Origin of the sequence: Caballeronia sp. ATUFL_M2_KS44 (assembly GCF_023630965.1) — a bacterium.
Taxonomy (GTDB): Bacteria; Pseudomonadota; Gammaproteobacteria; order Burkholderiales; family Burkholderiaceae; genus Caballeronia; species Caballeronia concitans.
In genome coordinates, this window is the sequence record NZ_JALQEA010000025.1 from 55,874 (window position 1) to 103,636 (window position 47,763).

Below are 47,763 nucleotides of genomic sequence, written 5' to 3' on the forward strand. Positions count from 1 at the left end.
TCGCTGTCGTCGCGGGTGTCGCGCCATTGGCCGTCGACGTATTTGTAGTGGAATCCGCCCGCTTTCGCCGCGAGCCAGATTTCGTGCTTCGGCGGCTGCAAATTGACGATCACCTTCGTGCGATTCTCGAATTCCAGCGTCAGAACGTTGCCGCTTCGCTCGAATTCGATATCGGCTTCGGCTGCGTCCACATCGCGCTCGATCGCGGTCAGCACGGCCTCTGCCAACGTCAGGTATTCCTGGTCTGTCATGCTAAACTCCATCGATTCTATGTACAGGGACGGTCATGCGAGTTGTTTTCAGGATGAGCGCGATTGTAGCGGCTATGAGCATTTGCGCCGCGGCCACGGTCACGCTCGGCGGTTGTGGACAACGCGGTCCGCTTTATATGCCCGTCGTGCCGCCCATGCCGCAACGCCCTGACAATCTGCAGGATACGCCGCCTTCGAATGTCACTCCGAGCGACGAAACCGCATCGCGCGCAGGCTCGGCCCGCGCAGCATCGGGCGCATCCGGCGACATTCCCGACACCTCCGGCGAACCGCTTTCGCTCGCGCCGGAGACGGACCTGAAATCGGCACCCGCCGCACCGAAAGCGGCCTCGTCCGCCGACTGACGGCACGCCTCGAGCGCCATCCGGCGCATTCCCGCTTCCACTCCACGCACGCATACGCATGAGTGATTCCGCTTTCCATTATGTCGATGGCGTGCTGCACGCCGAAGGCGTTTCCGCCGCGTCGCTCGCGCAGCAGTTCGGCACGCCGCTCTACGTCTATTCCCGCGATGCGCTGACGCGCGCCTATCGCGCTTACGCCGATGCCTGCGCGAACCGCCGCGCGAGCATCCACGTCGCGGTGAAGGCGAACAGCAATCTCGCCGTGCTCAACGTGTTCGCGCGTCTGGGCGCGGGCTTCGATATCGTGTCGTCGGGCGAACTCGCGCGCGTGCTCGCCGCGGGCGGCAAGGCGTCGAACACGGTGTTCTCGGGCGTCGGCAAGACGGCGGCCGAAATGCGCGAAGCGCTCGAAGCCGGAGTGAAGTGCTTCAACGTCGAATCGATTCCCGAACTGCACGCGCTGAACGAAGTGGCGAAGTCGCTCGGCAAGCGCGCGCCGGTTTCGCTGCGCGTGAATCCGGATGTCGACGCGAAGACGCATCCGTATATTTCCACCGGCCTCAAGTCGAACAAATTCGGCGTGGCGTTCAGCGACGCGCGCGCAACCTATCGCGCCGCGCACGCGATGCCGAATCTCGACGTGGTCGGCATCGACTGTCATATCGGCTCGCAGATCACGGAAATCAGCCCGTATCTGGATGCGCTCGACAAGCTGCTCGAACTCGTCGAACAGATCGAAGCGGACGGCATGAGCATTCGTCACGTGGATGTCGGCGGCGGTCTCGGCATCACGTACGACGACGAAACGCCGCCCGATATCGGCGATTTCGTGCGCACGCTGCTCGCGCATGTCGAGAAGCGCGGCCACGGCCAGCGCGAAGTGTATTTCGAGCCGGGGCGATCGCTCGTCGGCAATGCGGGCGTGTTGCTCACGCAAGTCGAATATCTGAAGCCGGGCGAGGAAAAGAACTTCGCCATCGTCGATGCCGCCATGAACGATCTCGCGCGTCCCGCGATGTACGAGGCGTTTCATCGCATCGTGCCGGTCGTGAAGCGCGACGCACCCGCGCACAAATACGATGTCGTCGGTCCGGTGTGCGAAAGCGGCGACTGGCTCGGGCGCGACCGCGATCTGGCCGTCGAGCCGGGCGATCTGCTTGCCATCTGCTCGGCCGGCGCGTACGGCTTCGTGATGAGCTCGAACTACAACACGCGCCCGCGCGCCGCCGAAGTCATGGTCGATGGCGAGCGCGTACACGTCGTGCGCGAACGCGAAACGGTCCCGCAGTTGTTCGCCGGGGAATCGGTTTTGCCGGACTGAGCTTTCCTGCGCTTCAATGAAAAAGCGATGTCGAGGCATCGCTTTTTTTATGCGCGCCGCCGCGCCGCTCGCGTTCGAAGCCACGCGATCACACGCCAGCCGAGCAACGCGATCACGATCGCGCCGTAAATCTTCGGCAACTCCAGGTCGTGCTTGCCCGCCTTCATCCACCAGAAATGGAGGATGGCGAGCGCGGCGATGAGATAAATCGTGCGATGCAGCGTCTGCCAGCGCCGGCCGAGCTTTCGCACCATCGCTTTCGGCGACGTGACGGCGAGCGGAATCAGCAGCACGAACGCCGCGAAGCCCACCGTGATGAACGGCCGCTTGCCGATGTCCTTCAGCATTTCCGCGACGTCGAACCACTTGTCGAACCAGATATACGTCGTGAAATGCAGCACGGCGAAGAAGAACGCGTACAGCCCGATCATGCGTCGAAAGCGCAGCAGCGCGGTCACGCCGGTGAGGCGTCGCGCCGGCGTGATGGCGAGCGTGATGCAGAGATACACGAGCGTCCACAGGCCGGTCGAGCGCGTGATGAATTCGATCGGGTTCGCGCCGAGCCCCGATGTCATCCCGAGCACGACGATGCGCGCGAGCGGGTACAACATCGCGATGAAGACGGCCACCTTGGCGGGCGCGATCCAGTTACGCGTACGCGGCGCGGCGGCGGAGGTGGATGCGCGCTTGATGTCGGATGCGGTCGGCATGATCAGAAGTTTTTCTTGAGGTCCATGCCCTGATAGAGCGACGCGACCTGATCGCCGTATCCGTTGAAGATCAGCGTCTTGCGCTTCGGCGAAAAGAATCCGTCCTCGCCGATGCGCCGCTCCGTCGCCTGACTCCAGCGCGGATGATCCACGTTCGGATTCACGTTCGAATAGAAGCCGTATTCGTTCGGCGCGTACGTGTTCCAGCTCGTCGGCGGCTGCTTTTCGACGAAGCGGATCTTCACCAGCGACTTCGCGCTCTTGAAGCCGTATTTCCACGGCACGATGACGCGCACCGGCGCGCCGTTCTGATTCGGCAGCACTTCGCCGTACAGGCCGACGGTCAAAAGCGTGAGCGGATTCATCGCTTCATCCATGCGCAGGCCTTCAGAGTACGGCCAGTCGAGAATCGGCGTGGAGAGTCCGGGCATCTGCGACGGATCGGCCAGGCTGATGAACTGCACGTACTTCGCGTTGCCCGTCGGCTCTGCGCGCTTGATCAGCTCCGACAGCGACACGCCGATCCACGGAATCACCATCGACCAGCCTTCGACGCAGCGCAGCCGGTAGACGCGTTCCTCGAGCGGCGCGAGCTTCAGAATCTCGTCGATGTCGTACACCTTCGGATTCTTGATCGCGCCTTCGACCGACACCTTCCACGGGCGCGGACGCAGCGTGCCCGCGTGCTGCGCGGGATCGCTCTTGTCGGTGCCGAATTCGTAGAAGTTGTTGTACGTCGTGATGTCCTTGAGCGACGTCGGCTTGTCCAGCGCGACGAACTTCGGATTGGTCTTGGCGGCGAGCTTCTGGCCCTTTGCATCCGGCGATGTCAGCGTCGCGTGAGCGAGACCGCTCGCGCCGGCGAGTCCCGTGGCGGCGAGCGCGCCCATCGAGCGCAGCACGCGCCGGCGGTTCTCGAACACGTGCCGCGGCGTGATTTCGCGACTGTCGATGTCGTCGCCATAAAGCGCGCCATTCCGTTTGATCCACATGAGCACGACTCCCTTTGCAAACATTCATAGGGCAAACAGCACGACACGCGCCCGTATTCCACGTTAGAACGAAAAAAAACCGCCAGCGTGACGCATGGCGGTTTTTCTCTTCGATGCAGCCGGATCAGAGCTTGCCGTAACTGTGCAAGCCCGACAGGAACATGTTGACGCCGAGGAACGCGAACGTCGTGACAACGAGGCCCGTCAGCGCCCACCACGCCGCCGCCGCGCCGCGCAAGCCTTTCATCAGCCGCATGTGCAGCCACGCCGCGTAGTTCAGCCAGACGATCAGCGCCCACGTTTCCTTCGGATCCCAGCTCCAGTAGCCGCCCCACGCTTCCGCCGCCCACAACGCGCCCAGAATCGTGGCGATGGTGAAGAACGCGAAACCGACGGCGATCGACTTGTACATCACGTCGTCGAGCACTTCGAGCGACGGCAGGCGGTCCGCGAACACGCCGCGCTGCTTCGCGAGATACGCGACGGAAACCATCGCCGAGAGCGCGAAGCTGCCGTAGCCGATGAAGTTCGCCGGCACGTGGATCTTCATCCACCAGCTTTGCAGCGCGGGCACGAGCGGCTGAATCTGCTGCGCGTCGCGGGCGATCGAATACCACATCAGGAAACCGACGGCCGCGCTGATCACGAGGAGCACGAACGCGCCCATCTGACGCGTCGCGTAATGCTGCTCGTAGTACAGATAGAACAGCGACGTGATCAGGCAGAACAGCACGAACACTTCATACAGGTTCGAAATCGGAATATGGCCGACGTCGCTGCCGATCATGTACGACTCGTACCAGCGCACCATCAGGCCGGTAAAGCCCATCAGCACGGCGACCCACGTCATGCGCGAACCGATCGCGCCGCCCGTCTGCGAGCGCGTCAGGAGGCCGATCCAGTAGAACAGCGTCGCGAGGATGAAAAGCGCGCTCATCCACAAGATGGCGGACTGGCTCGACAGGAAATACTTGAGGAAGAAATTGGTGTCCGCGCGCGCGAGGTCGTGCTGATAAAGCTGAATCGAGAAGAGCGACATGACCGCGATCATCGCGATCAGCAAGCGAACCGGCTTCCAGCGCCAGCCGAGCACGACGAACGTCGGCACCGCGCCGACCAGCACGGCCATGTCGTACACGTCCATGTACGCGTGATAGCGGTTGAGCGCGAAGCCCGCGCCCGCGACCATCGCGAGGGCAAACAGCCAGTCGAGCGCGCCGAGCCTGCGGAAGAACGGACGATCGTCGAACACGGCGACATCGGGAAGGCTCGATGCCGGACGTTCCGTCTTGGCGGAGGCGTGGGAGGAAGTCTGTGTGAGGTCCATGATCTTACCGTGATGAAACTTCCGGGCTGGCAGCCTCGGATTGCGATTGCGGCGATGCGGCGACGTTCGCGGCCTGTGCGGCCGGATCGAGCGGCGACGTGCCGAGCGCCGCCGCCACCGCAGCGCGGGTGCGCTCGAATTCCTTCTCGAAGTCGAGCGTGCGGCGCGCGGTGGACATCGCCATCAGCACGCTCGCGCCGCCTTGTCCTGACTCTTTGAGCCAGAACCAGAGCCGGCGTTCGCGCACGTAGAACATCGAGAAGATGCCGACGACCAGCAGAAGGCTGCCAAGATACACCACTTTTTTACCCGGCGCGCGCGTCAACTGGAATACCGAAGCTTGCACCTGCTTGAAGGTGTCAAGCTGCAGAAAGACGGGCGAACCGTACAGAAAACTGTCTGAAAGCGCATTGATCGACGCCTGTACGAATGCGGTGTTTTTCTCGTCGATCTTCGCGGCGGGCAGGCCGTTCTGCTCGCGCGAAATCTGCCACACGTCCCACATCGCGCCTTCGAGCATGCGCATCAGGAGGCCCGCCGCCTTTTCCTGCTCGCCCTTCGGCACCGAATGGTCGATGAATCCCGCGATGCCCTGAAAACCGCCAATCGTCTGCGGATTCGCCGCCGCGCCGGTTTCGTCCGCGCCGGCGAAGAGATTCAGCACGCGGATCGCGCTTTCTTCCAGATGTTTCTGCAGTTCGGCGTTCGCCTGCGGCACGGAACGCAGCGCGAAACGATGCGCCGCCTCCGCGCGCGTCGCGGGCGTGGCGAGCGCGGCGCGCAGATCCATCCACTGCTTGACGGAGCCTTGCTCGTCGGCAGGAATACGCAGATAGCGGAACGGATCGTTCGGGCTCACGCGCATGCCGGCGAGGAACATTCGCTGACCGCCGACATCCACCGGTAGCATGTAGTTGCTGTATTCGCGCGCCTGGCCGTCCGTTCCGCGCACCTTGTATTGCACCGACGGGCCGACGTTGCGCAGATCCGTCGGCTTCGACGTTTTCGCGCCGGAGCCGAGACGTTCGTCGAACGCATCGCGCAGCGTTTCCTTCTTGCCGACGCCGCGCGCGTCCGGCGCGCCGCTGCCATTCGTCATGTTTTCGACGTTGATCGCGCGGAAATCCGTGAATTCGACGGTTTCGCCCTTCGCGCCCACGAACTGCGAGCCGATGGGCGCGGTGCCGCCGATGGTCCCGTTGACCGGCGCGGTCTTCGCGCTGGCGCCGGCCATCGGCCAGGCGGTCATTTCCAGCTTCGAGCCGCCGTCCTGAAAGCTCGATTGATAGATCGACACGCCGTCATACGTGAACGGCTTGTTCACTTCGACGCGCGCCGGAATGCGCTTGCCCGTCTTGTGATCGATCACGACGATATCGCTCGCGAAGAGCTTCGGCATGCCGGTCGAGTAGTAATCGACGATGAATTTGTCGAGCTGGATCGAGAACGGCAGGTCCTGAATGACCGAACCGGCCGGCTGATTCAGAATGGCCGTGCCGACGTACTGCCCTTCCGGCACCCAGGCATAACCGCGAAACGTCGGGTTCGACGTGGACAGGCGATGCTCGGGAGGAATGTCGTTGATGACGGCGTTCGTGTTGATCGGCGTCTTGTTGAAGAGCCACATTTGCAGCTTGATCGGCAGATTGCTGTCCAGCAGGCCGCCGATACAGATGACGACGATCGCCAGATGCGCCGAGATATAGCCGATCTTCGTGAGCGCGCCGCGCTTGCCCGCGATCAGCGTCGCGCCGGTGTCCGTCTCGCGCCTGATGAAGCGGTAGCCCATCTTCGCGCTGAGGCGCTCCAGCGTCGCGGCCGTCTGCGCGCGATCCGCCGCGACCGCGAACTCGCCCTTGTGATGGAACGCGCGCAGGCTGCCTTCGTGCACGCGATCCTTCCAGCTCTTGATGTCCGCGATCATCTTCGGGCCATTGCGCACGACGCACAGCGACACCGAAATCACGAGAAAGATCAGGATCAGCATGAACCACCACGCGCTGTACACGGTGTAGAGGCTCAGGCCGCGAAAGATGTCCGCCCAGAACGGGCCGAACTGATTGACGTAGTTGGGGTACGGGTCTTCCTGCGTGAGCACCGTCCCGATGATGCTCGCAATCGCCAGCACGACCAGCAAGGCGATGGCGAAGCGCATCGAACTCACGAGCTCGACGAAATGCCTGACGGCGCGGCGGCTCGACTTCGACTGCATACCCGATGTGGTGACGCTCATTCAAACTCCGGCTGACAGCAAAAAAGGGTGGAGACGCCAACGGTCTGACCGACCGACGTCCCACCCTTTTCTTGTTTTCGCGCCTGCCTCTGCGGGCCGGCTTCGTATCGTAGTATGGGCGATTCCCCGCTTTCTCGCTTCTTCGCCGGGAACCGCTGGACGCTGCGTGTTACGTTCAATGCAATCCGGCGATGTAATCCGCGACCGCTTTCATCTCGGCATCGTTCAGGCGGGATGAAATGGCGTGCATCGGTTCGCTGTTGTTGCGCGTGCCTTGCGCGAACGCGTTCAGTTGCGCGACGGTGTAGTCGCTCCACTGCCCCGACAGCCTCGGATACTGCACCGGGATACCCAGCCCCGTCGCGCCGTGACACGCCGCGCACGCCGGCACGCCCTTGTCCGCAATGCCGCCGCGATACACCTTCTGTCCGAGCGCGACGGTGTTCTTGTCGCGCGCATAGTTGGGCTTGGCTTTCTGCGACGCGAAGTACGCCGCGACGTTCACCATGTCCTGATCCGAGAGCGCGCTCGCAATGCCCGCCATGATCGGATTGTTGCGCGCCGGAGCTTTCGCGCCCGGCTGCGTCTTGTAATCCTTCAGTTGCTTGACGATGTATTCCGCGTGCTGACCCGCGAGCTTCGGAAACGCGGCGCCGGCGCTGTTGCCGTCCGCCGCATGGCACGCGGCGCAGACCTGCGTGGCGATGGCCTGCCCTCTTGCCACATCCGGCTTGGCCGGCTGAGCGGGCTCTGCCGCATTCGCCGATACCGCGAGTCCGCCGAGACCCGCACCTAAACCCGCACTCAAACCGAAAGCCGCCGCTGCCTTGAGCACCACCAGAGACCTGTACAGTCGGTTCATTCGCGTACCCTGTTTTTCGTCTTGTGAGAATGTGAGGTTCTGCAAAAAACGACGGCAACCGGACATGCCGCAAGATACCCGAACGAAAGGGCGCCAAAAGATGCCCCGAAAACTGTCTCGCTCCTTGATGGGTGACGCCTGCGGCCTTGGGTCTTACGCCCTGCGGGATCTTTAAAAAACCGTCGTATTGTACAATAACCCGCTACACGCAAAGACGCCAGTCGGGGCATGCCCAGTATTTGCCGGGGTTCTCAAGGCTTCAGTCATCGCCTCTTTCACGATCGCCCGCCAATGTCATTTCTGCTCCATCAATCTCGTTTCTTCACCACGGTCAATCATCTGCGCGACCTTCCGCCGACTCCGCAGCCCGAAATCGCGTTTGCGGGACGCTCGAACGCGGGCAAGTCGACGGCGATCAACATCCTTTGCAATCAAAAGCGGCTCGCGTTCGCGAGCAAGACGCCGGGACGCACGCAGCACATCAATTACTTTTCCGTCGGGCCGAAAGATGCGCCCGTCGCACATCTCGTCGATCTTCCCGGCTACGGCTACGCGGAAGTGCCGGGCGCGGCGAAGGCGCACTGGCAGCAGTTGCTGTCGACCTATCTGCAAAGCCGCGCGCAGTTGCGCGGCATGATCCTGATGATGGACTCGCGCCGTCCGTTGACGGAGCTCGATCGCATCATGATCGACTGGTTCGCGCCCACCGGCAAACCGATCCACGCGCTCCTCACCAAATGCGACAAATTGACGCGACAGGAAATGACCAACGCCCTTCGCGCCACGCAGAAAGCGTTCAGCGAATACAAGGCGGCGGGGTATCGCGGTGAGTTGAGCGTGCAGCTCTTTTCGGCGCTCAAGCGCACGGGTCTCGACGAAGCGCACGAACTGATCGAAAGCTGGCTGATGCCCGAGCAAGCGGCATCGGAAGGCGCTGCCGAGTAGAAATCCACGGCAACGCGAATGCGAGCGGGCATAAAAAAACCCGCCGCATGACGGCGGGTCAATAGCCTTATCGAATTTCGACAGGCACCCGCTCAGGGAGGAGAAGCGGGGAGCGCGGCGCAAGCGCGTTGCTCGATCGGTATGATATACCATTGTCTCAAAACGTTTTCGAGACGCGGGCCGCCTTGTCCAGTATGGCTTTGAGCGCTCGCAGCAACGTTTCCGTCCCCCTTCGAAGCACTTCCAATCGAGTCACGTCATGAGTTTCTATCCCCATCATCGTCCGCGCCGCATGCGCCGCGATGACTTCTCGCGCCGCATGATGCGCGAAAACATCCTCACCACGAACGACCTGATCTACCCGGTTTTCATCGTCGAAGGCACGAATGTGCGTCAGTCGGTGCCGTCGATGCCCGGCGTCGAGCGCACGTCCGTGGATCTGCTGATGAAGGTCGCGGAGCAATGCGACGAACTCGGCGTGCCGGTGATGTCGCTGTTTCCCGCGATCGAACCGTCGCTGAAGACGCCTGACGGCCGCGAGGCGACGAATCCCGAAGGTCTGATTCCGCGCGCCGTGCGCGAGCTGAAGAAGAACTTCCCGACGCTCGGCGTGCTGACCGACGTCGCGCTCGATCCGTACACGAGCCACGGCCAGGACGGCGTGCTCGACGACGAAGGCTACGTGAAGAACGACGAAACGAGCGAGATTCTTGTCGAACAGGCGCGCACGCAGGCCGAAGCGGGCGTGGATATCGTCGCGCCGTCGGACATGATGGACGGCCGTATCGGCGCGATCCGCGAAATGCTGGAAAGCGACGGCCACATTCATACGCGCATCATGGCGTACGCGGCGAAGTACGCGTCGGCGTTCTACGGCCCGTTCCGCGACGCGGTCGGCTCGGCGGCGAATCTCGGCAAGGGCAACAAGATGACCTACCAGATGGACCCGTCGAATTCGGATGAAGCCATGCGCGAAGTGCGCATGGACATCGAGGAAGGCGCGGACATGGTGATGGTCAAGCCGGGCATGCCGTACCTGGACATCGTGCGGCGCGTGAAGGACGAGTTCCGATTCCCGACGTACGCGTACCAGGTCAGCGGCGAATACGCGATGATCAAGGCCGCCGCCCAGAACGGCTGGCTCGATCACGACAAGGCGATGATGGAAGCGCTGCTCGCGTTCAAGCGCGCGGGCGCGGATGGCGTGTTGACGTACTTCGCGCTGGACGCTGCGCGGATTCTGCGGGCGTCGAAGTAAGCGTTTTTAGTCGTGTCGATAAAGAAAGGGCGATGCTTCGCGGCATCGCCCTTTTTTCATCCGTTCGACGGACCGAGCTTGTCGAGGCTCTTCAGGAACCTGTCCGCCGATTCATAGCCGACCACGCGCGCCACTTCGTTGCCTTGGGCATCGAAGAAAATGATGCCCGGCGGGCCGAACAGCTTGAAGCGCTTGAGGAGCAATTGATCGTCGGCGTTGTTCGCGGTGACGTCCGCGCGCAGCAGGTTCAGTTGCGCGAGGCGCGCCTGCACGCGGGCATCGGAGAACGTCAGGTTCTCCATTTCCTTGCAGGAGACGCACCAGTCGGCGTAGAAGTCGAGCATCGCGGGACGCGCGGCGGCTTTGACCGCCGAATCCAGTTCCGACGACGACCGCACCGGCGCGAAGACCGGTCCCGGCTTCTGCGCAGCCATCGCGGACGACGCGCCATCGCGCAAAGCCAGCACCGCGAGCGGACGCAGCGGATCGGTCGAACCGGCTGCCAGACCGACGAGCAGCGTCGCGGCCCACACGGCGAATGCGGCGCCGATGCCGCGCACGAGGCGCTTCCACACGCTCGACGGCGCGGCCACGCCCGGCGCGAACAAGCCAAGCGACGCCGCCGCGATCAGCAGCCACAACGCCGCGAGCAGCATCCGCGCGGCGCCGCCTAGCACCGGCCAGACGATCCACAGCGCCGCCGCGAGCAACACGACGCCGAAGAACACTTTGACGCCGTCCATCCAGGCGCCCGCGCGCGGGAGAATCGCGCCCGCACCCAATCCGATGACGAGCAGCGGCACGCCGAGCCCGATGCCCATCGCGAAGAGCGCCGCTCCGCCGAGCACGGCATCGCCCGTATGCGCGATGAACGCGAGCACCGCGAAGAGCGGCGCGGTCATGCACGCGCCCACGACGAGCGCGGACAGCGCGCCCATCACGGCGACCGCCGCGAACTTGCCGCCCGAGCGCTTCTGCGATGCTTCGTTCACGCTGCTCTGCCACCGCTCGGGCAACGCGATATCGATTCCCGAAATGAGCGCGACCGCGAAAATCGCCAGCAACACGCCGAACGCGCCCAGCACCCACGGGTTTTGCAGCCACGCGCCGAGACTCTGGCCGACCAGCGCGGCCGCCACGCCGAGCGCGGTGTAGACGAGCGCCATGCCCACGACATAGCACGTGGACAGCGCGAATCCGCGAGAGCGCGTCGCGCGCGCGCCTTCGCCGACGATGATCGCGGACAGGATCGGGATCATCGGATAGGAGCACGGCAAGAGACTGAGCACCATGCCGGCGACGAAGTACAGCCCGACGACCGCGAAGAATCCGCCGCCCTGGAGCATCGACTGCGCGTAGTCGGCGCTCGTTGCGCGTTCGAACCACGACTGCGAATCATCCGCCGACGTCGATGGCGACGCGCCCGCCGCCTGCAACGCCGCGCCCTTCACGCGATAGACGCGCTCCATCGGCGGATAGCAGATGCCCTTTTCCGCGCAGCCCTGCGACGTCACCGCGAGTTCGAACGGCCCTTTCGCCTGCGCCACGGGAATCCGGATGACCAATTCACCGCGATACGTCTCGACGTCCTTGTTGAAGGTCTGGTCGAAGTGGACTTTGCCGGCTGGCAATTGCGCCGCGCCGATGCTCGCGTCGCCGCTCTTCACCGCGAACGCGAATCGCTCACGGTACATGTAATAGCCGTCCGCGATCTTGTATCGCACGTCCACTTCGCCCGGCTTCTCCGATGCGCTGAACTTGAACGCGACGGCCGGATCGAGGAAATCGTCGTCCGCGCGCGCGATGCCTGCGACGGCGCAGCACATCATCAAGAGGACGAACGCGCCGAACACGCGGCGCGTAGCGGTACCGAAAAGCTCAAACATGAAGAGGACGCTGCGTTTCTGCGTTGACCCATTGTCCGTAACCCGGCGACGCTTCCGCCTGCCAGACGAGGATTTCGGGCGTTTCATAGGGATGCCGCGCCTCGATGAAGCGCTGCAATTCTTCGCTGCGTGAGACGCTCGTCTTCAGCAGCAACTGCACTTCCTCCGACGATTCGAGCGCGCCCTTCCAGTGATAATGCGACTCGACCGCGCCCAGCCTGGTCACGCACGCCGCGAGCCGCGCTTCGAGCACAGCCTGCGCGAGCGCGGTCGCCGATTCAGCATCGGGCAGCGTCGTCATCATCAGAATAACGGGGACGTTCACGTACGACTCCAGGGAAGCGGACCACGGCTGATATCGTAGCATTCGCGACCGACGCGCACCTTTTGGCGCCGCCCGCTACGAACGCGGGCGCGAAAAACAAAAAGGCCAAGCAGAGCTTGGCCTTTTGCTAACCACTTACCGAACTTATTCAGCTTCCTGAACTTCTTCGGTTTCTTCAACTTCCGGACGATCCATCAGCTGAACCAGCGCCATCGGAGCGTTGTCGCCGACGCGGAAGCCGAACTTCAGGATGCTCAGGTAGCCACCCGGACGGTTCGCGTAACGCGGGCCGAGAACGTCGAACAGCTTCGCGACGGAATCGCGATCGCGCAGGCGGTTGAACGCGAGGCGGCGGTTTGCCAGCGACGGCTTCTTGCCGAGCGTGATCAGCGGCTCGACGACCTTGCGCAGTTCCTTGGCCTTCGGCAACGTCGTCTTGATGACTTCGTGCTCGATCAGCGAGTTCGACATATTACGGAGCATTGCCAGACGGTGGCTGCTCGTGCGGTTCAGTTTCCGCAGACCATGCTTATGACGCATTTTCAGTTCCTTTAACGAGTTTTGATCCAGCTCTTCTATTGCGCTTTGCTGCTAAACAGCGGCGCACGGGCCGGTCGAAGAAAAAGCAAGACGCGGATTTTAAAGCAAAATCCGCGTCTTTGCCAGTTACAGCGTGACCGCGTTAACGGTCGACTTACTTGTCCAACCCTGCCGGCGGCCAGTTCTCGAGCTTCATGCCGAGCGTCAGACCACGCGAGGCCAACACTTCCTTGATCTCGTTCAGCGACTTGCGACCAAGGTTCGGCGTCTTCAGCAGCTCGTTTTCCGTGCGCTGGATCAGATCGCCGATGTAGTAGATGTTCTCGGCCTTCAGGCAGTTCGCGGAACGAACCGTCAGTTCGAGATCGTCCACCGGACGCAGCAGGATCGGATCGATCTGCGGCGCACGCGACGGCGCTTCCGCTGCGGCTTCCGTGCCTTCCAGGGCTGCGAACACCGACAGTTGATCGACCAGAATGCGCGCCGATTGACGGATCGCTTCTTCCGGCGAAATCACACCGTTGGTTTCGATGTTCATCACGAGCTTGTCGAGGTCGGTACGCTGTTCGACACGCGCGCTTTCCACGGCGTAGCTCACGCGACGCACCGGCGAGAACGACGCATCCAGCACGATACGGCCGATGATCTTCGCCGACTCTTCGCCGTAACGACGCACGTTGCCGGGCACGTAACCACGACCCTTCTCGATCTTGATCTGAACGTCGAGCTTGCCGCCCTTCGACAGGTGAGCAATCACGTGATCCGGGTTGATGACCTCGCAATCGTGCGCGAGTTCGATATCGCCGGCCGTGACCACGCCTTCGCCTTCCTTGCGCAGCGTCACCGTGACTTCGTCGCGGTTGTGCAGCTTGAAGACGACACCCTTCAGGTTCAACAGCAGGTTGACCACATCCTCTTGCACACCATCGAGCGTCGAGTATTCGTGCACGACGCCTGCGATCGTCACTTCGGTCGGCGCGTAGCCCACCATCGACGACAGCAGCACGCGCCGGAGCGCGTTACCCAAGGTGTGGCCATAGCCGCGTTCGAACGGCTCCATAACCACTTTCGCGTGGCTTTCGCCAAGCGATTCAACTGCAATGATCTTGGGCTTCAACAAACTGGTTTGCATAGGTTTTCCTTTTCAATACCCTCGGCTCGTTACACCGATAAGGCTGACCGGTAACAACCTGAAAATTAAACAGCCGAGGATGCCCATTTGCCACGAGCAATCGGGCTCCCCGGCTGCTAATCCGATTACCGCGCGATTAACGCGAATACAATTCGACGATCAGGCTTTCGTTGATGTCGCCAGCGATATCGCTGCGTTCCGGCATCGACTTGAACGTTCCTTCGAACTTCTTCGCATCGACCGACACCCAGCTCGGCATTCCGCCTTGCTCGGCCAGCGACAGCGCCTCGACGATACGAGCTTGCTTGCGCGACTGCTCGCGAACGGAGACGACGTCGCCCGACTTGACTTGCATCGACGGGATGTTGGTCACTTGACCGTTCACCATGATCGACTTGTGGCTCACGAGCTGACGTGCTTCAGCGCGCGTCGAGCCGAAGCCCATGCGATACACGACGTTGTCGAGACGCGACTCGAGCAATTGCAGCAGGTTTTCGCCCGTCGGGCCCTTGCGGCGGTCGGCTTCGGCGAAGTAGCGGCGGAACTGACGTTCCAGCACGCCGTAGATACGCTTCACTTTCTGCTTTTCGCGCAACTGGGTGCCGTAGTCGGACGTACGTGCGCCCGAGGTGCGGCCGTGTTGGCCGGGCTTGCTGTCGAGCTTGCACTTGTCGGCGAGCGAACGGCGTGCGCTCTTCAGGAACAGATCGGTGCCTTCACGGCGGGACAGCTTGGCTTTAGGACCGGTATAGCGTGCCACGTTAAATCCTTGATAATTGATCACGCGAGCTTTCGTTCGCGCTAGTCCGAACCCCTTTGGGTCGAACGGTGGGCTTAGTCAAATTCATCACGCACGAAACCCGCCGATACTCACGCATCAGCAGGAACATGCGGTTGCGTCGTCGCGTTAGATGCGGCGGCGCTTCGGCGGACGGCAGCCGTTGTGCGGGACCGGCGTCACGTCGGAGATCGCGGTGATCTTGATGCCAAGACCATGCAGCGCGCGCACCGCCGATTCACGGCCAGGACCGGGGCCCTTGATCCGCACTTCGAGGTTCTTCACGCCGTATTCCATTGCCACGCGGCCAGCCGATTCGGCTGCGACCTGAGCTGCAAACGGCGTCGACTTACGCGAGCCCTTGAAGCCCTGACCACCCGAGGTCGCCCATGCCAGCGCGTTACCTTGACGGTCGGTGATCGTGATAATGGTGTTGTTGAACGACGCGTGAACGTGAACCACGCCCTCGGCGACGTTCTTCTTGACCTTCTTGCGAACGCGTTGCGCCGCGGAGTTGTTCGAAGCCTTAGCCATTACGTTTTCCTGTAACTGTCAGTTCCGCTTACTTCTTCAGCGATTGCGCTGCACGACGCGGACCCTTGCGAGTACGGGCGTTGGTGCGCGTACGCTGGCCACGCAGGGGCAAGCCCTTGCGATGACGCATGCCGCGGTAGCAACCCAAGTCCATCAGGCGCTTGATGTTCATCGTCACTTCACGGCGCAGGTCGCCTTCGACGATGAACTTGCCCACTTCGTCACGCAGCTTTTCGAGGTCTGCGTCGGTGAGGTCCTTGACCTTCTTCGAAAATTCCACACCAGCAGCGGTGCAAATGCCGCGGGAACGCGTGCGTCCGATGCCGAAGATTGCCGTCAGGCCGATCTCGGTATGCTGGTGATTCGGGATGTTAACCCCTGCGATACGAGCCATTGTTTTTCCTCAAACAAAAAGCGCAAGCAAAAGCGCGGCGTTCAGCCTTGACGCTGTTTGTGGCGCGGATCAGAGCTGCAAATCACGCGCACAACGCCCTTGCGCTTGATGATCTTGCAATTGCGGCAAATGCGCTTAACCGATGCCATCACTTTCATGATATTACCCTTTTTTCAAATCACTTCGCCCGGAACACGATCCGTGCACGAGACAGATCGTAAGGCGTCAATTCAACCGTAACCTTGTCGCCTGGCAGGATGCGGATGTAGTGCATCCGCATCTTTCCAGAAATGTGTCCCAGGACGACATGGCCATTTTCCAACTTCACCCGGAAAGTAGCGTTGGGGAGGTTTTCGATGACCTCACCCTGCATCTGGATTACATCGTCTTTGGCCATGGTCCTTAATTAACGCATCGGGACGTTGCCGCCCTTGAAGTTTGCCTTCTTGAGCAGCGATTCATATTGTTGCGACATAACGTACGACTGCACCTGAGCCATGAAGTCCATCGTGACGACGACAATGATCAGCAGCGACGTTCCACCAAAATAAAACGGCACGTTCCAGCGCAACACCAAGAACTCAGGCAACAGGCACACGAACACAATGTAGATCGCACCGGCCAGCGTCAAACGCGTGAGGATGCGGTCGATATACCGTGCAGTCTGATCGCCCGGACGGATACCCGGAACGAAAGCACCGCTCTTCTTCAAGTTGTCGGCGGTTTCCCGGCTGTTAAACACCAGTGCGGTGTAGAAGAAGCAGAAGAAAACAATCGCCAACGCATACAGCAGCACGTACACGGGCTGACCGGGCTTGATGGCCTCGGCCACGTTGTGCAACGTGTTCGCGAACCAGCCGGTACGCGACCCCGAACTGAACCAGTTCAGGATGGTTGCCGGGAAGAGGATGATCGACGACGCGAAGATCGGCGGAATCACACCCGACATATTCAACTTCAACGGCAGATGAGACGACTGCCCACCGTAAATCTTGTTACCGACCTGGCGCTTCGCATAGTTCACGAGGATCTTGCGCTGACCGCGTTCGATGAACACGACCAGATACGTGACCGCCGCGATCAGCACGACGATGATGATCGCCGAGATGATGCTCATCGAACCGGTGCGGACAAGCTCGAACAAACCGCCGATCGCGTTCGGGAAACCCGCCGCGATACCACCGAAGATGATGATCGAGATGCCGTTGCCGAGACCGCGTTCCGTGATCTGCTCACCCAGCCACATCAGGAACATCGTGCCCGTCACCAGCGTGACGACCGTCGTCAGCCGGAACACCATGCCGGGATCCAGCACCAAAGCGGGCTGGTTCTCCAGCGCCACCGCGATACCGAACGCCTGGAAGGTCGCGAGCACCACGGTGAAGATACGCGTGTACTGCGTGATCTTCCGTTGCCCCGCCTGCCCTTCCTTCTTCAGTGCCTCCATTTGCGGCGATACGATCGACAGCAACTGCATGATGATCGACGCCGAAATGTAGGGCATGATGCCCAGCGCAAAGATCGTGAATCGCGACAGCGCGCCACCCGAGAACATGTTGAACATGCCAAGGATGCCGCCCGACTGGCTCTGGAACAGCTTGGCCAGTTGATCCGGATCGATGCCGGGAACCGGAATGTGCGCACCAATGCGGTAGACGATCAACGCCAGCAGCAGGAACACTGCACGCCGACGCAGATCGCCGAATTTCGCCGCGCTTCGACCGGGTTTTGCGAGACTCGGGCTGTTAGCCAAGAACCTTCTCCGATGCTAGTGCTAGTAACGGCGAAAGCGCGTTACTCGGCGAACGAGCCGCCAGCGGCTTCGATTGCCTCACGGGCGCCCTTCGTTGCCGTCAGACCCTTCACCGTGACCTTGCGGGTGATCTCGCCGGTCTTGATGATCTTCGCGCTCTTGATGAGCTCGCCGACCAGACCCGCTTGCTTCAGCGCCAGCAGATCGATTTCGTCGACCGGCAGCTTTTCCAGATCGGCGAGGCGCACTTCACCGACGAATTCCTTCGTCAGCGAGGTGAAGCCACGCTTCGGCAGGCGACGCTGCAGCGGCATCTGACCGCCTTCGAAGCCAACCTTGTGGAAGCCGCCCGAACGCGATTTCTGACCCTTGTGGCCGCGGCCCGCGGTCTTGCCGAGGCCCGAACCGATGCCGCGACCGACGCGACGCTTAGCGTGCTTCGCGCCTTCCGCCGGCTTCAGGTTATTCAATTCCATGTTCAACTCCTTGGATCCGTGGGTCGGCCGCTTAGCCGATGACCTTAACGAGGTACGAAACCTTGTTGATCATCCCGCGCACAGCCGGCGTGTCCTGCAGCTCGCTAACCGAGTTGAGGCGGCGCAGGCCGAGGCCACGCACCGTCGCACGGTGCGATTCGCGAGTCCCGATCAGGCTCTTGACGAGCTGAACCTTGACAGTTTTCTCAGACATGATGACCTCGAGGCTTAGCCCAAAATATCTTCGACGGACTTGCCGCGCTTCGCCGCGATGTCGCTCGGGGTCGATTGCTTGCGCAGACCGTCGAGCGTTGCACGAACGAGGTTGTACGGGTTCGTCGAGCCGTGGCTCTTGGCCACCACGTTCTGCACGCCCATCACGTCGAACACTGCGCGCATCGGGCCACCAGCGATCACGCCCGTACCGTCCTTCGCCGGAGCGAGGAGAACAGCGGAAGCGCCATGCTTACCGTGCACTTCGTGTTGCAACGTACCGTTCTTGAGCGGCACCTTGAACATGTTGCGGCGGGCTTGTTCCATTGCCTTTTGAACGGCAACCGGAACTTCCTTCGCCTTGCCCTTGCCCATGCCGACGCGGCCATCGCCGTCGCCAACCACGGTCAGTGCGGCGAAACCGAGAATCCGGCCACCCTTCACGACCTTGGTCACGCGGTTGACCGAAATCATCTTTTCGCGCAGGCCGTCGTCGCGTTCGTCAGCCTGAACTTTCGCTTGCATCTTTGCCATGACGAATTCTTCCCTTAGAACTTGAGCCCGGCTTCGCGCGCCGCATCAGCCAGCGCCTTCACGCGGCCGTGGTAGCGGAAACCCGAGCGGTCAAAGGCGACGGATTCGATGCCGGCAGCCTTGGCCTTCTCGGCAATACGCTTGCCGATCAGGGTTGCAGCGTTGATGTTGCCGCCCTTGCCCGACTTGTCGGCCAGCTCAGCGCGCACTTCGGCTTCCAGCGTCGAGGCGCTTGCCAGCACCTTCGTGCCGCACGCCGAGAACACTTGAGCGTAAATGTGCGTATTCGTGCGATGCACGGCGAGACGCGCGACCTGCAGCTCAGCGATCTTGATACGCGTCTGACGAGCGCGGCGCAGGCGAGATTGAGTCTTATCCATGATTGCGCACCCTTACTTCTTCTTCGTTTCTTTGAGGATCACGACCTCGTCGGAATAGCGCACGCCCTTGCCCTTGTAGGGCTCCGGCGGACGATAGCCGCGCACTTCCGCCGCGACTTGTCCGACTTTCTGCTTGTCGATCCCCTTGATCACGATTTCGGTCTGCGACGGGGTTTCAGCCTTGATGCCTTCCGGCATCTGGTGCACCACGGGGTGCGAGAAACCCAGCGACAGGTTCAGCTTGTCGCCTTGCGCTTGCGCACGATAACCAACGCCAACCAGCGTCAGCTTGCGCTCGAAACCCTTGGTGACGCCGTGCACCATGTTCGCCACCAGGGCGCGCATCGTGCCGGACATCGCGTTTGCTTCACGGCTTTCGTTGGCCGGCGCGAAGTTCAACGTGCCGTTGTCGTTCGCCACGCTCACCAGCGGATTGGCCGCTTGCGAGATCGTGCCGAGCGGACCCTTCACGGTGATGACGTCGCCCTTGACGGCCACTTCCGCGCCTTGCGGCAGCGCGATCGGGCTTTTACCTACTCGAGACATGTTTCCTCTCCCTTCGGCGTTAAGCGACGTAGCAGATGACTTCGCCGCCGACGCCGTTCTGGCGCGCCTTGCGGTCGGTCATCACACCCTTCGGCGTCGACACGATTGCAACGCCGAGGCCATTCATGACCTGCGGGATGTCGTTGCGACCGCGGTACACGCGCAGACCGGGCTTCGAGACGCGCTCGAGGCGCTCGATAACCGGACGGCCGGCGTAGTACTTCAACGCGATATTCAATTCCGACTTCGCGCCTTCAGCCTTCACCGCGAAATCGTCGATATAACCTTCGTCCTTCAAAACCTGCGCAATCGCAACCTTGACTTTCGACGAGGGCATAGTCACCGAAACTTTCTCGACCATCTGCGCATTGCGGATGCGAGTCAGCATATCGGCGATAGGATCACTCATGCTCATTTATGTTTCTCCTATTACCAGCTCGCCTTGGTGAGGCCAGGGATTTCGCCGCGGAACGCGATTTCACGAATCTTGTTACGCGCGAGTCCGAACTTGCGGAACGTGCCACGCGGACGACCCGTGATCGCGCAGCGGTTACGCTTGCGAGTGGGGTTCGAGTTACGCGGCAGTTGTTGCAGCGAGAGGCGGGCGAGATAACGCTCTTCGTCCGACTTGCTTGCGTCGTCGATCACAGCCTTCAGCTCAGCACGCTTCGGAGCGTACTTGGCTGCCAGGCGCGCGCGCTTCTTTTCACGTTCGATCAGTGCCAGTTTAGCCACGGTAACCTCAGTTTCTGAACGGGAACTTGAAGCCGGCGAGCAGTGCCTTTGCTTCGTCGTCAGTCTTCGCGGTGGTCGTGATGCTGATGTTCAGCCCACGCAGCGCGTCGATCTTGTCGTAGTCGATTTCGGGGAAAATGATCTGCTCTTTCACACCGATGTTGTAGTTACCACGGCCGTCGAACGCCTTGCCCGACACGCCACGGAAGTCGCGCACGCGAGGCAGCGCAACCGTCACGAAACGGTCCAGGAATTCGTACATGGCATTGCCACGCAGGGTAACCATCGTGCCAATCGGGTAGCCTTCGCGGATCTTGAAACCAGCGATTGCCTTCCGCGACTTGGTGATAACCGGCTTCTGGCCGGCAATCTTCGTGAGGTCGCCAACGGCGTGCTCAAGAACCTTCTTGTCAGCGACGGCTTCGCCAAGACCCATGTTCAGGGTGATCTTGGTGAGGCGCGGCACTTCCATGATCGACTTGTAACCGAACTTTTCAACCAGTTCCGGTACAACCTTTTCTTTGTAAATCTCTTGCAGACGAGCCATTTTTTAACTCCGCGTCAGGCGTTGAGCGTGGCGCCGGTCGACTTCAAGAAGCGAACCTTCTTGCCGTCTTCGACCTTGATGCCCACACGCGATGCCTTGCCATTCGCGTCGACCAACGCGACGTTCGAAATATGCAGCGGCATCGTTTTGGCTTCCACACCGCCCGTCGTACCCTTCATCGGGTTCGGCTTCACGTGCTTCTTGACGAGGTTGATACCCTCGACGGTGACACGGTCTTCCGCAACGACCAGCACGGTGCCGCGCTTGCCCTTGTCCTTGCCGGTGATGACGATGACTTCGTCACCCTTGCGAATCTTGTTCATCGCGACTCCTTACAGCACTTCCGGCGCGAGCGAAACGATCTTCATGAATCGTTCGCTACGCAGTTCACGCGTCACCGGCCCGAAAATGCGCGTGCCGATCGGCTCGAGCTTCGTATTCAAGAGAACGGCAGCATTGCCGTCGAACTTGATAAGCGAGCCATCCTGGCGACGCACGCCCTTGGCCGTGCGAACGACCACGGCGTTATAGATTTCGCCCTTCTTCACGCGTCCGCGCGGCGTCGCTTCCTTGACGGTCACCTTGATGATGTCGCCAATGCTAGCGTAACGACGCTTCGAGCCGCCGAGCACCTTGATGCACATGACTTCACGTGCACCCGTGTTGTCGGCCACTTCAAGCCGAGTTTCGGTCTGGATCATGGTTTATCTTTCCCAACTTAATCCGGTCGCACCACCATGGCACATCCGGTCAGTCTTGGTCCCGTCAGCCATTCGGCTGCTTGGGTTAGAACAGGCAGCGAGGGCAGACGAAACCCGCCATCGCAATCCGGTGAATCTGTCGGCACAGGCTGGCGCCCGAACCGGCTTCCCCCACCAACTTCGCCCGCGACGGGGCTCCCACAAAGAGGGAAGACCGAGATTATAACAAATAATCCCGGTCTTGCAAGCGAAATTACTGCGACACTACGACTTACTGCATCGCATTACTTCTACTTCAGATCACGCGAGCCGCTTCGAGCAGTTTCGACACAACCCAAGCCTTCGTCTTCGAAATCGGACGGGTTTCCTGGATTTCGACGAGATCGCCTTCGTTGTACGTGTTCGCGTCATCGTGCGCGTGGTACTTCTTCGAGCGCACGACGTACTTGCCGTAGATCGGGTGCTTGACGCGGTGCTCGACCAGCACGGTAACCGTCTTGTCCATCTTGTTGCTGACGACCTTGCCGACCAGCGTCCGCTTGAGCGAGGTTTTTACGCTATCGTTCATTTCTGGTTCGCCTTTTCAGTCAGGACAGTCCGCACACGTGCGATGTCGCGACGAACCTTCTTCAGCTGGCTCGTGTTCGTGAGTTGCTGGGTCGCGAGTTGCATGCGCAGGCCGAATTGCGCCTTAAGCAGGTCCGACAGCTCTTTGTTGAGCGCGGCCTGGTCCTTCTGGTGAAGTTCAGATGCCTTCATCGTTTACTCCTTAGGCGCCGAGCTGACGGACAACGAAGTTCGTCTTCAGCGGCAGCTTGGCTGCAGCCAGACGGAACGCTTCGCGCGCCAGTTCTTCGGAGACACCGTCCATTTCGTACAGCATCTTGCCCGGTTGAATTTCAGCGACGTAGTACTCCGGGTTACCCTTACCGTTACCCATACGCACTTCGGCCGGCTTTTGCGAAATCGGCTTGTCCGGGAAGATCCGGATCCAGATCCGGCCGCCACGCTTGATGTGACGCGTCATCGCGCGACGCGCTGCTTCGATTTGACGCGCGGTCAAACGGCCGCGACCGATAGCCTTCAGACCGTATTCACCGAACGACACCGCGTTGCCGCGCGTCGCCTTGCCGGTGTTACGACCCTTCTGCTCTTTGCGATACTTTCTGCGTTTCGGTTGCAGCATCGTTATTCTCCACTCTTCGCGTCACCGCCGGCGCCACCACGACGGGGGCCGCCGCGGCGTGCACCAGCCGGCGCACCTTCACCGTCACGGCGCGGACGGCGATCGCCACCCGGACGTGCGTTGCGACGCGGACGCTTCTCTTCCGCGACTTCTTCCACCACCGGCGCTTCGTTACGGCCGAGGGTGTCGCCCTTGTAGACCCACACCTTCACGCCGATGATGCCGTACGTGGTCTTCGCTTCCGACGTCGCGTAGTCGATATCGGCACGCAGCGTATGGAGGGGCACGCGGCCTTCGCGATACCACTCGGTACGTGCAATTTCGATACCGTTCAGACGGCCCGCGCTCATGATCTTGATGCCCTGGGCGCCAAGACGCATCGCGTTTTGCATCGCACGCTTCATCGCGCGGCGGAACATGATCCGGCGCTCGAGCTGCTGCGTGATGGAATCGGCGATCAGTTGAGCGTCGGTTTCCGGCTTGCGGATTTCTTCGATGTTGACGTGAACCGGAACGCCCATGCGCTTTTGCAGCTCGGACTTCAGCAGTTCGATGTCTTCGCCCTTCTTACCGATCACGACACCCGGACGCGAGCTGAAAATCGTGATACGTGCGTTCTTTGCAGGACGCTCGATCACCACGCGGCCGACGGACGCGTTCTTCAGCTTCTTCTTCAGGTATTCACGAACACCGATGTCTTCCTGCAACATCGCCGCGAAATTGTTGTTGTTCGCGTACCAGCGCGAAGCCCAATTGCGGCTGACGGCCAAACGGAAGCCAGTCGGATGAATTTTCTGTCCCATCGTATGGCTCCTTAATTCCCGACCGTCACAGTGATGTGACAGGATTGCTTCTCGATGCGGTTACCACGACCCTTTGCGCGCGCGGTAAAACGCTTCAGCGAAGCAGCCTTGTCGACGTAGATGCTCGTGATCTTGAGCTCGTCGATATCGGCGCCTTCGTTGTGTTCCGCATTCGCGATCGCAGACAGCACGACCTTCTTGACGATACCCGCCGCCTTCTTCGGCGAGAACGTCAGAACGTTCAGCGCCTTGTCGACCGGCAAACCACGAATCTGGTCAGCCACAAGGCGCGTTTTCTGCGCCGAGATGCGGGCACCGCGATGAATTGCTTTCACTTCCATCTTGATAGCCCCTTATTTCTTGGCCTTCTTGTCGGCCGCGTGACCCTTGAACGTACGGGTCAGTGCGAACTCGCCAAGCTTGTGGCCGACCATGTTTTCCGTGACGTACACCGGAACGTGTTGACGGCCGTTATGGACGGCGATCGTCAGACCGATGAAGTCCGGCAGAATCGTCGAACGACGCGACCAGGTCTTGATCGGCTTCTTGTCACGCGTCGATGCAGCCGCCTCAACCTTCTTCAGCAAATGAGCGTCGCAGAACGGACCTTTTTTAGCAGAACGTGTCATTGCCTACTCCTTAACGCTTGTGACGGCGCTGGACGATCATCGTCGTCGTGCGCTTGTTGCTACGGGTGCGGTAGCCCTTCGTCGGCGTGCCCCACGGGCTCACCGGATCGCGACCTGCAGCCGTGCGGCCTTCACCACCACCGTGCGGGTGATCGATCGGGTTCATCGCAACACCGCGCACCGTCGGACGAATACCGCGCCAGCGGTTTGCACCGGCCTTACCGATCTGACGGAGGCTGTGCTCTTCGTTACCCACTTCACCGATCGTCGCACGGCACTCGACGTGCACGCGGCGGATTTCGCCCGAACGCAGACGAACCTGCGCGTAGACGCCTTCGCGAGCCAGCAGCATGGCCGACGTACCAGCCGAACGCGCGATCTGCGCGCCCTTGCCCGGCAGCATTTCGATGCAGTGGATCGTCGTACCGACCGGAATGTTGCGGATCGGCAGGGCGTTGCCCGCGCGAATCGGCGCTTCGGAACCGGACATCAGCTGCGTGCCGACCGTCACGCCCTTCGGCGCGATGATGTAGCGACGCTCGCCGTCTGCGTACAGAACCAGCGCGATGTTCGCGCTACGGTTCGGGTCGTACTCGAGACGCTCGACCTTCGCCGGGATGCCGTCCTTGTTGCGACGGAAATCGACGATACGGTAGTGCTGCTTGTGACCACCGCCCTGGTGACGCGTGGTGATACGGCCGTTGTTGTTACGGCCCGCCGACTTGGATTGCGAGTCGAGCAGCGCTGCGAACGGCTTGCCCTTATGCAGATCCTTGTTGACGATCTTGACCATCGCGCGGCGACCCGGCGAGGTCGGCTTAACTTTCACGATTGCCATGATTACTTGGCCTCCGCTTCAAAGTTGATTTCCTGGCCGGGCTTCAGGCAGACGTACGCCTTCTTCACGTCCTTGCGCTTGCCGTTGAAGCGGCCAAAGCGCTTGGCTTTGCCCTTCGTGACGAGCACGTTGACGGAATTGACTTCGACCTTGAACAGCAGCTCGACAGCAGCCTTGACTTCCTGCTTCGTGGCGTCCGGCGCGACTTCGAACACGACTTGTTCGTTCTTGTCGGCAACCAGCGTCGCCTTTTCGGAGATCACCGGCGCGAGCAGAACTTGCATCAAACGATGATCGTTTTTGCGAACTTCGCTCATGACAGCAACTCCTCGATCTGAGCGACCGCAGCCTTCGTGATCAGAATCTTCTTGAAGTAGATCAGCGAGAGCGGGTCGGCGTAACGCGGCTCGACAACCGCCACGTGGGCCAGGTTGCGCGACGCGAGGTACAGGTTTTCGTCGACCGTGTCGGTGATGACCAGCACGGAGTCGAGACCCATCGCCTTGAATTTATCGGCCAACAGCTTGGTCTTCGGCGCTTCGAGCGCGAGATCCTCGACCACCGAGATGCGGCCTTCGCGAGCCAACTGCGAGAAGATCGAGCAGAGGCCTGCACGATGCATCTTCTTGTTGACCTTGTGCGAGAAGTTTTCTTCCGGCGAGTTCGGGAAAATGCGACCACCGCCACGCCACAACGGGCTCGACGACATACCGGCACGAGCGCGGCCCGTACCCTTCTGACGCCACGGCTTCTTGGTGGTGTGCTTGACCTGCTCGCGGTCCTTCTGAGCACGGTTGCCGCTGCGCGCGTTGGCTTGATAAGCCACCACGACCTGGTGAATCAGGGCTTCGTTGTAATCGCGACCGAACACGACGTCCGATGCAGTCACGCCAGCGCCTTCCTGACCATTGGCATTCAGGAGCTTAAGTTCCATTATTTCGCTCCTTTCACAGCACGCGTCTTGACGGCCGGGGTCACGAAGACCTTGCCGCCCTTCGCACCCGGAACAGCACCGCGGACGAGCAGCAGATTGCGCTCAGCGTCGATGCGGGCGATTTCCAGATTTTGAACCGTGACGGTCTCGTCACCGAGGTGACCCGTCATGCGCTTGCCGGGGAACACACGACCCGGATCCTGCGCCATACCGATCGAACCCGGAACGTTGTGCGAACGCGAGTTACCGTGCGTTGCGCGGCCCGAGGCGAAGTTGTAGCGCTTGATGGTACCGGCGTAGCCCTTACCGATCGACGTGCCTTGCACGTCGACCTTCTGGCCGACTTCGAAAATGTCCGTACCGACCACGGCGCCGTTCGACAGTTCACCTGCCTTGGCTGCGTCGATATGGAATTCCTTGAGGATTTCACCGGCTTGAACGCCGGCTTTGGCGAGGTGGCCCGCCAACGGCTTCGTCACGCGCGATGCGCGGCGAGTACCGAATGCAACCTGAACGGCGATGTAACCATCCGTTTCAACGGTCTTGATCTGCGTCACGCGGTTGTCCGACACGTCCAGCACGGTGACGGGGATGGAATCCCCTTCAGGCGTGAAGATACGGGTCATGCCAACCTTGCGACCTACGAGTCCAAGGCTCATCGTTTTCTCCATTCCCGACTGCGATTGGTCGGGGCTGATTACAAAATGCCCGCCGTGCTCGCGGGTTCAACACCCAAAAGACGACAGACTTTTTTGCGCAAATGCGCGAAAAGCCTTGGAGTATAACAAGGCTTTTCGATTTCCGCAAGCAATCAAAGACTTAGCTCCGTCCGACACGCCGGCGGAGCTTTGTAGGCTTACTGCAGCTTGATTTCGACGTCCACACCGGCCGGCAGATCGAGCTTCATCAGCGCGTCGACCGTCTTGTCGGTCGGATCGACGATGTCCATCAGACGCTGGTGCGTACGGATTTCGAGCTGGTCGCGCGACGTCTTGTTGACGTGCGGCGAACGCAGGATGTCAAAACGCTGAATACGCGTCGGCAGCGGCACCGGGCCACGGACGATCGCGCCAGTCCGCTTCGCCGTATCGACGATCTCGGCTGCCGATTGATCGATCAGGCGATAGTCGAAAGCCTTCAGACGAATGCGGATTTTCTGGTTCTGCATGACGATTCCTTAGAAAAAGAGCGAGGCGGTATTGCGCCGCCGATTTGGCAAAAGAGCGAGGGACCGGGCATTCGCTGAGGGCGAACACCCGGCCCCGGTCACATCACTTCTGTACTGCTACTGCAAGAAAGACCGAGATTTTACTCGATAATCTTCGCAACGACACCGGCGCCGACGGTACGGCCGCCTTCGCGGATCGCGAAGCGCAGACCTTCTTCCATGGCGATCGGGGCGATCAGCTTGACGGTGATCGACACGTTGTCGCCCGGCATGACCATTTCCTTGTCCTTCGGCAGCTCGATCGAGCCCGTCACGTCGGTCGTACGGAAGTAGAACTGCGGACGGTAGTTGTTGAAGAACGGCGTGTGACGGCCGCCTTCGTCCTTGCTCAGCACGTACACTTCAGCCGTGAAGTGCGTGTGCGGCGTGATCGAACCCGGCTTGGCCAGAACCTGGCCACGCTCCACGTCTTCACGCTTCGTGCCGCGCAGCAGGATACCGACGTTGTCGCCTGCCTGACCCTGGTCGAGCAGCTTGCGGAACATTTCCACGCCCGTGCAAGTGGTCTTCACCGTCGGCTTGATACCGACGATTTCGATTTCCTCGCCGACCTTGACGATGCCGCGCTCGACGCGACCCGTCACCACCGTGCCGCGACCCGAGATCGAGAACACGTCTTCCACCGGCATCAGGAACGAACCGTCCACGGCGCGCTCCGGCGTCGGGATGTACGTGTCCAGCGCGTCGGCCAGGTTCATGATCGCCACTTCGCCCAGCTCGCCCGTGTCGCCTTCCAGCGCCAGCTTTGCCGAACCCTTGATGATCGGGGTGTCGTCGCCCGGGAAGTCATACTTCGACAGAAGTTCGCGCACTTCCATTTCGACGAGTTCGAGCAGCTCGGCGTCGTCGACCATGTCGCACTTGTTCAGGAACACGATGATGTACGGCACGCCAACCTGACGGGCCAACAGGATGTGCTCACGCGTTTGCGGCATCGGGCCGTCAGCGGCCGAGCACACCAGGATTGCGCCGTCCATCTGCGCCGCGCCCGTGATCATGTTCTTCACGTAGTCAGCGTGGCCCGGGCAGTCGACGTGTGCGTAGTGGCGGTTAGCCGTTTCGTACTCGACGTGCGCGGTGTTGATCGTGATGCCGCGCGCCTTTTCTTCCGGCGCTGCATCGATCTGGTCGTATGCCTTCGCTTCGCCGCCGAACTTCTTGGTCAGCACCGTCGTGATTGCTGCCGTCAGCGTGGTCTTGCCGTGGTCAACGTGACCGATCGTGCCCACGTTCACGTGCGGCTTGGTCCGCTCGAATTTACCTTTTGCCATGATTACCTTCGTTCAAAGATTGTTTATCGGTTAAGACTTTTGGCCTGAGCCGAATGACTAGCGGGATTACTTACCCTTGGCGTTGATGATCGCTTCGGCGACGTTACGCGGAGCTTCAGCATAGTGCTTGAATTCCATCGTGTACGTCGCGCGGCCTTGCGTCAGCGAACGCAGGGACGTCGAATAACCGAACATTTCGGACAGCGGCACTTCGGCGCGCACGATCTTGCCGCCGCCAACCATGTCTTCCATGCCCTGGACGATACCGCGACGGCCAGAAAGATCGCCCATCACGTTGCCCATGTAGTCTTCCGGCGTTTCGACTTCCACGGCCATCATCGGTTCGAGGATGACCGGGCTTGCCTTGCGCATTGCTTCCTTGAAGGCCATCGAGCCGGCCATGCGGAACGCGTTTTCGTTCGAGTCGACGTCGTGGTACGAACCGAACGTCAGGTGAACCTTCACGTCCACAACCGGGAAGCCAGCCAGCACGCCCGACTTCAGCGTTTCCTGGATACCCTTGTCCACGGCCGGGATGTATTCGCGCGGAATCACGCCGCCCTTGATCTCGTCCAGGAACTCGTAGCCCTTGCCCTGCTCGTTCGGCTCCAGCGTGATGACCGCGTGACCGTATTGGCCGCGACCACCCGACTGCTTGACGAACTTGCCGTCGACGTCTGCTGCCGTCGTGCGAATGGTTTCGCGATACGCAACCTGCGGCTTGCCGACGGTCGCTTCCACGCCGAATTCGCGCTTCATGCGGTCGACCAGAATTTCGAGGTGGAGCTCGCCCATACCCGAAATGATGGTCTGGCCCGATTCCTCGTCCGTCTGGACGCGGAACGACGGATCTTCCTGAGCGAGACGGTTCAGCGCCAGGCCCATCTTTTCCTGGTCAGCCTTCGTCTTCGGCTCGACTGCCTGCGAAATCACCGGCTCCGGGAAAATCATGCGTTCGAGCACGATCGGGTTCTGCGGATCGCACAGCGTGTCGCCCGTGGTCGCTTCCTTCAGGCCGACTGCAGCGGCGATGTCGCCCGCGCGCACTTCCTTGATTTCTTCGCGCTGGTTCGCGTGCATCTGCAGAATACGGCCGAGGCGTTCCTTCTTGTCCTTGGTCGCGTTCAGCACGGTGTCACCGGAATTCACGACGCCCGAGTACACGCGGAAGAAAATCAGCTGACCGACGAACGGGTCCGTCATGATCTTGAACGCCAGCGCCGAGAACTTCTCGTCGTCGGCAGCGCGGCGCTCGGCCTTCTCGCCGCTTTCGAGTTCACCCGTGACCGGCGGAATGTCGACCGGCGACGGCAGGAAGTCGATGACGGCGTCGAGCATGCGCTGCACGCCCTTGTTCTTGAACGCGGTGCCGCACAGCATCGGCTGGATTTCGCACGCGATGGTCCGGTCGCGGATAGCCTTGACGATTTCCGCTTCGCTCAGCTCTTCGCCGCCGAGGTACTTTTCCATCAGCTCTTCGCTGGCTTCAGCAGCCGATTCGATCATCTTCTCGCGCCACTCGTTGCACGTGTCGACGAGTTCAGCCGGGATATCGACGTAGTCGAACTTCGTGCCTTGCGACGCTTCGTCCCAAATGATCGCCTTCATCTTCAGAAGATCGACGACGCCCTTGAAGTTCTCTTCCGAGCCGATCGGCACCACGACGGGAACCGGGTTCGCCTTCAGACGGGTCTTCAGCTGGTCGTAGACCTTGAAGAAGTTCGCGCCGGTACGGTCCATCTTGTTGACGAACGCGAGACGGGGAACCTTGTACTTGTTCGCCTGACGCCACACGGTTTCCGACTGCGGCTGCACGCCGCCCACCGCGCAGTAGACCATGCACGCGCCGTCGAGGACGCGCATCGAGCGCTCCACTTCGATCGTGAAGTCGACGTGCCCCGGGGTGTCGATGATGTTGATGCGGTGCTCGGGATAGTTGCCGCCCATGCCCTTCCAGAAGGCCGTGGTAGCAGCCGACGTGATGGTGATGCCGCGCTCCTGCTCCTGCTCCATCCAGTCCATCGTTGCTGCGCCGTCGTGAACTTCACCGATCTTGTGGTTCACGCCCGTGTAGAACAGGATGCGCTCGGTCGTCGTCGTTTTGCCGGCGTCGATGTGAGCGCTAATACCGATGTTGCGGTAGCGCTCGATAGGTGTCTTGCGAGCCACTTTGGATCCTTTATTCGGTCGACGCGCCAGTTCATTGCTTATGAGCCGGCAGCGCCCTAACACAAACGGGCGAGGCGCCTGGAATAGCGCACCCGCCCTGATTTTTCCGTTGCCCTATCAGCGGGAGCTTAGAAACGGAAATGCGAGAATGCCTTGTTGGCCTCTGCCATGCGGTGAACTTCGTCGCGCTTCTTCATCGCGCCGCCGCGGCCTTCTGCCGCTTCGGAGAGTTCACCTGCCAGGCGCAGGGCCATCGACTTTTCGCTGCGCTTCTTCGCGGCTTCGCGCAACCAACGCATCGCCAATGCCATACGACGCGAGGGACGCACTTCGACCGGAACTTGATAGTTCGCACCACCAACGCGACGGCTCTTCACTTCGACCACCGGCTTCACGTTGTTGAGCGCAACCGTGAACACTTCCAGCGGGTCCTTGCCACCCTTGGTCTGGATCTGCTCAAAAGCGCCGTACACGATACGCTCGGCAACCGACTTCTTGCCGGAGAGCATCAGCACGTTCATGAACTTGGCTACATCTACGTTGCCGAATTTCGGATCCGGCAACACTTCCCGCTTGGGGACTTCGCGACGACGCGGCATGATTCTTCCTTTACTTTTTCAGTTGGAGCGTTTTTTCTGCTCCGCGGCCACCAACAAGCCCGATCCATCTCTCGACTAAACCAGCTTGGCCGGGTGACCACTTACTCGATAGCACCGGCACTTCCGGCACCACCGCCTTAACCGCCTTGCGGCGACCTGAAACTACTGCGAAAACCGGCGATTACTTGCCGGCCTTGGCGCGCTTCGCACCGTACTTCGAGCGAGCCTGCTTACGATCCTTGACGCCCTGGGTATCCAGCGAGCCGCGAACCATGTGGTAACGCACACCCGGCAAGTCCTTCACACGGCCGCCGCGAATCAGCACGACCGAGTGTTCCTGCAGGTTGTGGCCTTCACCACCGATGTACGAAATGACTTCGAAGCCGTTCGTCAGGCGAACCTTCGCGACCTTACGAAGTGCCGAGTTCGGCTTTTTCGGCGTCGTGGTGTACACGCGGGTGCACACGCCGCGACGCTGCGGGCAGTCCTGCAGGGCCGGCGACTTGCTCTTCGTCGTTTCCGACGCGCGGCCTTTGCGAACCAGTTGATTGATGGTTGGCATTGTTTAATCCTAAAAATGAACAAAATCGGCGCGTTTCCCACACGGGCAAAGCGTGAGGAATCGCGCGTCTGACCTTCTCGCGGCGGGGTTTACTCCGGTCAACCGGAACCCCAAGAACGAGAACCTAGCATGATATTCTGAAAATCCCAATCCGGTCAACACGTTGCGTGAATTTATGCGCCACGCGCCGCGAGCGGATCAGTCCGCGCCGACGACATCCAGCAGTTCGTCGCCGAAGCGCTCCAGTTTTCGCACGCCGATGCCCGGAATGTGGCGCAAATCGTCGATGGTATCGGGGTCGCTGCGGGCGATCTCCGCGAGCGTCGCGTCGTGGAAGATCACGTAGGCCGGCACGCCGTCGCTCTTCGCGGTTTCCGCGCGCCAGGATCGCAGGCGCTCCCACCGCGCCTTCTCACGCGGCGACATGCCTGCGGTCGGATCGGCACGCTCGCCGGTGCGCCCGGCCGATTGCCGGCTGCGCACCGGCTTCACGTATTTGCGCAGCGTCACGCGCTCCTCGCCTTTGAGCACAGGCTTGCTGGCGTCGGTGAGGACGAGGGCGCCGAAGCCATCGTGATCGACGGCCAGATAGCCGAACGCGACGAGTTGCCGGAACACGGCGCGCCACTCCGGCTCGGACAGCGCCGCGCCGACGCCGAACGTCGAGAGCTTCTCGTGCCCGCGCTGCAAGACTTTCTCGCTGCGCGTGCCCCGCAGAATGTCGATCAGATGCCCCGCTCCGAAATGGAAGCCGCTCGCCTTGTGCGCGCGATAGACGCACGACAGCGCCATCTGCGCTTCACGCGTGGCATCGAACGATGCGGGCGGCTCGAGACACGTGTCGCAGTTGCCGCACGGCTTGCTCGTCTCGCCGAAGTACGCGAGCAGGCGCACGCGCCGGCACGTCGCGGCTTCGCAAAGACCGAGGAGCGCATCGAGCTTGCCGCTCTGGACGCGCTTGTGGGCATCGTCGGCGTCGGATTCGTCGATCATCTTGCGCTGCTGCACGACGTCGCCCAGGCCGTAGGCCATCCACGCGTTCGCGGGCATTCCATCGCGGCCCGCGCGGCCGGTCTCCTGATAGTAGCCTTCCACGCTCTTCGGCAAATCCAGATGCGCGACGAACCGCACGTCCGGCTTGTCGATGCCCATGCCGAACGCGATCGTCGCGCACATCACGATGCCTTCCTCGCGCTGGAACATCTCCTGATGCTTCTGGCGCGTCTCGAACTCCATGCCCGCGTGGTACGGCAACGCGCGAACGCCCTGCCCTTTGAGCCAGTCGGCGGTCTCCTCGACCTTGCGGCGCGAGAGGCAATAGACCACGCCGGCGTCCGTCGTGCCGTCGCCGTTCGTATGTTCGGCGCGGATGAAATCGAGCAACTGCGAGCGCGCGTTGTCCTTCTCGACGATCCGATACCGGATGTTCGGCCGATCGAAACTCGACACGAAGATGCGCGCGTCATCGAGCGCGAGCCGGTGCACGATCTCGTCGCGCGTGATCGCGTCCGCCGTCGCCGTCAGCGCGATGCGCGGCGCGTTCGGGAAGCGCTCGTGCAGCACGGAAAGCTGAATGTATTCGGGCCGGAAATCGTGGCCCCATTGCGAGACGCAGTGCGCCTCGTCGATTGCAAACAAGCCGACCGGCGAGCTTTCGAGCAAGTCGAGAAAGCGCGGCGTCATAAGGCGTTCCGGCGCGACGTACAGCAAGTCGATCGTGCCGTTGCGCAGCGCGCGCTCGGTGGCGGCGGCTTCGGCGGCGGAGAGCGTCGAATTGAGATACGCGGCGCGCACGCCGACTTCGGTGAGCGCGGCGACCTGATCCTGCATCAGCGCGATCAGCGGCGACACGACGATGCCCGCGCCGTAGCCCGCTTCCTTGCGCACGAGCGACGGAATCTGATAGCAGAGCGACTTGCCGCCGCCCGTAGGCATCAGGACGAGCGAATCGCCGCCGTTCGCAACGTGCTCGACGATCTCCGCCTGCTGCCCGCGAAACGCCGGATAGCCGAAAACTTCGTTGAGGATCTGGAGCGAACGGGTCATGGCGGGAGGGGCGGACTGCGGCATGGAGGGATACGGGATTCTATCAACGCACGCGCCGACATCACGCGGCTGCGGCGGCGTTAGCCATTCGGCAGAGGTGCGAACCGGAAAAAGTTGGCGCGAAAAAAAACCGCCCGGCGAACCGGGCGGTTTCAGTGCTGCGTTACTGCTCGGGAAACGAAAGCGGCTCGCTTACTCGTTGGTATGCGGCTGCTGCTCCGTTGCCGGGGTTTCCGGCGTACCGAAATCGAATGCCTCTTCGGCAGCGATCTGGTCGAAGCGTTCGCGATCCGCCGACTCCTTCGTCTTGCGCGCCTTGTGGAACGCGAGACCCGTACCGGCCGGAATCAGACGGCCGACGATCACGTTTTCCTTCAGGCCACGCAGATCGTCGCGCTTGCCCATGATCGCGGCTTCGGTCAGCACGCGAGTCGTTTCCTGGAACGACGCCGCCGAGATGAACGAATCCGTCGACAGCGACGCCTTCGTGATACCCAGCAGCACGTTCTCGTACGTCGCCGGACGCTTGTCTTCCGCGATCATGCGGTCGTTCTCGTCGAGCATGTCCGACCGCTCGACTTGTTCGCCCGGAATGAAGCGGGTATCGCCGTTGTCGGTGATCTGCACGCGGCGCAGCATCTGACGCACGATCACTTCGATGTGCTTGTCGTTGATCTTCACGCCTTGCAGACGGTACACGTCCTGCACTTCGTCCACGATGTAGCGCGACAGCGCCTCGATACCCTGCAGACGCAGGATGTCGTGCGGATCGGCAGGACCGTCGACGATCATTTCGCCCTTGTTGACGACTTGACCATCGTGCACCAGCACCTGCTTTTCCTTCGCGATCAGGAACTCGTGCTGATTGCCCTCGAGATCCGTGATGACGAGACGCTGCTTGCCCTTCGTGTCCTTACCGAACGACGTCGTGCCCGTGACTTCCGCCAGAATGCCGGCGTCCTTCGGCGAGCGCGCTTCGAACAGTTCGGCCACGCGCGGCAGACCGCCGGTAATGTCACGCGTCTTCTGCGCTTCAACCGGGATACGCGCCAGCACTTCACCGACCTGCACTTGCTGACCATCCTTCACGGTGATCAGTGCGCCGACCTGGAAGCCGATCTGCACCGAATGCTCGGTGTTCGGGATCTTCACTTCCTCGCCGTTCGCGTCGAGCAGCTTGACCTGCGGACGCACGCTCTTGCCAGCCTGCGAGCCGCGGCGCTTCGCATCGATCACGACGAGGGTCGAAAGACCGGTCACGTCGTCGATCTGCTTGGCGACCGTCACGCCTTCTTCGACGTTCTCGAACTTCACCGTACCGCCCCACTCGGTGATGATCGGACGCGTCAGCGGATCCCATTGCGCGAGTTGCGCGCCGGCCTTGATCTGCGCGCCGTCGAGTTGCAGCAGCGTCGCGCCGTACGGAACCTTGTGACGCTCACGCTCGCGACCGAAGTCGTCCGCGATGATCGCTTCGCCCGAGCGCGAGATGACGACCTGCTCGCCCTTCGCGTTGGTGACGTAACGCATCGTGGCCGTGAAGCGCACCGTGCCGTTCGACTTCGCTTCGACCGTCGAAGCAACCGCCGCACGCGATGCCGCACCACCGATGTGGAACGTACGCATCGTGAGCTGCGTGCCCGGTTCGCCGATCGACTGAGCAGCGATCACGCCGACCGCCTCACCGACGTTCACGCGCGAGCCGCGGCCGAGGTCGCGGCCGTAGCACGCGGCGCACAGGCCGTAGCGCGTTTCGCAGGTCAGCGGCGTGCGCACGCGCACTTCGTCGATGCCGAGACGCTCGATCTCTTCCACCGCGTCTTCGTCGAGCAGATCGCCCGACGCGTACAGCGTTTCCTGCGTTTCCGGATTGACGACGTCCGCCACCGCGACGCGGCCGAGAATACGGTCGCGCAGCGCTTCGACGACTTCACCGCCTTCGACCAACGCCTTCATCGCCACGCCGTTCGACGTGCCGCAATCGTCTTCGACCACGACCAGATCCTGCGTCACGTCGACGAGACGACGCGTCAGGTAACCCGAGTTCGCCGTCTTCAGTGCCGTATCAGCCAGACCCTTACGCGCACCGTGGGTCGAGATGAAGTACTGCAACACGTTCAGGCCTTCGCGGAAGTTCGCGGTAATCGGCGTCTCGATAATCGAGCCGTCCGGCTTCGCCATCAGGCCGCGCATACCGGCGAGCTGACGAATCTGCACCGCGGAACCACGCGCGCCCGAGTCGGCCATCATGTAGATGGAGTTGAACGACTCCTGCTTCGTTTCCTTGCCGTCGCGATCCACCACGGGCTCGGTTGCGAGCTGCTCCATCATCGCCTTGCCGACGCTTTCCGACGTCGCCGACCAGATGTCGACCACGTTGTTGTAGCGTTCCTGCGCGGTGACGAGACCCGACATGTACTGACGGTCGTACTCCTTCACCTTCTTCGCGGCGTCGCCGACGATCGTCTCTTTCTGCGGCGGCACGAGCATGTCGTCCACGCAAATCGAGATGCCGGCGCGCGTTGCGAGACGGAAACCCATCTGCATCAGCTGGTCGGCGAAGATCACCGTTTCGCGCAGACCGCACTTGCGGAACGCCGTGTTGATCAGGCGCGAAATTTCCTTCTTCTTCAGCGGCTTGTTCAGCACCGAGAACGGCAGGCCCGGCGGCAGAATCTCCGACAGGATCGAACGGCCAACGGTGGTCGCGTACAGCGTGATCTTCGGCACGAACTTCGGCGCGCCTTCGCTCTGGTCTTCGTTCGCCACCATTTCGGTGATACGCACGTTGACGCGCGAAGCCAGCTCGACTTCCTTGTTCTCGTACGCGCGGATCACTTCCGACACGCCCGTGAACGTCAGGCCTTCGCCCTTGCCGTTCACCGCTTCACGCGACGCGTAGTACAGGCCGAGCACGATATCCTGCGACGGCACGATCGACGGATCGCCGTTGGCCGGGAACAGGACGTTGTTCGACGCCAGCATCAGCGTGCGCGCTTCCATCTGCGCTTCGAGCGACAGCGGCACGTGAACGGCCATCTGGTCACCGTCGAAGTCGGCGTTGAACGCCGCGCAAACGAGCGGGTGCAGCTGGATAGCCTTACCTTCGATCAGCACCGGCTCGAAAGCCTGAATGCCGAGACGGTGCAGCGTCGGCGCACGGTTCAGCATGACCGGATGCTCGCGGATCACCTCTTCGAGGATGTCCCACACCACCGGCGTCTGGTTCTCGACTTCCTTCTTCGCGGCCTTGATGGTCGTGGCGACGCCCATCACTTCCAGCTTGTTGAAGATGAAAGGCTTGAACAGTTCGAGCGCCATCAGCTTCGGCAGACCGCACTGATGCAGCTTGAGCGTCGGGCCCACGACGATGACCGAACGGCCCGAGTAGTCGACGCGCTTACCGAGCAGGTTCTGACGGAAACGGCCGCCCTTACCCTTGATCATGTCGGCGAGCGACTTCAGCGGACGCTTGTTCGCGCCGGTCATGGCCTTGCCGCGACGACCGTTGTCGAGCAGCGAATCGACGGCTTCCTGCAGCATCCGCTTCTCGTTACGGACGATGATTTCAGGCGCCTTCAGTTCGAGCAGACGCTTCAACCGGTTGTTACGGTTGATCACGCGGCGATACAGGTCGTTCAGGTCCGACGTCGCGAACCGGCCGCCGTCGAGCGGCACGAGCGGACGCAGTTCCGGCGGCAGCACCGGCAGCACTTCGAGCACCATCCAGTCAGGCTTGATGCCCGAACGCTGGAACGCCTCGAGCACCTTCAGGCGCTTCGCGTATTTCTTGATCTTCGCTTCGGAGCCGGTGTTCTTCAGCTCGGTGCGCAGCGTTTCGACCTGTTCGTCGATGTTGATCGCACGCAGCAGTTCGCGCACGCCTTCCGCGCCCATTTCGGCACGGAATTCGTCACCGTACTCTTCGACCTTGTTGTAGTAATCCTCTTCGGTCATGATCTGCCGCGCTTTCAGCGGCGTCATGCCCGGATCGATCACCACGTATGCTTCGAAGTACAGCACGCGCTCGATGTCGCGCAGCGTCATGTCGAGCACCATGCCCAGACGCGACGGCAGCGACTTCAGGAACCAGATGTGCGCGACCGGCGAGGCCAGCTCGATGTGGCCCATCCGCTCACGACGCACCTTCGCGAGCGTCACTTCGACGCCGCACTTTTCACAGATCACGCCACGGTGCTTCAGGCGCTTGTACTTGCCGCACAGGCACTCGTAGTCCTTGATCGGCCCGAAAATCTTGGCGCAAAACAGACCATCCCGCTCCGGCTTGAACGTGCGGTAGTTGATGGTCTCCGGCTTCTTCACTTCGCCGAACGACCACGAACGGATCTTGTCGGGCGACGCGAGGCCGATCTTGATCGCATCAAAGACTTCTTCTTGTTGGACTTGCTTGAATAGATCGAGCAGAGCTTTCATTGCTTTCTCTCCGTAGTCCGATTAGTTGCGGTCGAGATCGATATCGATACCGAGCGAGCGGATTTCCTTCACCAACACGTTGAAGGATTCCGGCATGCCCGCATCGATCACGTGATCGCCCTTGACCAGGTTCTCATAAACCTTGGTCCGGCCCGTCACGTCGTCCGACTTGACCGTCAGCATTTCCTGCAGCACATACGACGCGCCATACGCCTCGAGCGCCCACACTTCCATTTCACCGAAGCGCTGACCACCGAACTGCGCCTTACCACCCAGCGGCTGCTGCGTGACGAGCGAGTACGGACCGGTCGAGCGCGCGTGCATCTTGTCGTCGACCAGGTGGTGCAGCTTCAGGTAGTGCATGTAGCCGACCGTGACCTTGCGCTCGAACGGTTCGCCCGTGCGGCCGTCGTGCAACTGCACCTGATTCTTCGACGAATTCATGCCCAGGTTCTGAGCGATGTCGTCCGGGAACGCCAGATCCAGCGCGCGCGACATTTCGTCTTCCGTGGCGCCGTCGAACACCGGCGTCGCGAACGGCACGCCTTCGCGCAGGTTCTTCGCGAGTTCGACGATTTCGTCGTCCGAGAAGTTTTCCAGCTCTTCCTTGCGACCCGACTCGTTGTAGATCTGCGTGAGGAACTGACGCATCTCTTCGATCTTCGCCTGACGCTGCATCATCTCGCCGATGCGCCAGCCGAGACCCTTCGCAGCCCAGCCAAGATGGACTTCGAGAATCTGACCCACGTTCATCCGCGACGGCACGCCGAGCGGATTCAGCACGACGTCGGCCGGACGGCCATCGGCCATGTACGGCATGTCTTCGATCGGCACGATCTTCGACACGACACCCTTGTTACCGTGACGGCCCGCCATCTTGTCGCCAGGCTGCAGGCGACGCTTCACGGCGAGATACACCTTGACCATCTTCAGCACGCCCGGCGGCAGTTCGTCGCCTTGCGTGAGCTTCTTGCGCTTCTCTTCGAACGCGAGGTCGAACTGATGACGCTTCTGCTCGATCGAGTCCTTGATCGCTTCCAGCTGCGCCGCTGCTTCTTCGTCCGCGAGGCGGATGTCGAACCAGTGGTAGTGGTCGAGATCTTCGAGGTACGCGAGGTCGATCTTCGTGCCCTTCGCGAGCTTCTTCGGACCGCCGTTCGCGACCTTGCCGTTCAGCATGCGTGCGAGACGCGAGAATGCGTCGCCTTCCACGATGCGCAGCTGGTCGTTCAAGTCGAGGCGATAGCGCTTCAGTTCGTCGTCGATGATCTGTTGCGCGCGCTTGTCACGCGTGATGCCTTCGCGCGTGAACACTTGCACGTCGATGACCGTGCCGCTCATGCCCGACGGCACGCGCAGCGACGTGTCCTTCACGTCGGACGCCTTCTCGCCGAAGATCGCGCGCAGCAGCTTTTCTTCCGGCGTCAGCTGGGTTTCGCCCTTCGGCGTGACCTTGCCGACCAGCACGTCGCCCGCTTCGACTTCCGCGCCGATGTACACGATGCCCGACTCGTCCAGTCGGCCAAGCTGCACTTCCGCGAGGTTCGAAATGTCGCGCGTGATTTCTTCCGGTCCGAGCTTCGTGTCGCGAGCAACGACGTTCAGTTCTTCGATGTGGATCGACGTGTAACGGTCATCCGCCACGACCTTTTCCGAGATCAGGATCGAGTCTTCGAAGTTGTAGCCGTTCCACGGCATGAACGCGACGAGCATGTTCTGGCCGAGCGCGAGCTCGCCCAGATCCGTCGAGGCGCCGTCAGCCAGCACGTCGCCGCGCGCAACCTTGTCGCCCATCTTCACGATCGGACGCTGGTTGATGTTCGTGTTCTGGTTCGAACGCGTGTACTTGATCAGGTTGTAGATGTCCACGCCGACATCGCCGGCCACGGCTTCGTCGTCGTTCACGCGAATCACGATACGGCCGGCGTCGACATAATCCACCACGCCACCGCGCATGGCCTGAACCGTCGTACCCGAGTCGACCGCCACCGTGCGCTCGATGCCCGTACCGACGACCGGCTTCTCCGGACGCAGACACGGCACGGCCTGACGCTGCATGTTCGAGCCCATCAACGCGCGGTTCGCGTCGTCGTGCTCGAGGAACGGAATCAGCGATGCCGCCACCGACACGATCTGCGACGGCGCCACGTCCATATACTGAATGCGGTCCGGCGTGACCATCAGCGTTTCGCCCGCTTCACGCGACGACACGAGTTCGTCGGTCAGCGTGCCGTCTTCGGCCACCGCAGCGTTCGCCTGCGCGATCACGTAACGGCCTTCTTCGATTGCCGACAGATAGTCGATCTGGTCCGTGACCTTGCTGTCCACCACCTTGCGATACGGCGTTTCGAGGAAGCCGTACTCGTTCAGGTGCGCGTACAGCGCCAGCGAGTTGATCAGCCCGATGTTCGGACCTTCCGGCGTTTCGATCGGGCACACGCGGCCATAGTGCGTCGGATGCACGTCGCGGACTTCGAAGCCTGCGCGCTCGCGCGTCAGACCGCCCGGGCCCAGTGCGGAAACACGGCGCTTGTGCGTGATTTCCGACAGCGGGTTGGTCTGGTCCATGAACTGCGAAAGCTGCGACGAACCGAAGAACTCGCGAATCGCCGACGAAATCGGCTTCGAGTTGATCAGGTCGTGCGGCATCAGGTTTTCGCTTTCGGCCTGGCCGAGGCGTTCCTTCACTGCCCGTTCGACACGCACGAGACCCGCGCGGAATTGGTTCTCCGCGAGTTCGCCGACGCAACGCACGCGACGATTGCCCAAGTGGTCGATGTCGTCCACTTCGCCCTTCCCGTTGCGCAGCTCGACGAGAATCTTGATCGTCGCGAGGATGTCGTCGTCCTGCAGCGTCATCGGTCCGATGATTTCGTCACGACCGACGCGGCGGTTGAACTTCATACGGCCGACCTTCGACAGGTCGTACGCGTCTTCGCTGTAGAACAGACGGTTGAACAGCGCCTCGACCGCTTCTTCGGTCGGCGGCTCGCCCGGACGCATCATGCGATAGATCGCGATGCGTGCAGCCATCTTGTCGGCGGTTTCGTCGATACGCAGCGTCGACGAAATGTACGGACCCTGGTCCAGATCGTTCGTGTAGAGCGTCTGGATGTCCTTGACCTTCGCTTCGCGCAGCTTTTCGAGGACCGATTCCGTGATTTCCTCGTTGGCGTTCGCGATGACTTCGCCCGTTTCCGGGTCGATCACGTTCTTCGCCAGCACGCGGCCGAGCAGATACTCCTCGGGCACCGAGATGAACTTCGTCTTGGCGTTTTCGAGATCGCGAATGTGCTTCGCGTTGATCCGCTTGTCCTTCGTGACGATGACGTTGCCTTCGCGATCCTGGATGTCGAAACGCGCGACTTCACCGCGCAGACGCTCCGGCACGAATTCCATCTGCGCGCCTTCGTTCATCAGCGCGAAGTTGTCGAACACGAAGAAGTTCGCGAGGATCTGTTCCGGCGAAAGACCGATGGCCTTCAGCAGGATCGTGACCGGCATCTTCCGACGACGGTCGACGCGGAAGTACAGCACGTCCTTCGGATCGAATTCGAAGTCGAGCCAGGAACCGCGGTAAGGAATGATGCGCGCCGAGAACAGCAGCTTGCCGGAGCTATGCGTCTTGCCCTTGTCGTGCTCGAAGAACACGCCAGGCGAACGGTGGAGCTGCGACACGATCACGCGCTCGGTACCGTTGATCACGAACGAGCCGGTCGGCGTCATGAGCGGAATTTCGCCCATGTACACTTCCTGCTCTTTCACTTCCTTTACCACGGGCTTGCTCGGCGATTCCTTGTCGAGCAGAACGAGACGGACCTTCGCGCGCAGGGCGGAACAGTACGTCAGGCCGCGCTGCTGGCATTCCTTGATGTTGAATGCGGGCGGCGACAGCATGTAGCTGACGAATTCGAGACGCGCGAAACCGTTGTGCGAAACAATCGGGAAAACAGACGTGAATGCGGCCTGCAAGCCTTCTGCTTTGCGCTGCGAGGACGACGTATCTGCTTGCAGAAACGTCTGGAATGATTCAAGCTGGGTCGCCAGCAAAAAGGGAACTTGGTGAACGATGGGGCGCTTCGCGAAACTCTTGCGAATACGCTTCTTCTCGGTGAAGGAATATTGCATACGATCTCCGAATCACGGCGGGCGTTACCGAGGCGGGATACCTCGACGACACGGCCCGGTGTTCACCGACTGAGACCCGCGCGAGTGTCCGGGGAGGACGCGCGAATCTAGAAGCTTGGTGGTTGGCCGCTACCAACCGCTGGCTGACGGCAGCGGATGCCTGTGTTTCCCGCTACCCGACCAAACTTGCCTTCTGCAGTCGCTTCAGAAGACAAAGAGAAATGCCGGAAGATATTGCCGATCCGACCGTTCTCTTTGGCTTCTGCGGGGACATTTATGCTTGCTACGAAGCATAAAAACTCAGTCCCCACAAAGCACAAAAAGGCCGGCGGTGAAAAACCGCCAGCCTTCGCACAGCGCAATGAAACTTACTTGATTTCAGCCTTCGCGCCTGCGTCTTCCAGCTTCTTCTTCGCTTCTTCAGCAGCAGCCTTCGGCACCGCTTCCTTGATGGGCTTCGGTGCGCCGTCGACCAGGTCCTTCGCTTCCTTCAGGCCGAGACCCGTCAGTTCGCGAACAGCCTTAATCACGGAAACCTTGTTCGCGCCTGCTTCAAGCAGGTTCACGGTGAACTCGGTCTGCTCTTCAGCAGCAGCGGCAGCACCGCCACCAGCCGGGCCAGCGACTGCAACAGCAGCTGCCGACACGCCAAACTTCTCTTCGAACGCCTTGACCAGCTCGTTCAGTTCCAGAACCGACATCGCGCCAACGGCTTCCAGGATGTCTTCTTTTGCGATTGCCATTTGAAATACTCCTAAATTGAATTCGGATCGAGCTAGCGATCTAGCAAATACCTAACTGAGCGACGAGCGCCCAAGCGGCTGTGTTATGCAGCTTCGCCTTGCTTTTCAGCCAGCGCGGCCAGAGCGCGCGCAAAGCCGGAAACAGGCGCTTGCATGACGAACAACAGCTTGGAGAGCAGCTCTTCACGGCTCGGGATGCTGGCCAGCGCTTGCACGCCTGCCTTGTCCATCACCTTGCCTTCGTAGGAACCAGCCTTGATGATCAACTTGTCATTGCTCTTGCCGAAGTCGTTGACGACCTTGGCAGCGGCAATGGCATCTTCCGAGATGCCGTAGATCAGAGGACCGGTCATCTGCTCAGCCAGCGGAGCGAACGGGGTACCTTCAACAGCGCGACGCGCCAGCGTGTTCTTCAACACGCGCAGATACACCTGTTGCTCACGCGCTTTCGCGCGCAGCTTGGTCAGATCGCCAACCGTGATCCCACGATACTCAGCGAGCACCATCGTCTGAGCCTTCGCGACTTGCGCGGCGACTTCAGCGACGACTGCCTGCTTATCTTCTTTGTTCAGTGGCACGGTTAAACCTCCAGATTCGATGCACTCGGGTGTCCAACCCTCATGCACCACGTTCGACAACGGCGTCCGACTGTTAGGAGTATTTCGATCGATCGGTGTGCGTCTAACGACCCACGACAACCGACTTCAACCACTGCAAAACTGTTCCGGGTTCGCCATCTGCGTTGGCTTGAATTAAGGCGTTGCCCAACTTCTGCACCGCCACCAACGGTCTTTGACAACCGGTTGCGTAGCTAAACCGCCGCCATGCAACCGCCCAAAGCCCTTTGAGACGCGGTCTACCGACCGCGCCGAAATTTCTTACTGCGCCAGCGAGGACTGGTCCACGCGAACGCCGACACCCATCGTGCTCGACACGGCGACCTTACGCAGGTACACGCCCTTGCTCGTAGCCGGCTTGGCCTTCTGCAGTGCGTCGATCAGCGCTGCCAGGTTCTGACGCAGCGAAGCGGATTCGAACGATGCGCGACCGATCGTGCCGTGGATGATACCGGCCTTGTCGACGCGGAATTGCACCTGACCGGCCTTGGCGTTGCGGACTGCCTGAGCGACGTCGGGCGTAACCGTGCCAACCTTCGGGTTCGGCATCAGGCCGCGCGGACCGAGGATCTGACCCAGCGTACCAACCACGCGCATCGTATCCGGCGAAGCGATCACGACGTCGAAGTCCAGATTACCGGCCTTAACTTGCTCGGCCAGGTCTTCCATGCCGACCACTTCTGCGCCAGCGGCACGAGCTTGCTCGGCCTTTTCGCCTTGCGCGAAGACGGCAACGCGCACCGACTTGCCGGTACCAGCCGGCAGGACGACGGAACCGCGAACCACTTGGTCCGACTTCTTCGCATCGATGCCGAGCTGCACTGCCACGTCGATCGACTCGTCGAACTTCGCGCTTGCGCATTCCTTGACGAGGGTGAGCGCGTCGTCGATCGCGTACAGCTTCTGACGATCAACCTTGTTCGCGAATGCCTGAAGGCGCTTAGAAAGCTTAGCCATTTACACGCCCTCCACAGTGATGCCCATCGAACGAGCGCTGCCGGCGATCGTGCGCACGGCTGCGTCCAGATCCGCTGCCGTAAGATCCGGCATCTTGGTCTTCGCGATTTCTTCCGCTTGAGCGCGCGTGATGTTGCCCACCTTGTCGGTGTGCGGCTTGCTCGAACCCTTCTGAACGGCGGCTGCCTTCTTGATCAGAACGGTCGCCGGCGGCGTCTTCATGATGAACGTGAAGCTCTTGTCCGCGAATGCCGTAATGACGACCGGCACGGGCAGACCCGGCTCCATGCCCTGAGTCTGCGCGTTGAACGCCTTGCAGAACTCCATGATGTTCAGGCCACGCTGGCCCAGCGCCGGACCGACCGGCGGCGACGGGTTGGCTTTACCTGCAGGAATCTGCAGCTTGATAAAGCCGATGATTTTCTTTGCCATGTTGAAAACCTCTGCTGAACGCGTGAGCGTTCGGTGAGTGATAGCGCGCGTTCGACGAGACCGGCTACTGACGCTCCTCAACGGCCGTTACGCGGGCCGTAAGCGCGAATCGCGCAAGGCCGGGAAGCCTCGCGCGACGTATTCTGGTTTAGAGCTTCTCGACCTGGCCGAACTCGAGTTCGACCGGTGTCGAGCGCCCGAAGATCGTAACTGAGACACGAACTCGGGACTTTTCGTAGTTGACTTCTTCGACGTTGCCGTTGAAGTCAGTGAAAGGACCTTCCTTGACTCGAACCATCTCGCCCACTTCGAACAGCGTCTTCGGCCGAGGCTTCTCGACGCCCTCTTGCATCTGCGACATGATCTTTTCGACTTCGCGCGGCGAAATCGGGCTCGGACGGTTGCGAGCACCGCCGACAAATCCAGTTACCTTGGCCGTGTTCTTCACAAGGTGCCAAGTTTCATCGGTCATTTCCATTTCGACCAGGACATATCCCGGGAAGAAACGACGCTCTGTAACCGACTTGTGACCGCCTTTGACTTCAACGACTTCTTCGGTGGGGACGAGAATTTGACCAAATTGGTCCTGCATCCCTGCCCGCTCAATGCGCTCCTGAAGCGCACGTTGCACGCTCTTCTCCATGCCGGAGTAGGCGTGCACTACATACCAACGCTTTCCACTCGGGGATGTCGGAGTATCGCTCATATCATTTCCAACCCAGAATCGCCGAGAAAATCACCCATTCGATCGACTTATCGCTAAGCCAGAGCAGAATGGCCATGACGAGAACAAACGCGAACACGACGAGCGTGGTCTGCGTTGCCTCTTTCCGAGTCGGCCAGACAACCTTGCGTACTTCCTTGTAGGAGTCTTTGGCGAACGCGATGAAGCTCTTACCGGGCGCAGAGAGAAGACCGACAGCAACGCCCGCGATCACACCAACAGCAAGCGCTGCGCCGCGGACATACCACTCTTGGCCGTCGAGCAAAAAGAAACCCACGAACCCGGCCAAGACCAACAATACACCAGCCGCCAACATCAGCTTGTCGCTGGAAGTATTAACAGTTTCGACGGAAGGATTCGCCATAACACCTTAAACAGCGCCACTTGGCGCAAGAATGTGGCAGGGGCAGAGGGAATCGAACCCCCAACCTTCGGTTTTGGAGACCGACGCTCTGCCAGTTGAGCTATACCCCTAAACCATTTGGGGCCGACGGTTTCGCCGACCCCGAAAACTACAGACTACCGAGAGATCTCTGGCTCTTACTCGATAATCTTCGCAACGACACCGGCGCCGACGGTACGGCCGCCTTCGCGAATGGCGAAGCGCAGACCTTCTTCCATGGCGATCGGGGCGATCAGCTTGACGGTGATCGACACGTTGTCGCCCGGCATGACCATTTCCTTGTCCTTCGGCAGCTCGATCGAGCCCGTCACGTCGGTCGTACGGAAGTAGAACTGCGGACGGTAGTTGTTGAAGAACGGCGTGTGACGGCCGCCTTCGTCCTTGCTCAGCACGTACACTTCAGCCGTGAAGTGCGTGTGCGGCGTGATCGAACCCGGCTTGGCCAGAACCTGGCCACGCTCCACGTCTTCACGCTTCGTGCCGCGCAGCAGGATACCGACGTTGTCGCCTGCCTGACCCTGGTCGAGCAGCTTGCGGAACATTTCCACGCCCGTGCAAGTGGTCTTCACCGTCGGCTTGATACCGACGATTTCGATTTCCTCGCCGACCTTGACGATGCCGCGCTCGACGCGACCCGTCACCACCGTGCCGCGACCCGAGATCGAGAACACGTCTTCCACCGGCATCAGGAACGAACCGTCCACGGCGCGCTCCGGCGTCGGGATGTACGTGTCCAGCGCGTCGGCCAGGTTCATGATCGCCACTTCGCCCAGCTCGCCCGTGTCGCCTTCCAGCGCCAGCTTTGCCGAACCCTTGATGATCGGGGTGTCGTCCCCCGGGAAGTCATACATCGACAGAAGTTCGCGCACTTCCATTTCGACGAGTTCGAGCAGCTCGGCGTCGTCGACCATGTCGCACTTGTTCAGGAACACGATGATGTACGGCACGCCAACCTGACGGGCCAACAGGATGTGCTCACGCGTTTGCGGCATCGGGCCGTCAGCGGCCGAGCACACCAGGATTGCGCCGTCCATCTGCGCCGCGCCCGTGATCATGTTCTTCACGTAGTCAGCGTGGCCCGGGCAGTCGACGTGTGCGTAGTGGCGGTTAGCCGTTTCGTACTCGACGTGCGCGGTGTTGATCGTGATGCCGCGCGCCTTTTCTTCCGGCGCTGCATCGATCTGGTCGTATGCCTTCGCTTCGCCGCCGAACTTCTTGGTCAGCACCGTCGTGATTGCTGCCGTCAGCGTGGTCTTGCCGTGGTCAACGTGACCGATCGTGCCCACGTTCACGTGCGGCTTGGTCCGCTCGAATTTACCTTT

Annotated in this window: 56 protein-coding genes and 1 tRNA gene (1 of these 57 running past the window's edge); 5 read left to right on the top strand and 52 right to left on the bottom strand. The window is 61.1% G+C overall.

Going from position 1 to position 47,763, the window contains the following annotated elements; genetic code table 11:
* Nucleotides 1-251 carry the 5' portion of an iron donor protein CyaY gene (gene cyaY, locus NCR39_RS12250; RefSeq protein WP_040050451.1) on the bottom strand. It extends 67 nt beyond the left edge of the window, so the window shows 251 of its 318 coding nt (coding positions 1-251); its start codon is at nucleotides 249-251; the stop codon falls past the left edge of the window.
* A gap of 35 nt (nucleotides 252-286) precedes the next feature.
* Here cyaY and lptM point away from each other — a divergent pair, with 35 nt between their 5' ends.
* Nucleotides 287-616, top strand: coding sequence for an LPS translocon maturation chaperone LptM (gene lptM / locus NCR39_RS12255; protein WP_250452433.1), 330 nt, complete (start codon nucleotides 287-289; stop codon nucleotides 614-616).
* Nucleotides 617-674: 58 nt separating this feature from the next.
* Complete coding sequence (gene lysA / locus NCR39_RS12260) at nucleotides 675-1,937, top strand: diaminopimelate decarboxylase (protein WP_250452434.1); 1,263 nt, start codon at nucleotides 675-677, stop codon at nucleotides 1,935-1,937.
* A gap of 47 nt (nucleotides 1,938-1,984) precedes the next feature.
* Here the strand turns inward: lysA and msrQ are convergent, their stop codons facing one another.
* From msrQ to NCR39_RS12285, 5 genes are all read right to left on the bottom strand, one after another.
* Nucleotides 1,985-2,647: a protein-methionine-sulfoxide reductase heme-binding subunit MsrQ gene (gene msrQ / locus NCR39_RS12265; protein ID WP_250452435.1), complete on the bottom strand. Its 663-nt coding sequence runs from the start codon at nucleotides 2,645-2,647 to the stop codon at nucleotides 1,985-1,987.
* Between the two features lie 2 nt (nucleotides 2,648-2,649).
* The gene (msrP, locus tag NCR39_RS12270; RefSeq protein ID WP_250452436.1) at nucleotides 2,650-3,639 is read right to left on the bottom strand and encodes a protein-methionine-sulfoxide reductase catalytic subunit MsrP; all 990 of its coding nucleotides are present in this window, start codon (nucleotides 3,637-3,639) and stop codon (nucleotides 2,650-2,652) included.
* A 124-nt stretch (nucleotides 3,640-3,763) separates the two neighbouring features.
* The gene (ccsB, locus tag NCR39_RS12275) at nucleotides 3,764-4,966 is read right to left on the bottom strand and encodes a c-type cytochrome biogenesis protein CcsB (protein WP_250452437.1); all 1,203 of its coding nucleotides are present in this window, start codon (nucleotides 4,964-4,966) and stop codon (nucleotides 3,764-3,766) included.
* A 4-nt stretch (nucleotides 4,967-4,970) separates the two neighbouring features.
* On the bottom strand, nucleotides 4,971-7,199 hold the full coding sequence (locus NCR39_RS12280) for a cytochrome c biogenesis protein ResB (protein WP_250452438.1): 2,229 nt from the start codon (nucleotides 7,197-7,199) through the stop codon (nucleotides 4,971-4,973).
* 175 nt (nucleotides 7,200-7,374) lie between these two features.
* Nucleotides 7,375-8,061 carry a c-type cytochrome gene (locus tag NCR39_RS12285; RefSeq protein WP_250452439.1) on the bottom strand — a complete coding sequence of 229 codons (687 nt, stop codon included), beginning with the start codon at nucleotides 8,059-8,061 and terminating at the stop codon, nucleotides 7,375-7,377.
* Nucleotides 8,062-8,352: 291 nt separating this feature from the next.
* On the opposite strand from NCR39_RS12285, the gene yihA reads away from it, so the two are divergent.
* Nucleotides 8,353-9,006 (top strand): ribosome biogenesis GTP-binding protein YihA/YsxC, encoded by a 654-nt coding sequence (gene yihA, locus NCR39_RS12290; RefSeq protein ID WP_250452440.1) that lies wholly within the window; start codon nucleotides 8,353-8,355, stop codon nucleotides 9,004-9,006.
* A 259-nt stretch (nucleotides 9,007-9,265) separates the two neighbouring features.
* Nucleotides 9,266-10,264 (top strand): porphobilinogen synthase, encoded by a 999-nt coding sequence (hemB, locus tag NCR39_RS12295; RefSeq protein WP_250452441.1) that lies wholly within the window; start codon nucleotides 9,266-9,268, stop codon nucleotides 10,262-10,264.
* A 56-nt stretch (nucleotides 10,265-10,320) separates the two neighbouring features.
* Here the strand turns inward: hemB and dsbD are convergent, their stop codons facing one another.
* The 38 genes from dsbD to rpoB form a co-directional block, all read right to left on the bottom strand.
* A complete protein-coding gene (gene dsbD / locus NCR39_RS12300) occupies nucleotides 10,321-12,150 on the bottom strand; it encodes a protein-disulfide reductase DsbD (protein WP_284507198.1) in 1,830 nt (609 codons plus the stop codon).
* Nucleotides 12,143-12,475, bottom strand: a complete 333-nt coding sequence (cutA, locus tag NCR39_RS12305) for a divalent-cation tolerance protein CutA (protein ID WP_250452442.1) — start codon at nucleotides 12,473-12,475, stop codon at nucleotides 12,143-12,145. The genes dsbD and cutA overlap by 8 nt, the downstream gene beginning before the upstream one ends.
* 144 nt (nucleotides 12,476-12,619) lie before the next feature.
* Nucleotides 12,620-13,015, bottom strand: a complete 396-nt coding sequence (gene rplQ / locus NCR39_RS12310; RefSeq protein WP_008344047.1) for a 50S ribosomal protein L17 — start codon at nucleotides 13,013-13,015, stop codon at nucleotides 12,620-12,622.
* A 154-nt stretch (nucleotides 13,016-13,169) separates the two neighbouring features.
* Nucleotides 13,170-14,147, bottom strand: a complete 978-nt coding sequence (locus tag NCR39_RS12315; protein ID WP_040050462.1) for a DNA-directed RNA polymerase subunit alpha — start codon at nucleotides 14,145-14,147, stop codon at nucleotides 13,170-13,172.
* 136 nt (nucleotides 14,148-14,283) lie between these two features.
* The gene (gene rpsD, locus NCR39_RS12320; protein ID WP_040050463.1) at nucleotides 14,284-14,907 is read right to left on the bottom strand and encodes a 30S ribosomal protein S4; all 624 of its coding nucleotides are present in this window, start codon (nucleotides 14,905-14,907) and stop codon (nucleotides 14,284-14,286) included.
* 147 nt (nucleotides 14,908-15,054) lie between these two features.
* Nucleotides 15,055-15,459 carry a 30S ribosomal protein S11 gene (gene rpsK, locus NCR39_RS12325; RefSeq protein ID WP_006052224.1) on the bottom strand — a complete coding sequence of 135 codons (405 nt, stop codon included), beginning with the start codon at nucleotides 15,457-15,459 and terminating at the stop codon, nucleotides 15,055-15,057.
* A gap of 28 nt (nucleotides 15,460-15,487) precedes the next feature.
* Complete coding sequence (gene rpsM / locus NCR39_RS12330) at nucleotides 15,488-15,853, bottom strand: 30S ribosomal protein S13 (RefSeq protein WP_008344037.1); 366 nt, start codon at nucleotides 15,851-15,853, stop codon at nucleotides 15,488-15,490.
* Between the two features lie 41 nt (nucleotides 15,854-15,894).
* Entirely contained in the window at nucleotides 15,895-16,011 is a 117-nt protein-coding gene (gene rpmJ, locus NCR39_RS12335; protein ID WP_004199844.1) for a 50S ribosomal protein L36, read from the bottom strand.
* 20 nt (nucleotides 16,012-16,031) lie between these two features.
* Nucleotides 16,032-16,250, bottom strand: coding sequence for a translation initiation factor IF-1 (gene infA, locus NCR39_RS12340; RefSeq protein WP_004521905.1), 219 nt, complete (start codon nucleotides 16,248-16,250; stop codon nucleotides 16,032-16,034).
* A 9-nt stretch (nucleotides 16,251-16,259) separates the two neighbouring features.
* Complete coding sequence (gene secY / locus NCR39_RS12345; protein WP_040050464.1) at nucleotides 16,260-17,606, bottom strand: preprotein translocase subunit SecY; 1,347 nt, start codon at nucleotides 17,604-17,606, stop codon at nucleotides 16,260-16,262.
* 41 nt (nucleotides 17,607-17,647) lie between these two features.
* A complete protein-coding gene (rplO, locus tag NCR39_RS12350; RefSeq protein ID WP_008343934.1) occupies nucleotides 17,648-18,082 on the bottom strand; it encodes a 50S ribosomal protein L15 in 435 nt (144 codons plus the stop codon).
* A gap of 31 nt (nucleotides 18,083-18,113) precedes the next feature.
* Nucleotides 18,114-18,296, bottom strand: a complete 183-nt coding sequence (gene rpmD / locus NCR39_RS12355; protein ID WP_004202755.1) for a 50S ribosomal protein L30 — start codon at nucleotides 18,294-18,296, stop codon at nucleotides 18,114-18,116.
* Nucleotides 18,297-18,310: 14 nt separating this feature from the next.
* A complete protein-coding gene (gene rpsE / locus NCR39_RS12360; RefSeq protein WP_016346467.1) occupies nucleotides 18,311-18,829 on the bottom strand; it encodes a 30S ribosomal protein S5 in 519 nt (172 codons plus the stop codon).
* A gap of 14 nt (nucleotides 18,830-18,843) precedes the next feature.
* On the bottom strand, nucleotides 18,844-19,209 hold the full coding sequence (rplR, locus tag NCR39_RS12365; RefSeq protein ID WP_035967614.1) for a 50S ribosomal protein L18: 366 nt from the start codon (nucleotides 19,207-19,209) through the stop codon (nucleotides 18,844-18,846).
* Between the two features lie 12 nt (nucleotides 19,210-19,221).
* Entirely contained in the window at nucleotides 19,222-19,755 is a 534-nt protein-coding gene (gene rplF, locus NCR39_RS12370; protein WP_040050465.1) for a 50S ribosomal protein L6, read from the bottom strand.
* Between the two features lie 19 nt (nucleotides 19,756-19,774).
* Entirely contained in the window at nucleotides 19,775-20,170 is a 396-nt protein-coding gene (gene rpsH, locus NCR39_RS12375; RefSeq protein ID WP_040050466.1) for a 30S ribosomal protein S8, read from the bottom strand.
* Between the two features lie 14 nt (nucleotides 20,171-20,184).
* Complete coding sequence (gene rpsN, locus NCR39_RS12380; protein ID WP_035967609.1) at nucleotides 20,185-20,490, bottom strand: 30S ribosomal protein S14; 306 nt, start codon at nucleotides 20,488-20,490, stop codon at nucleotides 20,185-20,187.
* 7 nt (nucleotides 20,491-20,497) lie between these two features.
* Nucleotides 20,498-21,037, bottom strand: coding sequence for a 50S ribosomal protein L5 (rplE, locus tag NCR39_RS12385; protein WP_250452443.1), 540 nt, complete (start codon nucleotides 21,035-21,037; stop codon nucleotides 20,498-20,500).
* 14 nt (nucleotides 21,038-21,051) lie between these two features.
* Nucleotides 21,052-21,360 carry a 50S ribosomal protein L24 gene (gene rplX / locus NCR39_RS12390; protein WP_035967607.1) on the bottom strand — a complete coding sequence of 103 codons (309 nt, stop codon included), beginning with the start codon at nucleotides 21,358-21,360 and terminating at the stop codon, nucleotides 21,052-21,054.
* Nucleotides 21,361-21,369: 9 nt separating this feature from the next.
* Nucleotides 21,370-21,738 (bottom strand): 50S ribosomal protein L14, encoded by a 369-nt coding sequence (rplN, locus tag NCR39_RS12395; RefSeq protein WP_006998478.1) that lies wholly within the window; start codon nucleotides 21,736-21,738, stop codon nucleotides 21,370-21,372.
* Between the two features lie 295 nt (nucleotides 21,739-22,033).
* Complete coding sequence (gene rpsQ, locus NCR39_RS12400) at nucleotides 22,034-22,306, bottom strand: 30S ribosomal protein S17 (protein ID WP_035933074.1); 273 nt, start codon at nucleotides 22,304-22,306, stop codon at nucleotides 22,034-22,036.
* A complete protein-coding gene (rpmC, locus tag NCR39_RS12405; RefSeq protein ID WP_007180130.1) occupies nucleotides 22,303-22,497 on the bottom strand; it encodes a 50S ribosomal protein L29 in 195 nt (64 codons plus the stop codon). The genes rpsQ and rpmC overlap by 4 nt, the downstream gene beginning before the upstream one ends.
* A gap of 10 nt (nucleotides 22,498-22,507) precedes the next feature.
* On the bottom strand, nucleotides 22,508-22,924 hold the full coding sequence (rplP, locus tag NCR39_RS12410) for a 50S ribosomal protein L16 (protein ID WP_008343852.1): 417 nt from the start codon (nucleotides 22,922-22,924) through the stop codon (nucleotides 22,508-22,510).
* Nucleotides 22,925-22,926: 2 nt separating this feature from the next.
* The gene (gene rpsC / locus NCR39_RS12415; RefSeq protein ID WP_244847390.1) at nucleotides 22,927-23,727 is read right to left on the bottom strand and encodes a 30S ribosomal protein S3; all 801 of its coding nucleotides are present in this window, start codon (nucleotides 23,725-23,727) and stop codon (nucleotides 22,927-22,929) included.
* Nucleotides 23,728-23,738: 11 nt separating this feature from the next.
* On the bottom strand, nucleotides 23,739-24,068 hold the full coding sequence (gene rplV, locus NCR39_RS12420; protein WP_007730533.1) for a 50S ribosomal protein L22: 330 nt from the start codon (nucleotides 24,066-24,068) through the stop codon (nucleotides 23,739-23,741).
* 12 nt (nucleotides 24,069-24,080) lie between these two features.
* Nucleotides 24,081-24,356, bottom strand: coding sequence for a 30S ribosomal protein S19 (rpsS, locus tag NCR39_RS12425; protein WP_008343850.1), 276 nt, complete (start codon nucleotides 24,354-24,356; stop codon nucleotides 24,081-24,083).
* A gap of 10 nt (nucleotides 24,357-24,366) precedes the next feature.
* Nucleotides 24,367-25,194 (bottom strand): 50S ribosomal protein L2, encoded by an 828-nt coding sequence (gene rplB / locus NCR39_RS12430; protein WP_250452444.1) that lies wholly within the window; start codon nucleotides 25,192-25,194, stop codon nucleotides 24,367-24,369.
* A gap of 2 nt (nucleotides 25,195-25,196) precedes the next feature.
* Nucleotides 25,197-25,511, bottom strand: a complete 315-nt coding sequence (rplW, locus tag NCR39_RS12435) for a 50S ribosomal protein L23 (RefSeq protein WP_035967599.1) — start codon at nucleotides 25,509-25,511, stop codon at nucleotides 25,197-25,199.
* Nucleotides 25,508-26,128, bottom strand: a complete 621-nt coding sequence (gene rplD / locus NCR39_RS12440; RefSeq protein ID WP_040050472.1) for a 50S ribosomal protein L4 — start codon at nucleotides 26,126-26,128, stop codon at nucleotides 25,508-25,510. Before rplD ends, rplW begins: the two co-directional genes overlap by 4 nt.
* Nucleotides 26,128-26,787, bottom strand: coding sequence for a 50S ribosomal protein L3 (gene rplC / locus NCR39_RS12445; protein WP_250452445.1), 660 nt, complete (start codon nucleotides 26,785-26,787; stop codon nucleotides 26,128-26,130). The genes rplD and rplC overlap by 1 nt, the downstream gene beginning before the upstream one ends.
* 197 nt (nucleotides 26,788-26,984) lie before the next feature.
* Nucleotides 26,985-27,296, bottom strand: a complete 312-nt coding sequence (gene rpsJ / locus NCR39_RS12450) for a 30S ribosomal protein S10 (RefSeq protein WP_006998489.1) — start codon at nucleotides 27,294-27,296, stop codon at nucleotides 26,985-26,987.
* A gap of 140 nt (nucleotides 27,297-27,436) precedes the next feature.
* A complete protein-coding gene (gene tuf / locus NCR39_RS12455) occupies nucleotides 27,437-28,627 on the bottom strand; it encodes an elongation factor Tu (RefSeq protein WP_040050473.1) in 1,191 nt (396 codons plus the stop codon).
* A 66-nt stretch (nucleotides 28,628-28,693) separates the two neighbouring features.
* Nucleotides 28,694-30,796 (bottom strand): elongation factor G, encoded by a 2,103-nt coding sequence (gene fusA, locus NCR39_RS12460; protein WP_250452446.1) that lies wholly within the window; start codon nucleotides 30,794-30,796, stop codon nucleotides 28,694-28,696.
* Nucleotides 30,797-30,924: 128 nt separating this feature from the next.
* The gene (gene rpsG / locus NCR39_RS12465; RefSeq protein ID WP_006053291.1) at nucleotides 30,925-31,395 is read right to left on the bottom strand and encodes a 30S ribosomal protein S7; all 471 of its coding nucleotides are present in this window, start codon (nucleotides 31,393-31,395) and stop codon (nucleotides 30,925-30,927) included.
* Nucleotides 31,396-31,576: 181 nt separating this feature from the next.
* Entirely contained in the window at nucleotides 31,577-31,957 is a 381-nt protein-coding gene (rpsL, locus tag NCR39_RS12470; RefSeq protein WP_006998493.1) for a 30S ribosomal protein S12, read from the bottom strand.
* Nucleotides 31,958-32,155: 198 nt separating this feature from the next.
* Nucleotides 32,156-34,003: a DNA helicase RecQ gene (gene recQ, locus NCR39_RS12475; protein ID WP_250452447.1), complete on the bottom strand. Its 1,848-nt coding sequence runs from the start codon at nucleotides 34,001-34,003 to the stop codon at nucleotides 32,156-32,158.
* A 192-nt stretch (nucleotides 34,004-34,195) separates the two neighbouring features.
* Entirely contained in the window at nucleotides 34,196-38,437 is a 4,242-nt protein-coding gene (gene rpoC, locus NCR39_RS12480; RefSeq protein WP_250452448.1) for a DNA-directed RNA polymerase subunit beta', read from the bottom strand.
* 21 nt (nucleotides 38,438-38,458) lie between these two features.
* A complete protein-coding gene (gene rpoB / locus NCR39_RS12485; protein ID WP_040050477.1) occupies nucleotides 38,459-42,565 on the bottom strand; it encodes a DNA-directed RNA polymerase subunit beta in 4,107 nt (1,368 codons plus the stop codon).
* A 122-nt stretch (nucleotides 42,566-42,687) separates the two neighbouring features.
* On the opposite strand from rpoB, the gene NCR39_RS12490 reads away from it, so the two are divergent.
* Nucleotides 42,688-42,861, top strand: a complete 174-nt coding sequence (locus tag NCR39_RS12490) for a hypothetical protein (protein WP_250452449.1) — start codon at nucleotides 42,688-42,690, stop codon at nucleotides 42,859-42,861.
* A 72-nt stretch (nucleotides 42,862-42,933) separates the two neighbouring features.
* On the opposite strand, the gene rplL is transcribed toward NCR39_RS12490, so the two are convergent.
* The 8 genes from rplL to tuf (NCR39_RS12530) form a co-directional block, all read right to left on the bottom strand.
* Nucleotides 42,934-43,308 carry a 50S ribosomal protein L7/L12 gene (gene rplL / locus NCR39_RS12495; RefSeq protein WP_035970538.1) on the bottom strand — a complete coding sequence of 125 codons (375 nt, stop codon included), beginning with the start codon at nucleotides 43,306-43,308 and terminating at the stop codon, nucleotides 42,934-42,936.
* An 83-nt stretch (nucleotides 43,309-43,391) separates the two neighbouring features.
* Complete coding sequence (gene rplJ, locus NCR39_RS12500) at nucleotides 43,392-43,886, bottom strand: 50S ribosomal protein L10 (RefSeq protein ID WP_040050478.1); 495 nt, start codon at nucleotides 43,884-43,886, stop codon at nucleotides 43,392-43,394.
* A gap of 300 nt (nucleotides 43,887-44,186) precedes the next feature.
* Nucleotides 44,187-44,882, bottom strand: a complete 696-nt coding sequence (gene rplA, locus NCR39_RS12505) for a 50S ribosomal protein L1 (RefSeq protein ID WP_250452450.1) — start codon at nucleotides 44,880-44,882, stop codon at nucleotides 44,187-44,189.
* Nucleotides 44,883-45,314 carry a 50S ribosomal protein L11 gene (gene rplK / locus NCR39_RS12510; RefSeq protein WP_008343796.1) on the bottom strand — a complete coding sequence of 144 codons (432 nt, stop codon included), beginning with the start codon at nucleotides 45,312-45,314 and terminating at the stop codon, nucleotides 44,883-44,885. It abuts the gene before it with no gap.
* 148 nt (nucleotides 45,315-45,462) lie between these two features.
* Entirely contained in the window at nucleotides 45,463-46,020 is a 558-nt protein-coding gene (gene nusG / locus NCR39_RS12515) for a transcription termination/antitermination protein NusG (protein ID WP_014192489.1), read from the bottom strand.
* Nucleotide 46,021: 1 nt separating this feature from the next.
* The gene (gene secE / locus NCR39_RS12520) at nucleotides 46,022-46,402 is read right to left on the bottom strand and encodes a preprotein translocase subunit SecE (protein WP_040050481.1); all 381 of its coding nucleotides are present in this window, start codon (nucleotides 46,400-46,402) and stop codon (nucleotides 46,022-46,024) included.
* 34 nt (nucleotides 46,403-46,436) lie between these two features.
* Nucleotides 46,437-46,512: transfer RNA gene (locus NCR39_RS12525), tRNA-Trp, on the bottom strand.
* A gap of 66 nt (nucleotides 46,513-46,578) precedes the next feature.
* Nucleotides 46,579-47,763 (bottom strand): elongation factor Tu (tuf, locus tag NCR39_RS12530; protein ID WP_250452451.1); only part of this gene is annotated, 1,185 nt, incomplete at its 5' end.

Excerpts from the sequence above, each read along its gene's own strand:
- lptM (WP_250452433.1), top strand. The coding sequence starts at position 287 with ATGCGAGTTGTTTTCAGGATGAGCGCGATTGTAGCGGCTATGAGCATT.
- lysA (WP_250452434.1), top strand. The coding sequence starts at position 675 with ATGAGTGATTCCGCTTTCCATTATGTCGATGGCGTGCTGCACGCCGAA.
- msrQ (WP_250452435.1), bottom strand. The coding sequence starts at position 2,647 with ATGCCGACCGCATCCGACATCAAGCGCGCATCCACCTCCGCCGCCGCG.
- msrP (WP_250452436.1), bottom strand. The coding sequence starts at position 3,639 with ATGTGGATCAAACGGAATGGCGCGCTTTATGGCGACGACATCGACAGT.
- ccsB (WP_250452437.1), bottom strand. The coding sequence starts at position 4,966 with ATGGACCTCACACAGACTTCCTCCCACGCCTCCGCCAAGACGGAACGT.
- NCR39_RS12280 (WP_250452438.1), bottom strand. The coding sequence starts at position 7,199 with ATGAGCGTCACCACATCGGGTATGCAGTCGAAGTCGAGCCGCCGCGCC.
- NCR39_RS12285 (WP_250452439.1), bottom strand. The coding sequence starts at position 8,061 with ATGAACCGACTGTACAGGTCTCTGGTGGTGCTCAAGGCAGCGGCGGCT.
- yihA (WP_250452440.1), top strand. The coding sequence starts at position 8,353 with ATGTCATTTCTGCTCCATCAATCTCGTTTCTTCACCACGGTCAATCAT.
- hemB (WP_250452441.1), top strand. The coding sequence starts at position 9,266 with ATGAGTTTCTATCCCCATCATCGTCCGCGCCGCATGCGCCGCGATGAC.
- dsbD (WP_284507198.1), bottom strand. The coding sequence starts at position 12,150 with ATGTTTGAGCTTTTCGGTACCGCTACGCGCCGCGTGTTCGGCGCGTTC.
- rplQ (WP_008344047.1), bottom strand. The coding sequence starts at position 13,015 with ATGCGTCATAAGCATGGTCTGCGGAAACTGAACCGCACGAGCAGCCAC.
- NCR39_RS12315 (WP_040050462.1), bottom strand. The coding sequence starts at position 14,147 with ATGCAAACCAGTTTGTTGAAGCCCAAGATCATTGCAGTTGAATCGCTT.
- rpsK (WP_006052224.1), bottom strand. The coding sequence starts at position 15,459 with ATGGCTAAGGCTTCGAACAACTCCGCGGCGCAACGCGTTCGCAAGAAG.
- rpsM (WP_008344037.1), bottom strand. The coding sequence starts at position 15,853 with ATGGCTCGTATCGCAGGGGTTAACATCCCGAATCACCAGCATACCGAG.
- rpmJ (WP_004199844.1), bottom strand. The coding sequence starts at position 16,011 with ATGAAAGTGATGGCATCGGTTAAGCGCATTTGCCGCAATTGCAAGATC.
- infA (WP_004521905.1), bottom strand. The coding sequence starts at position 16,250 with ATGGCCAAAGACGATGTAATCCAGATGCAGGGTGAGGTCATCGAAAAC.
- rplO (WP_008343934.1), bottom strand. The coding sequence starts at position 18,082 with ATGGAATTGAATAACCTGAAGCCGGCGGAAGGCGCGAAGCACGCTAAG.
- rpmD (WP_004202755.1), bottom strand. The coding sequence starts at position 18,296 with ATGTCTGAGAAAACTGTCAAGGTTCAGCTCGTCAAGAGCCTGATCGGG.
- rpsE (WP_016346467.1), bottom strand. The coding sequence starts at position 18,829 with ATGGCAAAGATGCAAGCGAAAGTTCAGGCTGACGAACGCGACGACGGC.
- rplR (WP_035967614.1), bottom strand. The coding sequence starts at position 19,209 with ATGGATAAGACTCAATCTCGCCTGCGCCGCGCTCGTCAGACGCGTATC.
- rplF (WP_040050465.1), bottom strand. The coding sequence starts at position 19,755 with ATGTCTCGAGTAGGTAAAAGCCCGATCGCGCTGCCGCAAGGCGCGGAA.
- rpsH (WP_040050466.1), bottom strand. The coding sequence starts at position 20,170 with ATGAGCATGAGTGATCCTATCGCCGATATGCTGACTCGCATCCGCAAT.
- rplE (WP_250452443.1), bottom strand. The coding sequence starts at position 21,037 with ATGGCTCGTCTGCAAGAGATTTACAAAGAAAAGGTTGTACCGGAACTG.
- rplX (WP_035967607.1), bottom strand. The coding sequence starts at position 21,360 with ATGAACAAGATTCGCAAGGGTGACGAAGTCATCGTCATCACCGGCAAG.
- rplN (WP_006998478.1), bottom strand. The coding sequence starts at position 21,738 with ATGATCCAGACCGAAACTCGGCTTGAAGTGGCCGACAACACGGGTGCA.
- rpsQ (WP_035933074.1), bottom strand. The coding sequence starts at position 22,306 with ATGAACGATAGCGTAAAAACCTCGCTCAAGCGGACGCTGGTCGGCAAG.
- rpmC (WP_007180130.1), bottom strand. The coding sequence starts at position 22,497 with ATGAAGGCATCTGAACTTCACCAGAAGGACCAGGCCGCGCTCAACAAA.
- rplP (WP_008343852.1), bottom strand. The coding sequence starts at position 22,924 with ATGCTGCAACCGAAACGCAGAAAGTATCGCAAAGAGCAGAAGGGTCGT.
- rpsC (WP_244847390.1), bottom strand. The coding sequence starts at position 23,727 with ATGGGACAGAAAATTCATCCGACTGGCTTCCGTTTGGCCGTCAGCCGC.
- rplV (WP_007730533.1), bottom strand. The coding sequence starts at position 24,068 with ATGGAAGTGAAAGCAATTCATCGCGGTGCCCGCATCTCGGCGCAGAAA.
- rpsS (WP_008343850.1), bottom strand. The coding sequence starts at position 24,356 with ATGACACGTTCTGCTAAAAAAGGTCCGTTCTGCGACGCTCATTTGCTG.
- rplB (WP_250452444.1), bottom strand. The coding sequence starts at position 25,194 with ATGGCAATCGTGAAAGTTAAGCCGACCTCGCCGGGTCGCCGCGCGATG.
- rplW (WP_035967599.1), bottom strand. The coding sequence starts at position 25,511 with ATGAGCGAAGTTCGCAAAAACGATCATCGTTTGATGCAAGTTCTGCTC.
- rplD (WP_040050472.1), bottom strand. The coding sequence starts at position 26,128 with ATGGAACTTAAGCTCCTGAATGCCAATGGTCAGGAAGGCGCTGGCGTG.
- rplC (WP_250452445.1), bottom strand. The coding sequence starts at position 26,787 with ATGAGCCTTGGACTCGTAGGTCGCAAGGTTGGCATGACCCGTATCTTC.
- rpsJ (WP_006998489.1), bottom strand. The coding sequence starts at position 27,296 with ATGCAGAACCAGAAAATCCGCATTCGTCTGAAGGCTTTCGACTATCGC.
- tuf (WP_040050473.1), bottom strand. The coding sequence starts at position 28,627 with ATGGCAAAAGGTAAATTCGAGCGGACCAAGCCGCACGTGAACGTGGGC.
- rpsG (WP_006053291.1), bottom strand. The coding sequence starts at position 31,395 with ATGCCGCGTCGTCGCGAAGTCCCCAAGCGGGAAGTGTTGCCGGATCCG.
- rpsL (WP_006998493.1), bottom strand. The coding sequence starts at position 31,957 with ATGCCAACCATCAATCAACTGGTTCGCAAAGGCCGCGCGTCGGAAACG.
- recQ (WP_250452447.1), bottom strand. The coding sequence starts at position 34,003 with ATGACCCGTTCGCTCCAGATCCTCAACGAAGTTTTCGGCTATCCGGCG.
- rpoC (WP_250452448.1), bottom strand. The coding sequence starts at position 38,437 with ATGAAAGCTCTGCTCGATCTATTCAAGCAAGTCCAACAAGAAGAAGTC.
- rpoB (WP_040050477.1), bottom strand. The coding sequence starts at position 42,565 with ATGCAATATTCCTTCACCGAGAAGAAGCGTATTCGCAAGAGTTTCGCG.
- rplL (WP_035970538.1), bottom strand. The coding sequence starts at position 43,308 with ATGGCAATCGCAAAAGAAGACATCCTGGAAGCCGTTGGCGCGATGTCG.
- rplA (WP_250452450.1), bottom strand. The coding sequence starts at position 44,882 with ATGGCTAAGCTTTCTAAGCGCCTTCAGGCATTCGCGAACAAGGTTGAT.
- rplK (WP_008343796.1), bottom strand. The coding sequence starts at position 45,314 with ATGGCAAAGAAAATCATCGGCTTTATCAAGCTGCAGATTCCTGCAGGT.
- nusG (WP_014192489.1), bottom strand. The coding sequence starts at position 46,020 with ATGAGCGATACTCCGACATCCCCGAGTGGAAAGCGTTGGTATGTAGTG.
- secE (WP_040050481.1), bottom strand. The coding sequence starts at position 46,402 with ATGGCGAATCCTTCCGTCGAAACTGTTAATACTTCCAGCGACAAGCTG.